Source organism: Burkholderia puraquae, from assembly GCF_002099195.1.
Classification (GTDB): Bacteria; Pseudomonadota; Gammaproteobacteria; order Burkholderiales; family Burkholderiaceae; genus Burkholderia; species Burkholderia puraquae.
This window is the reverse complement of the sequence record NZ_NBYX01000035.1, coordinates 1-52,757: the sequence shown is the minus strand read 5'-3', so window position 1 is coordinate 52,757 and position 52,757 is coordinate 1. Positions and strand designations below refer to the sequence as shown.

The window sequence follows — 52,757 nt, the reverse complement described above, 5'->3', positions numbered from 1 at the left end:
GCAGCTGGCCGCCCGACAACTGGCCCGGGAACTTGTGCGCATGCGCCTTCAGGCCGACGCGATCGAGCAGCTTCATGCCCTTGTCGTTCGCCTCGTCCTTGCCGCGGCCGAGCACCTTGACCTGCGCGAGCGTCAGGTTCTCGGTGATCGACAGGTGCGGGAACAGCTCGAAATGCTGGAACACCATCCCGACCTTCGAGCGCAGCTTCGACAGGTTCGTCTTCCTGTCGCCGAGCGACTGGCCGTTCACGAGGATCTCGCCCTGCTGGAACGGCTCGAGGCCGTTCACGGTCTTGATCAGCGTCGACTTGCCCGAGCCCGACGGGCCGCACACGACGACCACTTCGCCTTTCCTGACCTCGGTCGTGCAGTCGGCGAGGACCTGAAACTGCCCGTACCATTTCGAAACGTTGCTGATGGAAATCATGGAGGGTCCTGGATCGTAATGAGGCGCACGGTGCCGGTTCAGCGTGCCTTCGCGACGCGATAGCGGCGTTCGAGCACGCGGGCATACCACGTCAGCGGGAAGCACATCGCGAAGTAGAGCAGCGCGACCAGCGCGTAGATCGGAAACGGCTTGAAGACCGCGTTGGTGATGATGTTGCCCGTCTTGGTCAGCTCGGTCAGCCCGATGATCGACGTCAGCGCGGTGCTTTTCACCGCCTGCACGAGGAAGCCGACGGTCGGCGGCAGCGCGATCTTCCACGCCTGCGGCCACACCACGTAGCGCAATTGCTGGGCCCACGTCATGCCGAGGCTGGCCGCCGCGTTCCACTGGCCGCGCGGTACCGCGTCGACGCAGCCGCGCCAGATGTCGGCCAGATAGGCGCTTGCGTTCAGCGTCAGCACGACCGACGCGGCGACCCATGGCGTCACGTCGATGCCGACGAGCGGCAATCCGAAGAAGCCAAGGAACAGCTGCATCAGCAACGGCGTGCCCTGGAACAGTTCGACGTACAGGATCACGAAGCGGCGCAGCGCTGCCGACGCCGAGATCCGCATCGCCAGCAGCGCGAACCCGGCGACGCTGCCGCCGATGAACGTGATCAGCGACAGCAGCACGGTCCAGCGCGCGGCGAGCAGCAGGTTCCACGCAATATCCTGGAAGGTGAATTCGATCATCGTGCACGCTCCGTTGAAAGGCCGGCTTCAGGGGAACGGACGCGCCACGCGAGGCGGGCAACGCAGGTGCGCCGCGGTGCGGCGGCCGCGCCGTGCGGCGTGCGGCCGGAGAACAGCCGCCGGCCGACGCGATTGAGCAGCATGCGCAGCGCGATCGACAGCAGCAGGTAGATCGCGGTCACGACGATGTAGATCTCGAACGCACGGAAATTGCGCGACTGGATGAAGTTCGCCGCGTAGGTCAGGTCGGGCACCGAGATCTGCGACACGACGGCCGAACCGAGCATCACGATCAGCACCTGCCCGAGCAGCGCGGGGTACACGTTCGCGAGCGCCTGCGGCAGCACGACGTGACCGAATACCTGCCGGCCGTGCAGCCCGAGCGCGCGCGCCGCCTGCACTTGCCCGTGCGGCACCGATTCGATGCCGGCGCGCAGGATCTCGACCGCGTACGCGCCGAGGTTGACCGTCATCGCCAGCACGGCCGCCTGGGCTTCGTCGATGTGCACGCCGATCGCGGGCAGCCCGAAGAAGATGAAGAACAGCTGGACCAGGAACGGCGTATTGCGGATCAGCTCGACGTAAGCCGCGACGAGCGCGCGCGCCCAGCGCGGGCCGGCGAGCGCGAGCCACGCGCCGGCCGTGCCGATCAGGCCGCCCAGCACGGTGGCGGCCGCGGTGAGGCCGAGCGTCACGCCGATGCCGCGCGCGAGCATGCCGGCGTAGAGGCCGAAGCCGCTGAAGTCGAACACGTAGGTCATCGCGATGCCTTTCGTCGTGAGTGCGGGGCGGGCGCGGTGCGCATCACAGGTCGGCCGGCAGTGCCGCGTGCAGCCACTTCTGCGACAGCGTATTCAGCGTGCCGCTCTTCTTTGCGCCGGCGATTGCGTCGTTGACCTTCTGCATCAGGCGCGGCTCGTTCTTGTTCAGCCCGACGTGATCGGGCGAGCTGAACAGCGAGAACTTCTGCTCCGGATCGATCGACGGATGGCGGGCGATGATCGTCGCGCCGACGTCGTTGCCGACCACGAGCAATTGCGCCTGTCCCGACAGGAACGCCGCGATCGCGCCGTTTGGATCGTCGAAGCGCTTGATCGTCGCACTCGGCGGCGCAATCTTGCTGACGCTCAGGTCCTCGAGCGTGCCGCGCGCGACCGCGACCGACTTGCCGGCGAGATCGGCGTTGCCCTTCACGGCGAGCGACTTCGGGCCGAACACCGCGAGGTAGTACGGCGCATACGCGTTCGAGAAGTCGATCACCTTTGCGCGCTCCGGCGTCTGTCCGACCGACAGCAGCATGTCGGCCTTGCGGTCGGCGAGATAGGCCATCCGGTTGTCGCCGGTGACCTGCACGAGCTCGACTTTCGCGTTGAGCGCCCGGCCGATCAGGTTCGCCATGTCGATGTCGTAGCCTTGCGGCTTCATGTCGGGGCCGATCGAGCCGAACGGCGGGTAGTCCTCGAACACGCCGATGCGCACGACGCCCGATTTCGCAATCGTGTCGAGTGCATCGGCATGCGCGGGCGGCGCGAACGCGGCAAGGGCCGCGGTGCCGGCGCAGGCGCAGAGGAGGACGGTACGGGCGAGCAGGCGCTGCACGTGGCGGGTGGCGTGGGACGTTGCGTTCATGGTGAGATCCTCGTTGCTGCGCTGGAGAAAGGAACAGAGATCAGGCGCCGCGGGCGGCGATGAGCTTGCAGGCATGGGCGGGCAGTTCCGCGAGTACCGGCATGCCGATGTGGAGGTCGGGCGTCTCGCGCGGTGTCGTCGCGGCCGTCAGCGTGAAGCCCCGGCAGTCGATCGTCGCTTCGATCGACGCGCCGACGTCGCGCACGAACGTGATCGTGCCGGCCAGCGTATTCGGCGCCGCAGCCGGCTGGCCCGCCCGCACGCAGATGTCCTCGGGACGAATCAGCAGGCGCACGGCGGCGGTCGCGCGCGGCGTGTCCGGCGCACGCCGGATCGCGAGACGCTGCCCGCCCGGCAGGACGATCGCGTCGTCGCCGTCGCACGCGACCGGCAGGATGTTGCCGAGGCCGATGAAGTCGGCGACGAATTCGTTGACCGGGTCGCGATAGATGTCGAGCGGCCGGCCGACCTGCTGGATCCGGCCTTTTTCCATCACGACGATCTCGTCGGCCATCGTCATCGCTTCGCGCTGGTCGTGCGTGACCATGATCGTCGTGATGCCGAGCCGTTGCTGGAGCAGCCGGATCTCGACCTGCATCGCCTCGCGCAGCTTCGCGTCGAGTGCCGACAACGGCTCGTCGAGCAGCAGCAGGCGCGGCGACGACGCGATCGCGCGCGCAATCGCGACGCGCTGGCGCTGCCCGCCCGACAGTTGCGTGACGAGCCGGTCGGCCATGTGCGGCAACTGGATCAGCTCCAGCAGCTCGGCCACGCGTCGTGCCTGCGCGGCCTTGTCCATCTTGCGCAGCCGCAGCGGATACGCGATGTTCTGCGCGACCGTCATGTGCGGAAACAGCGCGAGCGACTGGAACACCATGCCGAAGTCGCGCCGGTTGGCGGGCACGTGCGTGAGGTCGCGGCCCGCGAACGTCAGCGTGCCGGAGGTCGGCGTTTCGAGGCCGGCGATGATGCGCATCAGCGTGGTCTTGCCGCAGCCGGACGGGCCGAGAAAGCAGACGAGCTTGCCGTCCGGTACCGACAGGTCGACGTGATCGACTGCATACGCGTGATGGAAGCGCTTCGTCACGTTCTGGAGGATGAGCTGGTTCATGAGGGTTCCTTGCACGGGCGAGGGCGAGGCGGCGCGCGTCAGAGCGCGACACCCTTGTCGCCGACGAGTTTTTCGAGCATCCAGATCAGTGCGAAGTCGATCGCGACCGTGAATACGGCGAAGCAGAACACGGTCGGGTCGAGCGACGAAACGGTGCGGCTGTAGAGCCAGACCGGCAGGGTCATCGTGTCGATGCTGTACAGGAAGAACGTCACCGTGAATTCGTTGAACGACACGATGAACGCGAACAGCATGCCGGCGAGGATGCCGGGCCGCATCAGCGGCAGCACGACGTCGACGAGCGCGCGGCGCGGGCTCGCGCCCATCACGCACGCGGCTTCCTCGAAGTCGGGGCCGATCGACGCGACCGAGGCCGCGCAATTCTTCACCGTGAACGGCAGCGTCAGGATCACGTGTGCGACGACGAGCCGCACGATGCCGAGTTCGACCGGCAGCGCGTTGAACACGATCAGCAGCGCGAGGCCGAGCATCACGAGCGGATAGACGATCGGCAACGCGACGAGCTGCTCGACGAGCGTCTTGCCGCGGAAGCGGCAGCGGGACAGCGCGTAAGCCGCGGGTACCGACACGGCGGTCGCGATCAGCATCGTCGCGACCGCGACGACGAGGCTCGTCGTCAGCGCGGCACCCATCGATTGCGCGCTGCCCGCATCGGACGACACGAACGTCTGCCAAGCCGCGCGATACCAGTGCAGGCTGAATTCGCGCGGCGGGAATTCGAGCGTGCCCGACGCGCCGAACGACATCGTGATCATCGTCACGATCGGCAGTGCGGCGGCGAACAGCACGAGCGTCGCGAGCGCGCCGGTCACACGCCCGAGGCGGCTGGGCATGGGTGCGCGCAGGAGCAGGGCATTCATCGGTTCACCTCGTCGGCACGTTGCAGGGTGCGCACGAGGCGCTGCGAAACCGCCATCACGACGAGTGTCGCGCCCATCAGCACGACGCCGGATGCCGAGGCGGCGGGCCAGTTGAGCAGCGGTGCGACCTGGTCGTGCACGAGCACCGCGAGCATCGGCACGCGCCGGCCGCCGAGCAGCAGCGGCACCGCGAACGCGCTGGCGTTGTACGCGAACACGAGCAGCGCGCCGGAGACGAGGCCGGGCATCGCGAGCGGCAACGTCACGTGCCGCAGCGTCTGCCATCGGCTCGCGCCGAGCGTTGCGGCAGCTTCGTCGTACGCGCGGGACACTGCGCGCAGCGCGCTCGACAGCGGCAGCACGGCGAGCGGGAACGCGGTCTGGATCAGTCCGAGCAGCACGCCGTGCTCGCGGTACAGCAACTGCAGTGGCCGCTCGATCACGCCGGTAGCCAGCAGCGCGCGGTTGAGCAGCCCGGCCGGGCCGAGCATCACGAGCCAGCCATAGCCTTGCAGCAGCAGGTTCACGAGCAGCGGCAACAGGACGCCGGCGAGCAGCAGCCGGCGCGCGAGCCGCGATTCGGTTCGCGCCATCGCGAGCGCCACCGGGATCGCGAGCAGCACCGCACACACCATGCTCTGGAACGCGAGGCGCAGCGTGAGCCACAGCGAATGCATGAAGTACGGATCCGCGAGGTCGACGTAGTTCTGCAGCGTGAAGGTCCGCCATTCGTCGCCCGACACGCCGACGCTCATTCGCAGCACCGTAAGCGTCGCGGCGGCGAGCACCGCGAGGAACGCGAGGATCGGCGCGAGCAGCAGCCAGGGCGGCACGCCGGCGACGGCCGGCCCTGCGTCGTGGGGGGAGGACAGGGAGGCCATGTCGTTACGCCGAGAAGAGGCCGGTGTAGCGCTTGATCCATGCCGGCTGGACGGCTGCGAGCGCCTTGTCGTCATGCAGCACGGCCTTCTCCGCGATCTGCTGCGGCGACGGCACGAACGCGCGGCTTGCCGCGGGAATCACGGCCTTGCCGTTCACGGGGCCGTTCAGGACGTCGGCCGCCATCCGGCCCTGTACGCCCGCATCGAGCGAATGATTGATGAACGCGTGGATCAGGTCGAGGTCGCCCGGGTGCGCCTTCGGAATCACGGTGAACATCAGCTGCGTCGCGAAGCCTTCCTTCATCCCGTACGTCACGCCCATCTTGTAGTCGGGCTTGCGGATCTGGTCGGGGAAGAACGCGGGCGAATAGATGCCGCCGATGTCGAGCGAGCCCGTGCGGAACAGGTCGGCGATCTGGTTGGGGTTCTCGCCGAGGGTCATCACGCGCTCCTTCAACTGCGCGAGCTTCCTGAATCCCGGATCGATGTTCTGCTGCGAACCGCCGGCCAGCTTCGCCGCGATGATCGCGAGATCGACCGCTTCGGCCCACTCGGGCGGCGGCAGGAACAGGCGGCCCGCATACTTCGGATCCCACAGGGCCTCGTAGCTCGACGGTGCGCTCTTCACGGTCGCCGTGTTGTAGATCAGCCCGTCCGACCACAGCAGGTAGCCGATGCCGAAGCCGTTCGCGCCGGTGCGGTATTGCGGCGCGACGTCCTTCAGGTTCGGCAGCCGGTTCAGGTCCGGCTTCGCGAGCAGGCCCGCGTCCGCGAGGCCGGCCGCGCCGACGCCGGCGAGCGTGATGACGTCGTAGGTCGGCCGCTCGCCTGCGGCCTTGACCTTCGCGACCATCCCCGACGTGCCGTCCGCGCGATCGGCGATCACGCGTGCGCCGGTCTGCTTGCTGAAGCTTTCCGCGATGTTGCGCAGCGCGGCCGCGCCGGTATCGTCGGACCACGTGAGCAGGCGCAGCGTCTTGCCCGCGAAGCTGCTCGACTGTGCCTTCGCAGTACTGATGAATGGCATCGGAAGGGCGGATGCAGCGAGCGCCGTGCCGAGGGTCTTGATCACCTGCCTTCTGCCCGCCTTGAAGTGTTGCATGGCCGTCTCCTGATGAACGATGCCGTGTGGTCCGATGCCGGCGCCGAACGGCGGCGCGGGGTGTGGATGAACTGTAGGGAGGTCAAATTTCCGCAACAAACGAAATATCCGCATGCGCGGCATGACATAAACGCATGGGGCGGCGGCGTCAGCCGGCCGGCATCATGACCTGTTTGATCTCCTGGAAGGCGGCGAGCCCGAACGGGCCGAGCTCGCGTCCGATGCTGCTGCGCTTGTAGCCGCCCCATGAGGTTTGCGGATAGATCAGCTGCGGCGTGTTGATCCACACGACGCCCGCCTCGAGCGCGGCGGCAACCCGCTTGGCGCGTGCCGCGTCGCGCGTGACGACGGTTGCGACGAGCCCGTACTCGGTATCGTTGGCGGCCGCGATCGCATCGTCCTCGGTGTCGAATGCGCGGACGCACAGCACCGGTCCGAATATTTCTTCACACCATAGCGCGCTGTCGGCCGGCACGTCGGCGAACAGCGTGGGGCGGATGAAGTAGCCGGGGCCGTCGAGCGCGTTGCCGCCCGTCACGAGCCGCGCGCCGTCGGCCTCGCCTTGCGCGATGTGGTGCTTCACGCGTTCGTATTGCACGCGATTCGTCAGCGGGCCCATCTGCACGCCGGGGGCGAACGGCGGACCGACGACGGTCGCGTCGATTCGCCGCGCGAGGCGCGCGATCAGGTCGTCGGCAAGCGGCGCGGCGACGAGCACGCGCGAGGTTGCCGAACACATCTGGCCGGCGTTGAACAGGCCGCCGCCCGCGACGAGCTCGACGGCCTGATCGAGGTCGGCGTCGTCGAACACGACGATCGACGACTTGCCGCCGAGTTCGAGGCCGACGCCCTTGATCGTGTCCGCGGCCGTCTTCATGACCTGCGCACCGACTGCGGTGCTGCCGGTAAACGACACCTTCGCGACGAGCGGGTGCGCGCACATTCGGGCGCCGACGTCGTGGCCGGTGCCGGTCACGACGTTCAGCACACCGGGCGGCAGGCCCGCTTCGGCAGTGATCGCGGCGAGTTCGAGCTCGGGCAGCGGCGTGATCTCGGACGGCTTCAGCACGACGGTGCAGCCGGCCGCGAGTGCGGGCGCGAGCTTCCACGCGGTCGTCACCATCGGGAAATTCCACGGCACGATCAGCGCGGCGACGCCGGCCGGTTCGCGCCGGAGCCACGCGCGATGGTCGCCGCCGGGCAGCGCGATCTCGGTTTCGCCGTCCGTGTCGAGACGATCCGCGAGGCTCGCGTAGTAGTCGAAGGTGGCGATCACGTCTGCGACGTCGATCTCGGCTTCGGCAAACGGCTTGCCGTTGTTGAGCGACTGCAGTGTGGCGAGCCGCGTGCGACGTGCGTCGACGCCGCGCGCGATCGCCCGGAGCAGGGCCGCGCGCGTGGCGCCCGTCGTGCGCTTCCAGGCGGCAAACGCGTGCGACGCGGCTTGCACGGCGCGCTCGATGTCTGCCGCGCCGCCTGCACTGACGTTGGCGAGCACGGCTTCCGTCGACGGATCGACGACGGGCAGCGTCGCGCCGTCGACGCTTGCGCGCCACGTGCCGTCGATGAAGTGGCGCGTGTGCAGCGGCGGATCGAAGGCGGGATCGGGTGTCGTGCTCATCGCTGCACCTGACCGAACCAGGTTGCCTCGTCGATCTCGATCACGGTCGGAATCGCGCGCGCCGCGGCGTCGCGCAGCGCGGCCGCCAGCGCGCCGGGTGTCGCGGCCGCGTGCGCCGCACAGCCGAAGCCGCGTGCGAGCGCCTGGAAATCGGGTGTGTACGGATCGACACCGATCGGCGTGATGTCGCGCGCAACCATGTATTTGCGAATCTCGCCGTAGCCGCGGTTGTTCCAGACGATCACGATCACCGGCAGGCGGGCCTCGACCGCGCTCGCGAGCTCCGGCAACGTGAACTGCAGGCCGCCGTCGCCGATCAGGCACACGACCGGGCGCGCGGGCGCGGCGAGCTTGGCACCGATCGCGGCGGGCAGCCCGTAGCCGAGCGTGCCGTAGCCGGTCGACGAGTTGAACCAGCTGCGGGGTGCCGGCGCATCGTGGGTGAAATTGCCGACGTAGACGGGGCTCGTCGAATCGCCGGCAATGACCGCACCGGGCAGCGTTGCGACGATCGTATCGATCAGCAGTGCCTGCGAGCGCGCGGCGCCGTCATGGCCGGCTGCGATCGCGGCGCGCACGGCGGCCACCCGCAGCGCACCCCAGCCGGCGTCGGGTGTCGGTGCCGGCGTTTCGTGCAGGCGGGTCGACAACGCACCGAGCGCCAGCCGCGCATCCCCGGCGATGGCGATCTCGGCGCGGGCGTTGCGCATCAGCTGTTGCGCGTCGATGTCGATGCGGATCAGCCGGCCGTCGATCGCGAAGCCGCCGTCGAACGTGACGTCGTAATCGGTCTCGCCCAGCTCGGTGCCGACGGCGAGCACCACGTCGGCTTCGCGGATCGCCGCACGGGTGGCCGGCAACGACTGGGTCGAGCCGATGAGCAACGGGTGGCCGGCCGGCAGCAGCCCCTTCGCGTTGATCGTCAGCGCGACAGGCGCGTGCAGGCGTTCGGCGAGTTCGCGCAATTCCGCGGCTGCATGGATGGCGCCGCCGCCCGCCAGGATCAGCGGCCGGCGCGCGTGCGCGAGCAGGTCGGCGGCCGCCGCGAGCGCGTTCGCATCCGGCGCGGGGCGCGCAGGCGGTGCGGGCGGGGTGTCGGGCAGCGGGGGCGCCGGCATCACGATCACGTCGAGCGGAATCTCGATATGCACGGGCCGCGGCCGCGCGCTGGCGAAGATCGCGAATGCACGCGCGAGAACCTGCGGCAGGTCGGCCGCGTCGAGCAGCGTGTGCGAGAACGCGGTGAGTCCCGCGAATACGTCGCGCTGCGACGGCAGCTCGTGCAGGCGGCCGTCGCCGCTGCCGAGCTCGCGTCGCGCGTTGACGCTCGAGATCACCAGCATCGGGATCGAGTCCGCATAGGCCTGTGCCATCGCGGTCGCGATATTGGTCATCCCCGGCCCGGTGATGATGAAGCAGACGCCCGGCCGGCCCGTGACGCGCGCATAGCCGTCGGCCATGAAGCCGGCGCCCTGTTCGTGGCGCGGCGTCACATGGCGGATCGACGATGCGGCGAGGCCGCGATAGAGCTCGACGGTATGCACGCCGGGAATGCCGAACACGCATTCGACACCGTGGCGTTCGAGGAGGTCGACGAGCGCTTCGCCGCAGGTGCGGGGGCGGGCCTGGCAGGGGGCCGCCGCGGCCTTGCGGGCCCCGGCGATGGAGGAGACGGTGGCGGGATGGTTCATGGATCGAGGTGTGCCGATTGGGTGGGTGAGTGGCCCGTACCGCAAACGAGGGGGCATGACGCGGATTGTCGGCGTCGATCCGGGGGGCCAACAATCGATTAGTTTTCATGCGCGGCATGCGCGCCGTGCATGGCGGCGTCGATGCGCGGCGACGCGGCCGCCGGTCTTCGTGCAAGGCGGTTCGACATGCGCGCCTTCGCGCGCCGAGTGACCGACCCCAGTGGTCGTATTCAAAATTTGTCTAGTCATCCTTGCGATTGAACCGGCCGGATTGCACCAAATCCGTGCCGGAATTCCCCTCGACGACGCACGCCGGAAGCCTGAAATTAGGGGATTTCCCGCGTTTCCGCGGTTTTTTTTGATCGCTGCTTGTCTCACTGTTTTTCTTCTTGCATGCTTGTATAGACAAATTCCTGAGGCGGCTTGCTGCACCGAAGGGATGGCGAACTTCAACGCAAGGAGAAATCTCGTGAACGGCAAGCGCATCAACTGGGCAATCAGGACGATCGGCGTCATCGCGGCTGCGGCGGCAACGCTCGCCGCACCGGTGCAGGCAAAGGAATGGAAGACGGTGACGGTCGCGCTCGAAGGCGGCTACGCGCCGTGGAACCTCACGCTGCCGGGCGGCAAGCTCGGCGGCTTCGAGCCGGAGCTGCTCGCCAACGTGTGCGAACGCATCAAGGTGCAATGCAACATGGTCGCGCAGGACTGGGACGGCATGATCCCGGGTCTCCAGGCCGGCAAGTTCGATATCCTGATGGATGCGATCTCGATCACGCCGGAGCGCGAGAAGATCCTGCTGTTCTCGCGCCCGTACGCGGCCACGCCGGCGACCTTCGCCGTCACCGATACCAAGATCCTGCCGAAGGCGGCACCCGGCGCGCCGATCGTCAAGCTGACCGGCGACGCGAATGCCGACAAGCCCACCGTCGACACCCTGCGCAAGCAGCTGAAGGGCAAGACGATCGGGATCCAGTCGGGCACCGTCTATACGAAGTTCATCAACGACAGCTTCAAGGACATCGCGTCGATCCGCGTGTACAAGACCTCGCCGGAGCGCGATCTCGACCTCGTCGCGGGCCGCATCGATGCGTCGTTCGACGACGTCACGTACTACGCGGCGAACAACGCGAAGAAGGACAACGCGTCGATCGTGCTCGCCGGCCCGAAGCTCGGCGGCCCGATCTGGGGCCCGGGCGAAGGGCTCGCGTTCCGCAAGCAGGATGCCGACCTGAAGACGAAGTTCGACACGGCGATCGGTGCCGCGCTCGCGGACGGCACCGTGAAGAAGCTCGCCGACAAGTGGTTCAAGACCGACGTCACGCCGTAAGCGCATAGCCGGCTGCCGCCGCGTAAGCGGCTCGCGCAACGCGCGGCGGCACGCATCCTGCGGATTCATTCAACGCTTGCCGGGAGGCACGCATGGCGATTCTTGAAATGCTCGGCTTCGGAACCGAGGGCTGGGGCGGCGTGCTGTTGGTCGCCGCACTGATGACGGTCGCGCTGACGCTCGCCGCGCTCGCGGTCGGCGCCGTGATCGGCGCGGCAATCGCGGCGGCGAAGCTGTCGCGCCACCGCAGCGCCCGCCTGCTCGGCGACCTGTACACGACGGTGTTTCGCGGCGTGCCCGAACTGCTCGTCATCTACCTGTTCTACTTCGGCGGCTCGACGCTCGTCACGGCCGTCGGCCAGTGGTTCGGCGCGGAAGGCTTCATCGGCGTGCCGCCGTTCGTGATCGGCGCACTCGCCGTCGGGATGATCTCGGGCGCCTACCAGGCCGAGGTGTATCGCGCGGCGGTGCTCGCGGTATCGAAGGGCGAGCTCGAAGCGGCACGCTCGATCGGCATGCCGCGCAGCATGGTCCTGCGCCGCATCCTGATCCCGCAGGTGCTGCGTTTCGCGCTGCCCGGCATCGGCAACGTATGGCAACTGAGCCTGAAGGATTCGGCGCTGATCTCGGTCACGGGGCTCGCCGAGTTGCTGCGCACGAGCCAGATCGCCGCGAACTCGACGCACCAGTACTTCGTGTTCTTCGTCGCGGGCGGCGCGCTCTACCTGGTCATGACGGGCCTGTCGAACCGCGTGTTCAACCGGGCCGAAGCGATTGTCGGCCGCTCGTTCCGCCGCAATTTCGCGCGCAACTGACGGAGAGCACGCATGTCATTCGATTTCGACTTCCTCCTCGACACGCTGCGCCAGCTGCTCGCGGCCGTACCGACCACGCTGGGCCTGTTCTTCGCGTCGCTCGTGCTCGGCGGCCTGCTGTCGCTCGTGATCGTCACGATGCGCGTGTCGCCGCACTGGCTGCCGAACCGCTTCGCGCGGGCTTACATCCTGGTGTTTCGCGGCTCGCCGCTGCTGATCCAGATGTTCCTCGTGTATTACGGGCTCGGCCAGTTCGGCGTGATCCGCGAAAGCTTCGTATGGCCGCTGCTGCGCGAGCCGTATGTGTGCGCGGTGCTGTCGCTCGCGCTGTGCACGGCAGGCTACACGGCCGAGATCTTGCGTGGCGGGCTGATGGCCGTACCGGTCGGGCAGATCGAGGCCGGTTATTCGATCGGCCTGTCGGGCTTCGCGCTGCTGCGCCGCGTGATCGGCCCGATCGCATTGCGCCAGTGCCTGCCCGCGTATTCGACCGAAGCCGTGCTGCTCGTGAAGTCGACCGCGCTCGCCAGCCTCGTGACCGTGTGGGAAGTGACGGGCGTCGCGCAGCAGATCATCCAGCAGACCTACCGCACGACCGAGGTGTTCGTGTGCGCGGCCCTCATCTACCTGGGCCTGAACTTCATCGTCGTGCGCCTGCTCGGCGCGCTCGAATGGCGGCTGTCGGGCCACCTGCGTGCGCCGAAGCCATCCGGTGCACCCGCCGCGGCGACCCGCAATCCCCGGCGCGTTGCGCCCTGAGCGCCCCCGTCCTTTTCCGGAGAATCCGATGAACACCGCTGCTCCCGTTGCGCTGTCGGTCAAGAACATCCACAAGTCGTTCGGCGATCACCACGTGCTGAAGGGCATCTCGCTCGACGCGCACGAAGGCGACGTCATCTCGATCCTCGGCGCGAGCGGCTCGGGCAAGAGCACCTTCCTGCGCTGCCTGAACCTGCTCGAGACGCCCGACGACGGTTCCGTCGCGCTTGCCGGCGAGGAGCTGAAGATGAAGCGCGCACGCGACGGCAGGCTGCAGCCGGGCGACCGGCGGCAGGTCGATCGCATCCGCTCGCAGCTCGGCATGGTGTTCCAGAACTTCAACCTGTGGTCGCACATGACCGTGCTCGACAATCTCGTCGAAGGGCCGCTGCGCGTGCTCAAGCGCAGCCGCGCGGAAGCGGTCGAGGAAGCCGAGGCGCTGCTCGCGCGTGTCGGCCTCGCGGACAAGCGCGGCTACTATCCGGCGCACCTGTCGGGCGGCCAGCAGCAGCGCGTCGCGATCGCGCGGGCGCTCGCGATGCATCCGAAGGTGATGCTGTTCGACGAACCGACGTCGGCGCTCGATCCGGAGCTGGTCGGCGAAGTGCTGCGCGTGATGCGCTCGCTCGCGGAGGAAGGGCGCACCATGCTGGTCGTCACGCACGAAATGGGCTTCGCGCGGCACGTGTCGAATCGCGTGATGTTCCTGCATCAGGGCGAGGTCGATTCGGACGGGACGCCCGACGCTCTGTTCGGCGGCCAGTGTTCCGAGCGCTTTCGCCAGTTCGTGTCGAGCCATCACGACCGCGCCGCGAACTGAGGACGTCATGACCGTATTCCGTTCTGCACGGCCGCTCGACTGGCGGCAGATTGCGGCCGTCGCGGCCGGCGAACCGCTGGGGTTGACCGACGATGCGCGCGGGCGGATCGCCGCGGCGCGCGGGCTCGTCGACGAGATCGTCGCGCGCGGGATTCGCGCGTACGGCGTCAATACCGGCGTCGGCGCGCTGTGCGACGTGATCGTGTCGCCGGCCCAGCAGAGCACGCTGTCGCGCAACATCCTGATGAGCCACGCGGTCGGCGTCGGCATGCCGCTCGGCGCAGCCGAAACGCGCGCGATCATCGCGGCCGCGATCAACAATTTTGCGCACGGGCATTCGGGCGTGCACGCCGATGTCGTCGAACAGCTCGTCGCGCTGCTCGACCACGATTGCCTGCCGGAGGTGCCGGCGCACGGTTCGGTCGGCTACCTGACCCACATGGCGCACGTCGCGCTCGTGTGCATCGGGCAGGGTCATGCGCGCCATCGCGGCGAGCGCATGCGCGGCGACGACGCACTGCGCCGCATCGGCCGCGAACCGCTCGCGCTCGGGGCGAAAGAAGGCCTGAGCCTCGTCAACGGCACGCCGTGCGTGACGGGGCTGGCCGCGCTCGCGCTGGCTCGCGCGGAGCGCCTGCTCGACTGGGCCGACTGGATCGCGGCGGCGAGCTTCGAAAATCTCGGCGGTCAGCTCGCCGCGTTCGACCCGGCGTCGCTCGCGCTGCGGATCTCGCCCGGCATCGGGCACGTCGGCGCACGCCTGCGGGCGATGCTCGCCGACAGCCCGATGCTCGCGGCGGCGAGCGGGCGGCATACGCAGGATCCGCTCAGCCTGCGCACGATCCCGCACGTGCACGGCGCGGCGCGCGACGTGTTCGCGGTGACGGCGGAAGTCGTCGACCGCGAACTCGCGTCCGTCACCGACAATCCGATCGTCGCCGGTACGCGCGACGCACCGGTCGTGCATTCGCAGGCCCATGCGGTCGGCGCGGGCATCGCGCTGTCGATGGACAGCCTCGCGGCCGCGATGGCGCAGGTGGCGGCCATCGCGGAGCGGCGTCTGGACCGACTCGTCAATCCGCTCGTGAGCGGGTTGCCGGCGTTTCTCGCGGCGCCCGGCGGCACCTGTTCGGGCTTCATGATCGCGCAGTACACGGCGGTCGCGCTCGTCGCGCAGAATCAGCGACTCGCGGCGCCGGCGAGCCTCGACGGCGGCATCACGTCGGGGCTGCAGGAAGATCATCTGTGCCACGCGACGCCTGCCGCGCTGAAGGCGCTCGACATCATCGAGAATACGACGCGCGTGCTCGCGATCGAGCTGCTGGCCGCCGCGCAGGCCTACGATTTGCAGGCGAGCGGAGCGGCGCGTGCCGCGTCGACCGATGCGCTGTGGCGACAGGTGCGCGAACGCGTGCCCGCGTATCACGACGACCGGCCGCTTGCCGACGACATCGCGATCGCGGCCGGGATCGTCGCGGGCGCGCCGCCGTCGGTGCTGTAGCGGCGCGTGGCGCGAGGGCAGCGGGGCATCCAACCTTCATTCGGTCGAGGGCGCATGAACGAAACGGAACGATATACACCGGCGCGTCGGGCGGGCACATCGGGCGACGACGTGCCGGCACGCGCGCTGCCGGCGTACCAGCAGATCAAGCGCTACGTCGTCGAGCGGATCGCGAACGGCGACTGGAAGCCAGGCGGCGCGATTCCGACCGAGGCCGAGCTGGTCAAGGAGTTCGGCGTCGCACGGATGACGGTGTCGCGTGCGCTGCGCGAGCTGACCGCCGAGCGCGTGCTGACGCGCATCCAGGGCGCCGGCACGTTCGTCGAGCGCCGGCATTACGAATCGACGGTGCTGGAAATCCGCAACATCGCCGACGAGATTGCAGAGCGCGGGCATCGGCACAGCGCGCGCGTGTTGCTGATCGAGCGCAGCGTCGAGCCGGAAGCGATCGATGCGCTGGGGCTGCGTGCGGGGCCCGTGTTTCATTCGCGCATCGTGCATTACGAGGAGGACGAGCCGATCCAGTTCGAGGATCGCTACGTCAACCCGGCATTGTTTCCCGATTACCTCGCGCAGGATTTCACGATCGAGACGCCGAATCATTACATGGTGCGGCTTGCACCGATCCAGCACGCGGAGTTCCGGATCTACGCGGAGAAGCCGAATGCGCAGGTGCGCCGGCATCTCGTGATGGAGATCGGCGAACCGTGTCTGTTGTTGAGGCGCCGCACGTGGGTCGGCGAGCACGTCGCGACGTCGGTCAGGCTGTGGCATCCGGCGTCGCGGTTTCATCTGGCGGGGAAGATGTAGGGACGACAGGGCGCGGCGTTCGACACGTGGTGCGCGGCGAGTATGCGCTCGCGACGGAGCTGGGCATGCAGATGCTCGACACGGCCCGGGACGTGAACGATCCAGGCTTCCTCATCGAGGCGCATAGCGCACTGGGGTCGTGCCTGTTTCTGCAGGGCGATTTCGGTGCTGCTCGCACACACATGGAACAAGCCCTTGCGCTCTACGATCCGGAGCAGCATCAGGCACACGTCTTCGCGCACGGGGTGGATCCCGGCATCCGGGCACTCTGTTTCCCTGGTGCTGACTTTGTGGATTCAGGGGTATCCCAACCAGGCGCTCAAACGCAGCGTCGAAGCGCTTGCGCTCGCACGGAACCTTGCGTACGGGCCATCGCTGGCGTTCAGCCTGACCTACACGGCGCACTTGCATCAGCTGCGGCGGGAGCCGAGGCTTGCTGCCGAGCGCGCGGAAGCGGTCATTGCCGTATCGACCGAGCACGGATTGCCTTACTGGCTCGCGTGGGGGACGCTGCTGCGAGGCTGGGCGACGAGCGTGCAAGGCAACCTCCGGGACGGCATTGCGCAGATGCGCCTGGGCCTCGACGCACAGCGGGCAGCCGGCGGCGAAGACCAGCGTCCTTATTCCCTCACGTTGCTCGCCGACAGTTACTGGCGCGCGGGCGACGAGAAGGCAGCCCTGGGCATGCTGGAAGAGGCCAGGGCGATCGTCGAGCAATCCGGCGAGCATTGCTACGAGGCCGAGCTGTACCGGCTCGCGGGCATCTATCTGGCTGGCGGGGCCGGCAAGGACGGCACGGCGCCTGAATGCGACGACGAAGCCGTCGACTGCTTTCACAGAGCGATCGCGCGGGCGCATCGGCAGGGCGCCAGGGCGCTGGAGCTGCGGGCAGCGTCGGACCTGGCGAGGCTATTGCAGCGGCAGGGCAAGACCGCGGAAGCCACGCAGGCGCTGTTCGACGTGTACGCGTGCTTCACGGAAGGCTTCGACACAAGCGACCTGCAAGAGGCAAAAGCGCTGCTGGATGCATTGGGCGCGCACGCAGGATGAATGGACCTGCGGCGTACGGCGACGCGTCGTGTGACCACGTGCCGCTCGCGAACTGCCGCTGCTCGAGGAGACGGGCATGACAACCACGCACACGAGACGCCGCGACGACGGTTCGCGCAAACAGATCGCGCTGGCGCTGCAGGGGGGCGGGATGCACGGCGCGTTCACCTGGGGCGTGCTCGACCGGCTGCTTGAAGACGGCAGGCTCGACATCGAGGGTGTCAGTGCGACCAGCGCCGGCGCAATGAACGCCACCGTATTCGCGTACGGGCTGCTGAAGGGGGGCGAGGACGGCGCGCGTCAGGCACTGCACGATTTCTGGCAGGCGGTCGCCCGATCGGCGGAGCGCTACAACCCGTTGCGCTGGGCGCCGTGGCTGAAGGGCACGCACAGCTTCGGGCTCGATCATTCGCCGCTCTATGCGTTTGCCGATATGATGCTGCGCGTTTTCTCGCCTTATCAGTTCAATTCGAACAACCTGAATCCGCTGCGCGAAGTGCTCGAAAGCCAGGTCGACTTCGACGCGCTGCGCAAGCACTGTCCGATCCGGTTGTATCTCAGCGCAACCAACGTCGAGACGGGGAAGATCCGCATCTTCACGGGAGCGCATGTCTGTGCCGACGCTGTTCCAGGCGGTCACGATCGACGGCGAGTTCTACTGGGACGGCGGCTACATGGGCAATCCGGCCATCTATCCGCTCATCTACAACTGCACGACGCGCGACGTCGTGATCGTGCACATCAATCCGCTCGTGCGCCGCGGCGTACCCGTCACGGCAGCGGAGATCCTCAACCGTATCAGCGAGATCAGTTTCAACTCGTCGCTGATGCGCGAGATGCGAGCCATCGCGTTCGTCACCGACCTGATCCAGCAAGACACGATCAAGCGCGGCGAGATGAAGGAAATGCTGATCCATTCCATTCGCGCCGACGATGCGCTGAGCGCGTTGAGCGTATCGAGCAAGTACAACGCGGACTGGGGATTTCTGAGCGAGCTGCATGACCACGGACGACGCGAGGCGGATGCATGGCTCGCGCATCGCTACGGCAACATCGGACAGCGGTCGAGCATCGACATTCGCAGGGAATTTCTCTGAGCGCATCGCGGTAACGTCGGCGCGGGGCGATCGTGTGGTGCCGCCACGGGCCAAGGAGCGAACGTGAACCAGACGCAGGCGCGGTTCGTCGCGCTGTGGTCGTGCAGCGGCGGCAAACATGCCGAGTATGTCTACGACACGCTGGCGCGAAGCTATTCGGAGCCGGCGCGGCATTACCATACGCTCGTGCATGTGCGGCGATGCCTGCGTCATGTCGACCTCGCGCGTGACTGGATTCCCGAACCGGATGTGGTCGAACTCGCGCTCTGGTTCCACGACGTGATTTACGTGCCGGGCGCGAAGAACAACGAGCAGCGCAGCGCCGACTGGTTCCGGCACCTGGCAGCGGGGCAGATCGGTGCATGCGACCGGATCTGCGCGATGATTCTCGCGACGACCCACGCGGGAGCCGTTGCCGAACTGGATACCCGTTTCGTGTGCGACATCGACCTGGCCGTGCTGGGCGCTTCCCGCAGGCGATTTCGCGACGACGGCCGCCTGCTCCGGGCCGAGCGCCCCGATCTCGACGACCGGGGTTACGACCTTCATGAACGGACGATGCTTCGCTCGCTGCTCGTCCGCCCGCGCATATATCTGACGGATTTCTTTTATACGCGCTGCGAGGCGCGTGCGCGCAGCAATCTGAGCTGGCGGCTGGGCTTGCCGATTGGGGCGTGACGACGCGCGTGATCGATGAAGTCGTGCACGAATGCCTGCCTCGCCCTGGCCGGCCTGCGTCACGATTCGGCGTTGCCGGCACCGGCACGTTCCGGCACGCATCGCACCGTGCGCCCCCGATGGGCGCGGCACGCCCGTCGCGCCGGACGCGCCCGCGCCACGATCTCGCGCCGCCCATTCAGAAAAATTCAGGATGCCGCCATGACTTTAAGGCTCATCTTCACTAGTCTTGCTGACGAACCGCCGCACGGGCCGTGCGCCAGTCGGCAAGCTCAAGGAGAACTCGATGATTGCCCCGAAGTTGCGACAACTATTGCTGACGACCGCCGTGTTCGGCGCATTGCTGACGACTGCAGCAGCCCATGCCGATACGACGCGCCTGGTCGATTCTGCGTCCGGGCGTGTACCGGCCGTCGCGGTCGGCCCGCAATACGATACGACGCACGTATGCGTCGCGCCGGAAGATTTCGACCGCTTTACCGACAGCTTCGTCGCGACGTTCGGCGGCAAGAAGTCGAAGCAGGGCGTGTTCCAGGTCACGCCGACGCCGAGCCAGACGATGTCGCAGCTCGTGCTCACGCCGGTCGGCACGATTTCGGTGTTCGGCTTCAAGACGCCGATTCCGTACCCGTTCTGTGATGAGCGCACCGGCTATCTCGTCACCGACCTGGACGTCGCCGTGAAATCGGCGCGTGCGCACGGCGCGGACGTGATCGTCGATACGTTCCCTGACCCGATCGGCCGCGACGCAATCGTCCGTTGGCCCGGCGGCCTGAACATGCAGCTGTACTGGCATACCGAGGCGCCGCATTACGACGCGCTGCAGACCGTGCCGGAAAACCGCGTGTACGTGTCGCCGGAAAGCGCGAACAAGCTGGTGCACGACTTCGTCGCGTTCTCGCGTGGCAAGATCGTGTCGGACGTGCGCCATGCGCCGGGCGTCGAGATCGGCCGGCCGAACGACACGTACCGCCGCATCCGCATCGAATCGGGCTTCGGCAAGATGACCGTGCTCGCGACGGATGGTCACCTGCCCTATCCGTTCGGCCGCGAGATGACCGGCTACGAAGTGCCCGATCTCGCCGCGACGCTGAAGCAGGCGCAGGCGGCCGGCGTGACCGTGCTCGTCCCGACGTTCACGTCGGACGGCCGCGACGCGGCGCTCGTGCAGTTCCCGGGCGGCTATGTCGCCGAGATCCACGCGCGGTCGAAGTGATGGGACGCCGGCCAGGGAAACGCGCATGGCGGGGCATGCTGCCGGCCGCCGTACTGGCGGCGGGCGCTGCGACGTATGCCGGTACGGCGGCCGGTGCCGACGCATCGTCGGCACCGTCATCGGCGCCGTCCTCGGCCGGCGGCACGTCGTGTACCGCGAAGCGGCCCACCGTGCTGTTCAACCGCTGGCAGGAAGACTGGTCGGTCCTCGCGAATCCGTGCGTGCCGCACAAGCCGTTCGATGCGCTGAAGTACATTCCGCTGGGCGGCGACCCGTCGACCTACCTGTCGCTCGGCGCGAACCTGCGCGAGCGCTTCGAGCTGAACAATGCGCCGCTGTTCGGGCTCGGCGCCGCGCACGACGACAATTACGTGATCCAGCGCGCGAACGTGCATGCGGACCTGCGCGTTGCCGGGCATTTCCAGGCGTTCGTCCAGTTCGAGGATGCGCGGCCGTTCGGCAAGGATACGGTCGGGACGGTCGATCGCAACCGGCTCGACATCGAGCAGGCGTTCGTCGCGTATGTCGACCAGCTGGGCGGCGGCACGTTCAAGACCCGCATCGGCCGGCAGGAGATGGCATTCGACTTGCAGCGGTTCGTGTCGGTGCGCGACGGGCCCAACGTGCGCCAGGCATTCGACGCACTGTGGGCCGATTACGAAATCGGCAAATGGCGGCTGATCGGCTATGTGACGCGCCCGGTGCAATATCGCAACGACGCGGTGTTCGACGACGTGTCGAACCGTCACCTGAGATTCGACGGCGTTCGCTTCGAGCGATCCGGCGTGGGGCCCGGCGACCTGTCGGCCTACTGGTCGCGCTATACGCGCGATAACGCACGCTATCTCGCCGGGGCCGGCACCGAACGGCGCGACGTATTCGACGTGCGCTACGCGGGCAAGTCGGGGCAGCTGGACTGGGACGCCGAGGCGATGCTGCAGACGGGGCGCATCGGACCGGACACGATCGGCGCATGGGCGTTCGGCACGCTGGGCGGCTATACGTTCTCGCAGGCGCCGGGCACGCCGCGCATCGGCATCCAGGTCGACGGCGCGTCGGGCGACACGCATCCCGGCGACGGGCGCATGGGCACCTTCAACCCGCTGTTCCCGAACGGCTACTACTTCACGCTTGCCGGCTACACGGGCTACAGCAACCTGATTCACGTGAAGCCGTCGCTGACGTTCAAGCCGGCGAGCAACGTGACGGTGCTGACCGCGGTCGGTTTCCAGTGGCGCGCGACGACGGCCGACGCGATCTACGGCCAGGGGATGTCGGCGGTGCCCGGCACGGCCGGAAAGGGCGGCGGGTGGACGGGCATGTATGCGCAGGCACGCGTGGACTGGCTCGTGAATGCGAACGTGGCGCTGGCCGTCGAGGCCGTGCACTTCCAGATTGCCGACTCGATTCGCGCGCTCGGCGCACGCAATGCCGACTACGTCGGCATGGAGGCCAAGTTCGGCTGGTAATGCGGCGCGCCGTGCGATTCAGTACGGCGCGCGAGTCAGCGCTTCGACGAAATCCATGAACGCCGTGACGCGCTTCGAGCCTCGCTGATTCGGCAGGTAGAGCGCGGTGACGACCGAGCGGGCCGTATCGGGCGTGACGTCGTACTGCTCGAAGAGCCTGCGCAAGCGGCCCGACCGGACGTCGGCGCCGACGAGCCAGTCGGGCAGCAGCGCGATGCCGGCGCCGCCGAGCGCGGCCTCGCGCAATACTTCGCTGTGGTTCGACTTGAATCGCCCGGCGACGAGCACCTTTGTCGCGCCGTGCGCATCGGCGAATGACCAGGCCTGCTGGTCGCCGCCGAAATGAAAGCGCAGGCACGCGTGATCGGCCAGCCCGCCCGGCGTGGACGGCGTGCCGTGCGCATCGAGATAGTCGTGGCTCGCGACGACGTACCGCTGGAACGTGCCGAGCGGGCGCGCGACGACCTCCGCGGACGGCGCCGCTTCGCCGAGCCGGATCGCGACGTCGATCCGGCCGGCGACGAGATCGACGCGCTCGTCGGTGAGTTGCAGATCCACGTCGAGCTTCGGGTAGCGCGCGAGGAATGCGGCGACGTGCGGTGCGATGCGGCGCCTGCCGTACGCGACCGGCACGGACACGCGCAGCGGTCCGGACGGCTCGTCACCGCGATCGGCGACGAGTGCATCGGCCTCCGCGAGTTCCTCCAGCAGCCGCTTCGCCCGTGCGTAGTAGACGGCGCCGGCATCGGACAACGTGACCTGTCGTGTCGTGCGGTTCAGCAGCACGGTGCCGAGCGATGCCTCGAGCGCGTCCACCGCACGCACCACCGACGAGGCCGCGAGATCGAGGCGCCGTCCCGCGCTGGAGAAGCCGCCGGCTTCCGCTACTTCCACGAACGCGCGCAGCGCGGAGAATTTGTCCATGTCGTCGTCTTTGTGCGTGTCGCAACGATGTGTTGCATGCCGTCCGGATTCTATCGCCCGGCCGACGGCATGGATCGCACCGGGTGCCGTCTTCAGAACGATTCATGTGCCGCTCGGGGTCATTCAGGATCCTGATGGGCAAGCTCGGCGTCAACGCATGACGTCGCGTGACGTCGCGTAATGTCGATACGCAAACTGGAATCGGACAGAAGAACTTCAACGGGTGCGCCTGCGTCGCGCGTTTGTGCAACATGCTGCTCGCGTGGGGCGACGTCGTGCACGTTGCGGCGATCCGGTGGCAGGATCCTGCTGCGACCGGCCAGTACGACAGCGATGCTGATGCGGCTCGCCGCACCCGGCGCGACGCGCTCGAGCGCGTCGCGGACAGGCGGCATAGGGTCGGTGCCGCGCACATCGCGTTTCCCGGGCTCGGGCATTTGCGTCAAGACGGCGAACGGTACGACTGGGTGCCGCTCAACGACGATGCGGCGCCGCTGCGACAGGGGGCGATCAGGCAGGCGGCACAACCGGCTCAGCGCGACATGCCGCGCCGCCATGCGCCGGGCGGATGGCCGACGATGCGCGCGAAGATGCGGTTCAGGTGGCTCTGGTCGGCGAAACCGCAGACCACCGCGATTTCCGCGAGCGTCATGTCGGTCGTCTCGATCAGCTGGCGGGCACGGGCCACGCGCTGTTCGAGCAGCCATTGATGCGGTGTGCGCCCGGTCGTTCGCGAGAACGCGCGGATGAAGTAGCCGCGCGACAGGCCGCACTCGTTCGCGACTTCCTCGATCGACACGCCGAGGTTCGCCTTCTCCATCAGAAGCTCCTGGGCGAGCGCGACCTTGGCCGGCGACAGCACACCCTTGCGCTGCAGGTCGCGTGCGCGCGCATTGCCGTAACGGCAGGCCAGGTGCGTGCCGATCGCGAGCCCCATCTGTTCGACGAACAACGCGTTCAGCGCGCCGGGCCCGTCGAGGCTGTCGGCGACCGCGTGCGCGAGATGGCCCAGCACCGGGTCCTGCACGTCGGGCGCGCAACTCAAGCCGCCGATTTCCAGGCCGTCGTGCTCGCGGGCGAGGTCGTCCAGGTAGCGATGCGACAGCTCGACGAGGACGAAATCGAACTTGCCGTACAGGTCGGCGCGGAAATTCCGGGAAAAGTCGCGCACGTAGATGGAGTTGCGCTGAAACCACCGCTCGGATTTGCCGGACCCGCGGTGGATCGTTCGCCGGTGGCCGTCATTCAGCGACACGCCGACGAGGAAGCCGCGATCGCTCGCCGTCATCTCGATGCGCTCGAATTGTTCGTCGCGCATGCATTTGCGGTGGAGCGTCAGGCCGCCTGCGGATCTTTCAATGTCCTTGGACAGCAGGCTCGCGATGCATCCGAGCGTGTCTTTCGGCGGTGCCGCCGGTGGTGCGACGAGAGGGTCTGGCATGTCGGAAAATCCTTCGGAGTCGGACGGCGGGCAAGCGTCCTTGCGTCCAGTACATACAGCGGGGCGATAGGCCGAAGATAACTTGAACAAATGTCCGCTGCTTGACGAAATGCTTGCAGCGGACCGCTGCGCGCGGTGCCGGGGCACGATCGGCACGCAAACACGCGATTCCGAATGATATCGCCCGATCCGCATTCGCGCCGCGCTGGGCCGGCGGCGGCGGCCGGCGGGGGGCAGCAGCGCATTTTCGTTCAAGATTTTTGAAAATGCCGCGTTTACACTCGGCCTACTTTTTCGAGACCTTGAACCCGCCCTGAAGGGCAGGCCGGGGCGGACTCACGCCCCGATGATCTGCTGCGTTCACTGGCGGTCATCGTGGGGAACCTGGAGGCGGCCATGATCCAGATCGGGGCTTTGTCGGTGGATTTCGAGCAGCGGGACATTCGCCGTCACGGCGCATCGCTGCGCATCGGCGCGCGCGCGCTCGACATACTTGAAGTACTGCATCGCGCCAACGGTTCCGTCGTGTCGAAGGACGACATCATGGATGCCGTCTGGCCGGGCCTGATCGTCGAGGAAAACCGGCTGCAGGTTCATGTCGCGACGTTGCGCAAGGCGCTCGGCGCGAGCCGCGACCTGATCAAGACCGTCCCGGGCCGCGGGTACCTGCTGATCGCGAATCCGCCGGTCGAGCACGCGGTGACGCCGCGCCCGGCCGCCGCGGCCCCAGACGCCGACGCGGCGGGCCCGACCCCGTTTGTCGGGCGCCGGGCCGAGATCGAGCAGATCGTCGACATGATCGACCGTGTGCCGGTCGTCACGCTCGTCGGCGCGGGCGGGATCGGCAAGACGAGTCTGGCCGGCCGGATTGCGCACGTGCTGCGCAGCCGGGCTGGCGAGCGCGTGCTGTTCGTGGAACTGGCGCGTGCCACGACGCGCGACGACGTGCTGCTCGCGATTGCCGCGGAACTGGGGCTCGAGACGGATGGCGTGCCGGCCGTCGAGCGCATCGGCGATGCATTCGCCGTCTCGCGCAACCTGCTCGTGCTCGACAACGCGGAGCATGTCGTCGACCTGGTTGCCGATCTCGTCGAGTCGCTGACCGCGCGTGCCGCGCCGCTGCGGGTGCTCGTGACGAGTCGCGAACCCCTTCATATCTCGATCGAAGCCGTGTTTCGCGTGAGTCCGCTGGCGGTGCCCGATGGCGCTGCCACGGTCGACGAGATCGGGCGTCATGCGGCCGTCGAGCTGTTCCTGGCACGCATTCGCGCGGCCATGCCCGATTGCGCGGTCGACGCCGACGGCATGAGGCTGATCGGCGATATCTGCCGGCGGCTCGACGGGCTGCCGCTTGCCATCGAGCTGGCCGCCGCGCGCGTGGCGACGCTCGGGCTCGAGGGTGTCGCGTCGCGCCTCGACGACCGCCTGAACCTGCTGACGGGCGGGCTGCGTTCCGCGTTGCCGCGCCACCAGACGCTGCGCGCGACGTTCGACTGGAGCTACGTGTTGCTGGATCCGGCCGCGCGTTCGCTGTTTCGCCGGATGGCGTGCTTCGTCGGCCCATTCACGTTCGATGCCGCTCGCGAAGTCGCGATGGATCCCGCCATGTCCGCCGCCGACATGACCGCGGTGCTCGGCGAACTGGTCGCAAAGTCGCTGGTGACCGTCGAGTTCAACGGCGCGCACGTGCGCTACCGCCTGACCGAATCGACGCGCGCATACGCCCTCGAGAAATTGCACGACGAGGGCGAGTTCGAACGCATCGCCGAGCGTCATGCGCGTCATGAACACGCGCAAGCGCAAGCCCGCGCGTCGGCTCACGCGCAAGCCGCGCGCCTGGCCAGTGCGCCCGGGCCCGTTGCCGCGGCGGTCGAGCCGCCCGTCCCGGAAGCCGACGCGTTGGCGCTCGCATTGCGGGAGCCGGCGCGAATGCGCGACTGTTCGATACCGGCGAGGCGCGTGCTCGATGCAATCGACGCCGGCGCGCTCGGGGCCGTCGACGCGGCGCGCGAGATGCGATTGCGCGCCGCCTACGCGTCGGCGCTTCTGCATACGGACGGCGATACGCAGACCGTCGCCGCAATGTGGGAGCGCACGCTCGGTCTCGCCGGGCGGGTCGGCGACGATGCATTCGACGCGTGCGCACTGGTCGGGCTGTGGAACACGATGCTGGTGCGTGCCGACATTCCCGAATCGCTGCGCTATGCGATGCGCTTCGAGCGGGCTGCCGAGCGGCGCGGCGACCGGTCGCAACGGGTGCTGGCGAGCGCGATGGTCGCGACGTCGCTGCATTACTTCGGCGAGCATGCGCAGGCGCGCGAGCGGCTGGAGGCGGCGATGGCCGAGCTGGCCGAAGCAGGCGAGCCGCCTTGCGCGGTAGCGGTGCTCGGCGTCGACGTTGCGACGCTCGGCCGGACGATGCTGGCGCGGCTCGTCTGGATGCAGGGCGATCCGGAATATGCGATGCGGCTCGGTGCGCAGGCGGTCGAATCCGCACGGCGTAGCGGGTCGGCGCTGGCGTTGTGCATCGTGCTCGGCGCCGCGGCCGTGCCGATCGCATTGCGTTATGGCGATCACGACGTGATCACCGACTATCTCGCGGCGCTGCGATCGACCGCCGAGGCGAACGGGTTCGACATCTGGCTCAGCCACGCGGAATGTCTTGCGGGACAGTTCGACATGCAGGCCGGCCATCCCGGCGCCGGGATGGCGCGGCTCGAACCCGCGCTGCGGCGCATCGAGGCGAGCGGATTCCGGCGCCTGCTCGCGCCGCTGGTGGTCGCGTATGCGGAAGGGCTGACGCGCACGGGGCGTGCTGCCGAGGCCCGCGTGAAGCTCGACGCGACGCTCGCGTGCTGCCGCGCGCGGGGCGAGCATCTGTTCGTGCCGGAACTGCTGCGTGTCAGGGGCCTGGTGATGCTCGAACAGGCACGCACGGCCGACGCGGAGCGCGCGATCGCGTGCGAAGCGGACGGGCACCGGCATCTCCTGATGGCGATCCATGCCGCAAACGGGCAGGGCGCGGCGATGTGGGCACTGCGCGGCACGCTCGATCTTGCCGATCATCTGATCGAGCGCGGGCGTATCGGGCAGGCGTCGTCGCTGGTGGCCAACCTGTCCGGGCACGTCGACCCGCAATCGCGCGCGTTCGACGTGCGCCGCCTGGCGCGGGTGCAGAGCTTCATCCGCCCGGAGCCGATGCGGCCGGCGGGCGATGCGCGCATGCGGCACGAGACCGTGGATGCGATGCAATCGGCGGCGTGACGGCGGGCATGGCCCGGGAAGGACGCGCCCGCGCACCGCGGCCGGCTGTCCGATCGTTCAACATTCAAGGGAGGGTGGATGGTCCGTGTAACGTCAAGCCGCAGGGATGCCGCATGCGGCCGTATGCCGGCCTGCGGCGCGAGCGGGGAGGCTGAAGGTGCTTAAGGTGACGCAATCCGCGGAATCGGCGGACCTCATCGTCTACAACGGCAAGATCGCGACGCAGGACGACACGCGGTCGTTCGTGACCGCGCTCGCGGTGAAGGATGGCCGGATTCTCGCGGCCGGCAGCGGGCACGAGGTCATGCGCCACGTGCGCGACGACACGCTGCACATCGACCTGAACGGCCGCACCGTGATCCCGGGGCTGAACGACTCGCACTTGCACGTGATTCGCGGCGGCCTGAATTTCAACCTGGAGCTGCGCTGGGACGGCGTGTCGACGCTGGCCGAGGCGCTCTGCATGCTGCGTCGCCAGGTGCTGCGCACGCCTGCGCCGCAGTGGGTGCGCGTCGTCGGCGGCTGGACCGAATTCCAGTTCGCGGAAAAGCGCGGGCCGACGGTGGCCGAACTCAATGCGATCGCGCCCGACACGCCGGTCTTCGTGATGCATCTGGGCGACAGCGCGCTGCTGAACGCGGCCGCGCTGCGCGCGATCGGCTATGGTCGCGACACGTCCGATCCGCCCGGCGGCGAGATCCAGCGCGACCGTGCCGGCAGGCCGACCGGCATGCTGATCGCGCGCCCGGACATGGCCGTCCTGCATGCGGCGCTCGAGAAGGGCCCCAAGCTCGGCTTCGAAGATCAGATGAATTCGATGCGGCACTTCATGCGCGAACTGAACCGCCTCGGCGTGACCAGCGCGATCGACGCCGGCGGCGATTCCCAGGCCTATCCGGACGACTACGCCGCGATCATGGCGCTTGCCGAGCGCGGGGAAATGACGGTGCGCATCGCGTACAGCCTGTTCGTGCAGCATGCGGGGCGCGAAGTCGACGACTACGCGCGCTGGATGACGCTGGCGAAGCCGGGCGACGGCGATGCATTCCTGCGGATGAACGGCGCCGGCGAACTGCTGGTGTATTCCGCAGCGGATTTCGGCAATTTCCTCGAGCCGCGCCCGGACCTGCCCGACGTGCTCGAGGCGGAGCTGACCGCGGTCGTCCGGCTGCTGGTCAGGCACCGTTGGCCGTTCAGGCTGCATGCGACGTACGACGAATCGATCGGCCGCTTCCTGAACGTGCTCGAAGCCGTGAACCGCGATGTTCCGTTCGACGGCCTGCGCTGGTTCTTCGATCATTGTGAGACGATTTCGGATGCGAACATCGCGCGCATCGCGGCGCTCGGCGGCGGCGTGACGGTCCAGCACCGGATGGCGTTCCAGGGCGAGTACTTCGTTGCGCGCTATGGCGTACAAGCCGCCACGCGCACGCCGCCGATCCGCGCGATGCTGGCGGCCGGCCTGCCGGTCGGCGCCGGCTCCGATGCGACTCGCATTGCGAGCTACAACCCGTTCGTGTCGTTGTACTGGATGGTGTCGGGGCGGACGGTCGGCGGCACCGTGCTGTATCCGGAAGGCAACCGGCTGAGCCGGATGGAGGCGCTGCGCCGCTACACGGTGGGCAGCGCGTGGTTCTCGAACGAAGACGATCGCAAGGGCGCGCTGGTACCCGGCCGGTATGCGGATTTCACCGTGCTGACCGACGATTACTTCACGATCGACGAGTCGCGCATCAAGCACCTGTCGTCGGTCCTGACGATCGTCGACGGCAAGGTCGTGCACGCGGACGACGAATTCGCGCCGCTGGCGCCGCCGCCGCTGCCGGTGCGTCCCGCGTGGTCGCCGGTGGCCGAATTCGGCGGCACCGGCCGGCGGCGTCCGGCCGCGTCGGCGCAGCCGCGCGACGCGGCCGATGCCGGCCGCGAGACCGGTTTCGCGCGCGAATACGGACGCCGTTTCGCGCGGCGCCTGCATGCGGCCGCCACGGAACTCGTCGAGCCGCGCGACGCATTCGGTGGCCTTGGCCCAGCGTTTTAGGCGATCGATACCGGCACGTGTGGGGGCCACCTCGACGCGTGCCGAGCGAAGAATGAACAACTTTCCGGCCCCGGCACGGGGCACAAGGAGACAAGATGAGTGCTGCGCCCACGAGCGCGCCGTCGGATGACGAAGTCGCCGGCATCCGCATTCCGGTGACGCCGATCGCGATCGAGGCCGCCGAAGCCGCGCGCGCGTCGCTGCCGCACGTGATCGCCAATCACGCTTGCCGGGTATTCGTCCTCGCATCGCTCGCCGCGCGCCGTGCGGGCGAGACGTGCGATGCCGAGGCGCTGTACGTGGCTGCGATGTACGCGAACATGGGCCTGAGTGCCGCGTATTGCCGCTCGAGCGCGCGCTACGAGCTCGACAGCGCCGATGCCGCGCACGCGTTCCTGCTGCGGCATCAGTCGCCGCTGCCTGTGTGCGACGACGTATGGCGCGCAATCGCGCTGCATACGACACCTGGCGTGGCCGCGCGCATGTCGCCGCTGGCGCGTGCGTTGTCGTCCGCGGTCGCGACGGACCTGATGGCCGCGAACTTCGACGCGTATTCCGCCGACGAGCGCCGCGCGCTGCTCGCCGCGTACCCGCGCGGCGACGGATTCGGCGCCGCGTTCCTCGATGCGGTCGCGCGCGGAGTCGCGCACCGGCCCGCGTCGACGTTCGGCACATGGAGCGCCGACGTGCTCGAGCGGGTCGACCCGGATTTTCACCGGCCGAATTTCTGCGGTCGCGTGCTCGGTGCGCGCTGGAACGACGCCTGAACGAGCCGTGGCGAAGAGGCGGCCGGCTTCTGCCGCAGCCGGCCGGTCGTGCCGGGCATGGCGCCGGGCCGCCGCGTCGCCGCGGGGTTCAGGCGGCCGGTTCCGCTGCGCCGTGCCGCGCGTAGTCGACGTATCCCGCGCGGTCGCCGCCATACCAGCCGATCGACTTCGGCGCGGCGAGCGGCGCGTGCATGGCGATGCGTTCGACAAGATCCGGGTTCGCGATGTATGCGCGAGCGAATGCGACGAGATCGGCGTCGCCCGCATCGATCAGCGCATTCGCGGCGTCCGGCGTGATGCCGCCGTTGACGATCAGCGTGCCGCCGAAGGTCTTGCGCGTGTGCTCGATGATGCGCGGCAGGTCGGGCTCGCCGCTCCAGCCGTTGGTATCGGCCGCGTGCAGGTAGGCGACGCCCGCCTCGTCGAGCATGCGGCCGACGTACGCGTACGTCGCATCCGGATCCGCATCCCGCACGTTGTTGTATTGCGCGTACGGCGAGATGCGCACGCCCACGCGGCTGCGCGGCATCACGTCGCCGACCGCGTCGACGATTTCCTCGAGAAAGCGCGCGCGGTTCGCGACCGAGCCGCCGTAGCGGTCGTCGCGGCGGTTCAGCGTCGACGACAGGAACTGGTGCGGCAGGTAGCCGTTGGCCGCGTGGAGTTCGACGCCGTCGAAGCCGGCCGCCATCGCGCGGGCGGCCGCGCAGCGGAATTCGTCGACCGTCGCGGCGACTTCGTCGGTCGTCATCGCGCGCGACGGCGTCGCGTGAATCTTCGTGTAATAGCCGTTGTGCAACTGCGCCCACACCTGCAAATGCTCGAGGTCGTCGTTGATGCCGGACGGCGACAGCGGCGCGTGGCCGTCGAGCAACGCCAGCGAGCTGACACGGCCGCCGTGCCACAGCTGCGCGAAGATGCGGCCGCCGTTCGCGTGAACCGCGTCCGTGACCTGCTTCCAGCCGGCCGCCTGCTCGTCGGTGACGAGCCCGGGCGTCAGCTCGAATGCCGCGGACGCGTGGCTGACGTTGGTCGCCTCGGTGACGATCAGGCCGGCGGATGCGCGCTGTGCGTAATACTCGGCCATGAGCGCGGTCGGCTGGCCGCGTGACGGCGCGCGCGAACGCGTCATCGGCCCCATCACGACTCGGTTCGGAAGCGGCAAGCCGCGCAGATCGTAGGTGTCGAGCAGGGAAGACATGGTGGATTCCTTGTGCATGGAGCAGGGCGCCGCCGCCGTCGCCCGGAGGCAAGCGGCGGGTCCTGCGGAAAGTCGGGGGAGATGTACCGGCAGCGTTCCGGCGCCCGAACGACCCGGGCGGCATCCGTTCGCCAACCGGCCGCGGGCATCGGTTCAGGCGCGTGCGTGACGTTGCGCGTGCGGCCGCCCGATTGCGAGGTAGTGCGCGAGCGCGACGATCGGGAAGGCACCGGCGACCGCCGCGACGAGCGGCCAGCCGCCGTGCTCGTACAGCGGGCTCGCGAGCGCGGAGCCGACGGCGCCGCCGACGAAGATGCTGGTCATGTACAGCGCGTTCAGGCGGTTGCGGCTCGTTGCATCCAGCGCGTAGATCTCGCGCTGGCCCAGCACCATGTTCATCTGCACGGCGAAATCGAGCACGATGCCCGTGACGACGAGGCCGTACAGGCCGGCGCCGTGCATCAGCGCGACGGCGTACGACAGTGCGCCGGCGACCAGCGCGATCAGCGTGGCCCGCACGGTATGGCCGGCATCCGCAAGGCGGCCGGCGACCGGCGCCGACGTCGCGCCGATCGCGCCGACCAGCGCGAACAGGCCGATGGCGGATTGCGACAGCCCGTAGTGGCGCGTCAGCTCGACCGGCACGGCGGTCCAGAACAGGCTGAACGACGCGAACATCAGGCCCTGGTAGAACGCGCGATGGCGCAGCACCGGCATCGTGCGAACGAGGTGCAGCAGCGAGCCGATCAGCGCGAAATAGGTCGCGCGATGCTCGGGCCGGCGCGACGGAATCGTCAGCGCGAGCACGGCCGTCACGAGCGTCATCAGCCCCGCGGCGGCCGCGAACACGAAGCGCCAGCCGAACGCGTCGGCCACCACGCTCGACAGCGGGCGCGCGAGCAGGATGCCGAGCAGCAGGCCGCTCATGATCGTGCCGACGACCCGGCCACGCGAGTGATCCGGCGCGAGGTGCGCGGCGAGCGGCACCAGGATCTGGACGGCGACCGAACTGAAGCCGATCAGCAGCGAGATCGCGAGGAACAGGCCGGGCGTCCGGGCCACCGCGGCCGCTGCGAGGCTTGCGATCGAGATCAGGGCCGTGACGATCATCAGCTTGCGGTTCTCGAGCAGGTCGCCGAGCGGCACGATGAAGAACAGGCCGAGCGCGTAGCCGATCTGCGTCAGCGACACGATGAGGCTCGCCGCCGAGCCGGACATGTGCAGCCCGGGCGCGATGAGTTCGGTGATCGGTTGCGCGTAGTACAGGTTCGCGACGATCGCGCCGCAACTGAACGCGAACAGCACGATGAGGCCCTGCGTGAGCCTGGCCGCCTGCCCGTGGGCTGCGAGCGGGGTGGATTCCGTTGACATGGTCGACTCCTTGAACGAGATGTCGGGCGCCCGTTTGCCGGGCGGCGCGTGGCGATTCCGCAAGCGGCGAGCCGGGCACGCCGCATTGCCGTCAAGACTATTGATCGAGCGGCAACAGCGGAATACGTCCGTCGCGCAATCGAGCATTGCGTGCCGCGCAAAGGCGTGGAAAGCTCGCGGGCATCGGCGCCGCCGCGCGGCGGGACAGGCGGCGAACCGCGCGCGCCGACGCTCGCGAGGCCGTTCGGCGGCGCACGCGGTGTCGGGGCGTGAAAACGGTCGGGGCGGGGACGCGCGTCCGGGCAGGGCAGCCGGTGGCCGCGTTCAGCGGCGCTGCCCTTGCAGCGTCGGAATCTGCGCGAACAGGTCGGCCAGCCAGTCGACGAAGATCTTGAGCTTGACGGGCGTATGCCGATTGGGCGGATACAGGATCGAGATCGGCCGGGGCGGCGCGTTGAAATCGGTCAGCACCTCGCGCAGTCGCCCCGATTTCAGGTACGGTTCGACCAGGTAGAGCGACGTCTTGATCAGGCCGATGCCCGCGACGCCGCACTCGATGTAGGTATCGGCGTCGTTGACCGCGACCGTGCCGCACATCTGCACGATGCGCGTTTCGCCGTCGACGACATAGTCCCACGGGCGCGGGCGGCCGGTATCGGCCGAGATGTGGCTGATCGCGACATGCTGCGCGAGATCGTCGACCGTGTCGGGCGCGCCGCATCGGTCGAGATATGCGGGGGCCGCGCACGTGCAGGTGGTCAGGCTGCCGATCCGTTTCGCGATCATGCCCGAGTCGTCGAGCGCCCCGATGCGCACCACGCAATCGACGCCCTCGCCGACGAGGTCGATCTGGCGATCGGTCACGCCGAGTTCGATCGAGATGTTCGGATGGGCGGCAAGAAATTCGGGCAGCGCCGGCACCATGATCTGCTTGGCCATGGCCGGCGGCAGGTTCACTTTCAGGCGGCCGCGCGGCACGTTGCGCGCCTGCGAGACCGCCGCTTCCATGTCGTCGATTTCGCGCAGCACGCCGACGCAGCGTTCGTAGTAAGCCTGGCCGTCCTCGGTCAGCGAGATGCGGCGCGTCGTGCGGTTCAGCAGCCGGCAGCCGAGATGCTGTTCGAGCGTGCTCAGCAGGGCGGACACGCGCGGCGTGGTGAGCCCGGTCGTATCCGACGCACGCGTGAAGCTGCCCGTTTCGACGATGCGCGTAAACACGCGCATCGAAAGCAAGGTATCCATCGTTCAGAAATCTCCAGCCTGTCGAGTGTCGGTGCCGGTTCGTGCCGGCGCGATCGGTGGTGCGATGACGCTAGGCGTCGATGCGTTTCCTGAGCCCTTCACCGGCAAATGGCATGTCGCGCGGGCGCTGGCCGGTCGCGTCGAAGATCGCGTTGGCGAGCGCGCCGGCGGTCGGCCCCATGGATGCCTCGGCCGCGCCGAGAAACGGTGCGCCGGGACGGTTGATCAGGTGCACCTTCACGCTTTGCGGCGCCGCCTGGAAACGCAGGATCGGGTAGCTGCTCCAGTCGAAGCTGCGAATGCGCTGCGTATCGTAGTTCAGCGCCTCGTACAGCGTCCAGCTGGCGGCCTGCACGATCCCGCCTTCGATCTGGTTGCGGATGCCGTCCGGCGACACGACCTGGCCCGCGTCGACGGCGACTTCCGCATGGTCGAGCGTCACCTGGCCCGTTTCCGGCACCACCGAAATGTCGACCGCGATCGCGACGTAGGCCATCAGGTTCTTGTATTTGCCGAACGCGAAGCCCACGCCGCGGTTGCGTTCGCGCGGCGGGCGGGGCCAGCCGAATTTCGTCGCGGCGAGCTTGATCACCTGGCGCGCGCGGTGGTCCTGCAGGTGGCGCAGCCGGAATTCGACGGGATCGATGCCGGCCGCGTGCGCGAGCTCGTCCATGAAGCTTTCGATCGACCAGACGTTCGTATGCGCGCCGAGCGAGCGCATGGCCGACGTCTGCAGCGGCATCGTCGGCGAGAAGTGGTTGACGATGTGCATGTTCGGGAGCGCATACAGCGGGATCGCATTGCGATCCCCGCCGCCCTCGGGCTGCAGCATCGGCGTCGACGGCGCGGGAACGAACGGCGGCTCGAGCATCCGCGCCGGCAGCAGCCTGCCGGCATTGACGATGCGTTCGTTGTGCGAGCTGCTCCACAGCGCGTACTGCCAGTCGACGATACGGCCGCCGGCGTCGAGCGACGCGCGGATCTCGGTGACCATGGCCGGCGTGAAGTGGTCCCACGTGTGTTCCTGTTCGCGCATCCACTGGACGCGAATCGGCTTGCCCGGCATCGCGGCCGCGATCAGCGCCGCGTGCGCGGCAGCATCGTCCGCACCGTTGTGCCCGTAGCAGCCGGAGCCCTCGGTGTGAATGCAGCGGATCGCCGCCTTCGGCATCGACAGCATCTCGGCGAGCGCGTCGCGCAGCGGATACACGCCCTGCGAGTGGGTCCACACGGTCAGCGTGCCGTTCTCGAGATGGGCGACCGAACAGGACGGCCCGATCGAGCCGTGCAGCAGGTAGTTCTTCCGGAACGTGGCGCTCAGCGTCTTCGCCGCCGGCGCGGTGGCCGCATGCGTGTTGGCGATCTCGATGTTCTGCGTGGCGATGCGCTTCAGGTCTTCATGGACCGTCGCGCGATCCGGCAACGCGCGGCCCGCCGACCAGCGGCTGCCGGCGGCCAGCGCGCGCTGCGCGACGACCGCCTGCCATTCGCCCTGGGCGACGACGGCCAGCATGCTGCCGTTGCGCACGATCCGCACGACGCCCGGCATCTTCAGGATCGCGGCTTCGTCGAACGACTGCAGCTTCGCGTCGTACACCGGCGGCATCACGACGCGCGCATGCAGCATGCCGGGCAGTTCCATGTCCTGCACGTAGCTGACGCCGCCCGTGACCTTGTTCGGAATGTCGACGCGCGGCAGCGACGTGCCGATTACGGTGAACGTCGCCGGCGGCTTGAGCGGCGACGTCGGCGTCGCGTTGCGGTGCAGGTCGACGATGCGGACCGCATCGCCGTAGCGCATCGTTCGGCCGTCCGGCGCCTTGATGACCGCATCGGCGACCGTAAGCTTGCGCGGATCGACGCCGAACTGCTTCGCCGCGCCGTCGACCAGCAGCCCGCGCACCTGCGCGGCGGCGTTCAGCAGCGCGGAGCCGCTGTCCGCCATCGTATGGCTGCCGGCGGTCAGGCCTTCGTCCGGCGATGCGCCGGTGTCGGCGGTCAGGAACGTGATCAGCGAGGGCTTCATGTTCAGCTCCTCGGCCGCCACCTGCAGCAACGCGGTGCGCACGCCGGTGCCGAGCTCGACCTTGCCCGTGAATACGGTGACCTTGCCGTCGGGCGTGATCTTGATCCACGCGTCCAGCAGCGGGGTGGTCTTCAGGCTGCCGGCCAGCGTTTCGGTGGCACTGGATACGTGGACGGCCGCGCCTTCGTCCGCGATCACGACCTCGGCGGCGGCACGAGCGGCCGGCGCGAGACTGAACGCGACGAACAGCGCGCCTGAGACCATGAAGTGCCGGCGGCCTTCGTCGATATCGTCGGGTGCGTTCATCAGAGCCCTTTGCTGATCGTGACCGGAGCGTCGGCCGGCTGCGGATCCGGCAGGCCCGCGACCTGGCGCACGGCCGCCAGGATCCGGAGGTGGGTACCGCAACGGCACAGATTCGGTTCCATGTGAGTGCGCAGTTCGCGTTCGGTCGGTTTCGGGTTGCGTTCGAGCAGCGCCTGCGCGCGCATGATCATGCCCGCGATGCAATAACCGCACTGCGCCGCCTGGTGATCGATGAACGCCTGCTGAAGCTTGCCCGGCCGCTCGGCGGTGCCGAGGCTCTCGATGGTTCTGACGCTGCGCGCGCCGACCGCGGAGACCGGGATCAGGCACGAGAACATCGGCTTGTCGTCGACGATCACGGTACAGGCGCCGCACTGTCCGAGGCCGCAGCCGAACTTCGCGCCGTGCAGGTGCAGGTCGTTGCGCAGCGCGTAGAGGAGCGGCGTGGACGGATCGATGTCGAGCGTGTGCCGCGCCCCATTGACGGTGAGGGTGATCATCGCGTGCTGTCCTCCTTTCTGAGCTTCGCGGCCATGGCTTCGACGCCGTTCCACGCGGGGCGATCCGAGTACGTTTCGCGGATATAGGCGGCGAGGTCCGCGATCTGGCGGTCGTCGTACTGGTCGATGAACGACGGCATGTAGTTCAGCGTGTCCTCGCCGTGCCAGCCGATGCCGTTGAACATCATCTGGATCGCATTGCGGGGCGTGTCCGCGGCAACCGCCGTGCTGAACGCGAGCGTCGGCCGCTCGCCGATCGACTGCATCGGCGCCGCCGGCCCGTGACACTGCGCGCACGATGCCTGGAACAGCACCGATCCGCGTTGTCCGGCCGGCGTCGCGGGCAGGCGCGCGGCTTCGACGGCACCGGTGCGCGCACGGCCAGGTTTCTGGATCGACAGGATGTACGCGGCGATTGCCTCGACGTCTTCCGTCGGCACGGTCGCGAGATCGCGCGTGACGGGCAGCATCGGTCCGGCGGCTGCGCCGTGCTCGCTCGCACGGCCGGTGCGCAGGTAGGTCACCAGTTGCGCCTGCGTCCACGGACGTGCCGCGTTGCCGAGCATATTGAGCGGCGGCGCTTCCCAGCCGTCGACGAGGCCGCCGTCGAATGCCTTGCCCGTCTGTTCGCCGCCGATCGCGTTCAGCGGCGAATGGCAGGACGCGCAATGGCCGAGACCGTCGACGAGCGCCTTGCCGCGATTCCACTGCGCGGATTGCGACGGGTCCGGCGTGTACGCGCCCTCGCGCAGGAACATGACGTTCCAGAACGCGACCAGCGGGCGGAAGTTGAGCGGGAAGATCAGGTCGTTCTTCGGCGTCCTTGCCTGAACCGGCTCGCGGGTCATCAGGTACGCATACGCGGCCGCGATGTCGTCGTCGGACATCCGCGTGAAATGAATGTAAGGAAAGGCCGGGTAGAGCGGATGGCCGTCGCGGGCGATCCCGCTGCGCAGCGCACGTGCGAAGGCCTCGCGCGACCAGCGGCCGATACCGGTATCGGCGTCCGGCGTGATGTTGGTTGCGTAGATCGTGCCGAACGGCGTCGCGAGCGGCAGCCCGCCGGCGAACGGCTTGCCGTCCTTCGCCGTATGGCAGACGATGCAATCGCCGAGCGCGACCACGCGCGCGCCGGCCCGCACGCTTTGCGGATCGAACGACGCGCGGGCGGGCGGATCGATCGGCGCGATCGACGGCCGGATCATGACGGCGGCCGCGATCGCCAGGCCGGCGACCGCGACGCCGGCCACACCGAACCAGAGTCGTTTGTGCTTCATGCGCGCTCCGCGCGAATCGGGCGGTTGCGCCCGATTCGGCGCGCGCGACGCTGTGCGGCTGAACTCATGCGTCACTCCAGGATGGGCGCCGGGCGCAGGCAAACGCCTGCGCGACGGCTCGTGAAAGCAGTCTACGCGTACGCTGTCGCCATTTCCTGAAGCTGCGCTGAAACGTTCTGAAGTTAGCGCGTGGTCGACACCGGCAGCCGGAACGTCAGCGCGGTACCGCCGCCGTCGCGCGGTGCGGCCTCCAGCGTGCCGCCGTGCGCCTCGACGATCGAGCGGCAGATCGCGAGGCCCATCCCCATGCCGTGCGACTTCGTCGTGAAGAATGGATCGAAGATCTGGCTGGCTATCGCGGCGTCGATGCCGGCGCCGCGATCGGCGATGCTGACGATCACGTGGCCGTCGCCGGCGTGCGACGCGACGTCGAGTTCGCGCGACGCGGCCGGGCCGTCCATCGCGTCGAGCGCGTTGGTGACCAGGTTCAGGATCACCTGCTGGATCTGCGTGCGATCCGCCATCACGCGGATGTCGTCGCAGTGCAGGTCGACGCGCAGTGCGACCTGCTTGGCGTCGATTTCGGTCGCCGTGAGATGCAGCATGTCGCGAATCAGTTCGTCGAGCGCGAGCGGGGCCAGCGCGAGCGGCGCCTGGCGTGCGAGCGACCGCAACGCGCGGACGATGTCGGCCGCCCGTACGCCGGACGCGCGAATATCCTCGAGGCTCGCGAGCGCCTCGCCGAGGTCGGGCTGCGCACCGCGCAGCCAGCGCATGCAGGCACCCACGCTCGTCACGATGCTGGTGAGCGGCTGGTTGATCTCGTGTGCAATCGACGCGGCCAGTTCGCCCATCACGGTCACGTGCGCGGTGCGTGCGAGCTCGGCCCGCGCATGCCGCAGCGCGGCCTCCGTTTCGAGCCGGCGCGCGTTCTCTTCGATCAGTTCCGCATAGATCCGTGCGGATTCGAGCGCATTGGCCGCCTGCGGCGCCAGCACTTCGAGCATCGCGATGCGCCGCGGCGAAAATACGCCGTTGGTCAACTTGTTCTCGAGATAGAGCACGCCGATCAGCGCACCCTGCTTCAGCAGCGGCAGGCAGACCAGCGAGCGCGTCGGATGCGCGCGCAGGCTGTCGATGTGGTCGGGTGCGCCTTCGCGTTGCGCGTTCGCGAACACGACCGGCTTGCGGGTTCGCACGGCGGTGTTCAGGATCGACAGCGGAATGTCGTCGTCGGTGGGTTCGCCGCGCGCACTGTTGATGATGATGTCGCTGTCGATGGTGCGCGCGGTTGCCTCGATCGTCAGCCGGTCGTGCCGTGCGAGCAGCAGCAGGCCGTAGCGTGCCCCGGCATAGACGATCATGTTGCGCATCAGCGTCTGGATCAGGCGCTCCAGCACGATTTCCTCGGACAGCGAGTGCGCGGCGCGCATCGCGAGCGCGAAATCGAGGTCCTCGCGTGCGGGCACGGCCGGTTCGCCCGGCAACGGATCCATCACGAGGAACGGATGCTGCGATTCCATGGCCTGCGTCTTGCCGGCCGCGCCCCAGCGCCGGTAGCACGCGTGCGCGAGCCGTAACTGATGGCGGGCCTGGCCGCTCAGCCCGAGCGATGCGGCATGGCGCGCGGCCAGTTCGCGCGCGAGCGCCTGTTCGTGCACGAAACCGCGCTCCGCCGCGAGGCTGGCGGAGGCCTCGTACTGCTGCATCGCGACGACGTGCTCGCCGCGTACGCGCGCGAACTCGGCGTCGATCAGCGCGAGCTTGTTGCGGAACGTCTCCGGATTCCGTTCGCTCCACGCGGCGAAGCGGGCGCGCTGCGGCGCGAAGCGTTCGAGCAGCTGGCCGGGCGGCGTGGCGCCGGCGTCGCTCGCGATGCCCGCCAGCACGCCGAACAGCTGGAAGTCGGACTGCATGATGTGTGCGGGCGTCGACCACGCGAACGGTGCGGCTGCATCGAGCGATGCGCGCGCCGCGTCTGCGTCGCCGAAGATGAACGCCGCCTGGCCGGCAAGCACGTCGGTCCAGAACTGCAGCACCGACATCGGCGTCCGGGTCGACGCGCGGGTGCGCCAGGTGCCGATCGGCCGATCGAAGCCGAGCTGCAGCGCGTCGACGAATTCCGATTGCGTGGAAACGAGATCGACGATGTCGTCGTAACGCGCGCCGCGCGCGATTTCCAGCAGCGGTTCGATCTCGTCGCGGATCGCCGGCAGCGCTTCGCCCATCGACAGCAGATCGCTGACGATGTGGTTGCAGCTGTAGCACATCCAGCGCAGCTCGGCGCTCGCGTTGCCCGCCGCTTTCGCATCGCGCGCGCATTCGAGTGCATACGACAGCGGGCGGGTCCAGACGCTCACCTGGTCGAGTGCGATCAACGTCGCGGAACGGTAGCGCTCGAACCCGTGGCGATCGACCAGCGCGAGCGCGACCTGCGCGAATTCGAAGCCCTCTTCGTACGCGTCGCGATACTGCGCGATGCTGACGCCGTACCACGCGAGGCCCTGCACCGACGCGGCGGTGACGCCGTGGCGCAGGGTCAGCTGCACCATGGTCGCGAAATGCAGCAGCATCAGCCCGCCGCTCGGATAGAACATCGCGGCTTCGAGCGCGGTCAACAGCGCCATCGTGGCTTCCACGCGCGTGTCGGTCATGACCGGCAAGTCGACGAGGGTGTGGATGGCGCGCCCGTCGAGCGCTTCCCGCACGGCGTCGCAGGCCGCCGCGAGATCGGCCTCGACCGGCTCGGCGGGCAGTTTGACGCCGAGCAGGGCCAGCCCGGCCAGCGCGACGTCGACGGCTTCCCGGTAGCGCGACTCCACCGTGAGTTGCGCGGCTTTCAGCCGGTGGGCTTCGGCACGGTCGGACGGCGTGCGCGTGCGCGCCATGAGCTCGTCGATCGCGGTGGCCGCCTGCGCGGTTTCGCCGGTGGCGAGGAGCAGGCCGCAGCGAAGGATGCCGAGCCGGCTCGCGAGACCGTAGTGCTGCGGCCACGCATGGGGGCCGAGCAGCGATTGCGCGGATGCGAGAAACGACAGCGCGCGATCGTGCGCGGCGGCCGGGGCCGCCGCCTGTGCCGCCGCGACCAGCACGTCCGCGAAGGCGAGCGCGAGCGTGCGGTCGAGCGGCGCGGCTTTCGCCTTCTCGATCTGGGTGGCCAGGGCGAGCAGGCACTCGGTCGACGAACGGTCCAGGCGGGCGAGCATCGCAGCGGCTGCCCGGGTGTGGCGCAGCGTGCGTTCCGTGCGGTCGGTGAGCGCGTAGACGGCCTCGAGGATGCGGTCGTGAACGAAACGCCAGCGGTTGCCGGCATGCGACACGAGGCCGGCCTGACGCGCAGGGTCCATCCAGAAACTGAGTTCCGCACGCGTCTTGCCGGCGGCGGCGCACAGCAGCGCATCGTCGGCGTCGCTGCCGATGCAGGCGAGCAGCGACAGCAGCATTCTCGATTCGTGCGGCAGCCGCCGCATCCGGATCTCCAGCAGGCTGACGACGTTCTCGCTCAGGGAGCGCGCCTCGATATCGGCCGAAGACCATTGCCATGTTCGCCGTGCCGCGTCGTAGTCGAGCAGCCGCTCGTCGATCAGCGTACGCAGCAGTTGCTGGATGTGGAACGGATTGCCGCCGGTGTTGCGGTGAACGATGTCGCCCAGCCCGGACAGCCGATCCGGCGTGTCGTGGAGCATGGCGGCCAGCATGCGCGGGACGTCAGCGGCGCCGAGCGGCGCGAGCGTCAGGGTCGACACGCGCGTGCGGTCGAGCTGCTGCAGGAAGCGGCGGAAGGCCGGCGTGAGATCGTGCTGCGGCCCGCTCCGATAACCGGCGACGATACAGAAATTGGCCGGCGGATCGGCCGCGATCGACGCGAGAAACGCGAGCGTCGCGTCGTCGGCCCACTGGATGTCGTCCAGCGTCACGACGAGCGGTTCGGCGGGCGCCGCGAACGCGCGGAAAGCGTTCATGACGATCTGGCAGAGCCGGAATTCCGGAATCGCGTCGGCACGGCCGAACGCGACCGGCTCGATGTCGAGCAGCCACGTGATTTCCGGGAAGATGCTTGCCAGCAGGCTGGCCTGACGGCCCACGCAGTCGCGCAGCCGCGCGGCGACCGCCGCCATTTCGTCGTGCCGGGCCAGCGTACTGCCGAACAGCGCGCGCAGCGCCTGCAGCACGGGCGCGTAGGGCCGGGCGGGCTGGAACTGGTCGACCTTCGCCGACGCACACCATGCGGTGCGCGACGCGGCACGCACGTCGCGCGTGAAAGCCTCGATCAGCGCGGTCTTGCCGATGCCGGCTGCTCCGTCGACCAGGACGATGGCCGTCTCGCCGGTCCGCGCGACGGTCGCGCGTATCGCATCGAGCTGGCGGGACTCGTGCTCGCGGCCGACCAGCAGGTCGGCCGTGTGCAAGCCGGCGAGCGGATCGCTGCCGCCGAGCGTGAACGGCTCCACGAGGCCCGAAGCCAGCCAGTCGTGCCGGATGCGTTCGAGATCGCGCTGCACCGTTTCGCAGGACGGATAGCGGTCGGCGGGTTCCTTCGCGATCAGCTTCAGGATCAGGTCGCTCAGGATGGCCGGCACGTCTTTGCGAAAGGCCGTGGGCGGCGCGGGCGGCATCGCGACGTGCGCATAAACCCATTCGGAAGTCGACGCGGCCTGGTACGGCAACGCGCCGGTCAGCAGGCGAAACAGCGTGATGCCGAACGCGTAGAGATCGGACCGCTCGTCGACGCGCGCGCCTTCCGATACCTCGGGCGCGGCGAACGCCGCGAAATCCGTGCGGATCGTGCGTTCGGCGATGTGTTCCGCGTGACGTTCGCGGGCATGGGCAAACGAGCGGAGCATGACCGTGCCGTTCAGCGCGGTGACGAAACTGGCCGGTTGCAGGTCGCCGTGCAGCCAGCCGCGCCGATGCAGCTCCCCGAGCGTGCGCGCGGCCTGGATCGCGGTATCGAGAAAGACCTCGAGCGGCAGCGGCGCGTCGGCCAGCGTGTCGAACGCCCGCCCGTCGACGCGCGGATAAACGAGCACCGGGCCGTCGGCCGCGCGGATCAGCGCGGCTGGAATCAGCGCCCACGCCGGTTCCAGCACGTCGTTCAATGCGAACTCGCGCTCGAATTGCCGGCAGCGCCGATCGAATTCCCAGCGGGTCTGGCATGCCGACCACACGCGCCGCGTATCGGCGTCCGTCAGGTCGAACTTCAGGATGTCGCCGCAGCGGACCGCATTGGACAGGCTGGCACGCGCGAACCAGTCGGCATCCATGCGATTGGCGTTGTCCGGGGCGCGCAAAGCGGGGTTCACGATGGTGTGGCAGGCGGGTTGAAGCGGTGTATAAGCGGCTCGTAAAACGGCATCGGCCGGGCTGAAGGTGCGCGTGGCAGCGGCCTGTGCATTGTCCGTCAGCTCGCGAGAAATTGCAGTATCCGCGGCAGGTTCGATGGCGACCCGCCGGCTCGGGACTAAACCTTTGCATAATGGTCTGCGCGCCTGTCGTGCCCTACGATCCGTTCACGCGCTTCGACGTGCCGCGACGCGGCCGGAGGGGCAGAACAGTGGGGGCCGCCTTGCGAGGCGGCGCGCGGTTTCACGCAGCATGGGCGGGTGCGGATCATGTACAGGTTCGGTCGGGTGACGGTATCCCTTGAGTGCCGCGAAGTCTACGTCGACGGGCAGCCGCGATATATCGGCGCTCGCGCCTTCGAGATTCTCGAGCTGCTGGTGACGGCAGCCGGCAGGCTCGTATCGAAGGAAGAAATCATGCAGGCCGTGTGGCCGCACACGATCGTGGTCGAGAACAACATCCAGGTGCACGTCTCGACGCTGCGCAAGTTGTTCGGCGGCAAGCACGGCTGGATCCGGACCGAACCGGGTCGCGGATATCGCCTTGCCGCGCCGGTCGACCTTTCCCGCGCCGAGCGCGAGCCGGAGCGGTTCGACGCGGCGGGCAGCACACGCGCCGGCGGCGTATCGCGCAAATGCCCGCTGATCGGTCGTGAGCGCGAAGCGGCCGAACTGCACACGCTGCTCGAACGCGAAGCGCTCGTCACGCTGGTCGGGCCCGGCGGCGTCGGCAAGACGCATCTCGCGCAGGAGGTCGTCGCGGCCTGGTCGGCGGGTTGCGGCATCGAGTCGATCCGGATCGATCTCGCCAGCCGGCCCGGCGGCGCGACGCTCGAATCCGCGGTGCTGGATGCACTCGGTGCGCCGGGCAAACCGGCCGCGGAGCCGGCGGATGTCGTGCGCGCGATCGGCGGGCGGCGCGTCATGCTGGTGTTCGACAATGCCGAGCAGCATGTCGATGAAGTCGCGGACCTCTGCGAAGCGATCACGGCGGGAAATACCGGCGCGCTGCTCGTGGTGACGAGCCGCGAACCGCTGCGGGTCGCCAGCGAGCACGTGTATCGGGTCGGGCCGTTGCCGGTGCCTCCGGCGGGTGCGAATGGCGACGAGATCCTCGCGTGCGGCGCAGTCCGCATGTTCCTGGCGCGCGCGCGAGCGATGGGCACCGACATTCCCGCAGATATGCAGACGCTCGACGCGATCGCAACCATCTGCCGCCGCCTGTGCGGCCTGCCGCTCGCGCTCGAACTCGGTGCGGCCCGGGTGGCATCGCTCGGGATCCAGGGGCTGGCCACCGATCTGGACAAGTCCGTCCTGTCGTTGTCCGGCGGCCTGCGGACGGCCCATCCGCGCCAGCAGACGCTCAGGGCCACGATCGAATGGAGCTATCAGTTGCTCGGCGATGCGGAGCGCGTCGTGCTGTGCCGTCTCGCGGTGTTTCCGGATGCATTCCGGCTCGACGCGGCATGCGCGCTCGCCGCCTGCGATGAACCGGCCGCCGACCAGGTGCTCGACTGCGTGGTCAGCCTGGCGTCGAAATCGCTGCTGGTCGTCCATTCCGCCGGACTGTCGAAGTGCTACTCGCTGCTCGAGGTCGTGCGCGCCTATGCGCTCGAGAAGCTGGCGGAATCCGGCGAGGCCGGTCGCGTTCACGCCCGATATGCGTCCTTCGTGGCGGAACAACGCGCGGATGCGCTGCAGCCGACGACGGTCGCGGCCGCGCAACCTGTGCCCGAGCTCGGGCAGTGGGCGTAATACGTCTGTCGATACCGCTCGAGCGGCGTCGCGATGGTCCGGATTGACAAGGATTTCGGGTTTTCATTACATGGGCATTGTGTGCGTCATCGATGACGATGCGTCGGTTCGCAAGAGTCTCGCCAGCCTGTTGAAATCGGCTGGCTATACGGCGTTGCCGTTTGCATCGGGCGAGGAATTCCTCGCGAGCGGCCCGCCGGACGACGCGATTTGCGTGCTGATCGACTTGAAGATGAAAGGGATGAGCGGCCTCGACGTCCAGCGCCAGCTGGTTCAGCGCAACGCGACGGTTCCGGTCATCCTGATGTCGTCGCACGGCGATGACGAATCGGTCCGGCGCGCATTCGCGCACGGCGCGGTCGCGTTTCTGCGCAAGCCGTTTCCATCGGACGATATGATCGATCTGATCGACCAGATCGCAGCGGGCGGGCGTCCTGCGTGACGCCGTCGACCGGCCACGCCACGGTTGCGCGGCGTTTTCGCGGGGCGCCGGGCTCGTTTATCATTCGAGAATCAACGGAACGCCTACACAGGGAAAGCAATGGCAAGCACGCCGGACATGACGTCGATCGTCTATGTGGTCGACGACGATGAAACGCTGCGGCGCGCATTGAGCGGGCTGTTGCGTTCGGCCGGTTTTCGCGTCGAGACCTTCGCGTCGTCGCAGGCGTTTCTCGCGTTCGAGCGGCCCGATGTGGCGAGCTGCCTGATCCTCGACTTGCGTCTTGCCGGCGAGAGCGGGCTGGCCGTTCAGGAGGAAGCGGTGCGCACGGGGCTGAACGTGCCCATCCTGTTCATGACGGGCTACGGTGACGTCGCCACGACGGTCAAGGCGATGAAGGGCGGCGCACTCGACTTCCTGACGAAGCCGTTCGAAGACGACGCGATGCTCGATGCCGTCGGCCGCGCACTGGCCGGGGACCGCGAGCGTCTCGTGCGCGATCGCGCGCTGCGCGAGCTGCGTCAAGCCTACGCGTCGTTGACGCCGCGCGAACGCGAGGTGATGAGCCATGTGGTCGCGGGTCTGATGAACAAGCAGATCGCGTCGCACCTCGGCCTGCAGGAAATCACGGTGAAGGTGCACCGGGCGCAGGTCATGAAGAAGATGCAGGTGCGCACGCTGCCGGATCTCGTGCGGCAGGCCGAAGCGCTGGGCGTGCGCCCGGGCGGCGTGCCCGCATGAGCCGGCGCGCGCGCCGTGCGTGACCGGCGCTGGGCCGGCGGCCATCCTGCATCGACGCGCGCGGCAGCCAGGTGGCGCCGGCCTGAAAATTCCTGAAACGAGCTGAAGGGCGCGCTGCCCGGCGCGCCGTACGGCAACGTTTACGCCTTCAGGAACGCGAGCAGTTCGGCGTTGATTCGCTCCGCGTCGACGACGCACATGCCGTGCGAGCCGCCGGGAATGACCTTGAGTTGCGCGTGCTTCACGATCTTCGCGGACAGGCGTGCGGAATCGTCGATCGGCACGATCTGGTCGTCGTCGCCGTGCAGGATCAGCGTCGGGACGTCGATCTTCTTCAGGTCCTCGGTGTAGTCGACCTCGGAGAATTCCTTCACGCACAGATACTGGCCATACACGCTGCCCATCATCCCTTGTGCCCAGAATGCGTCGATCGTGCCCTGCGACACCTTCGCGTCGGGACGATTGAAGCCGAAGAACGGCACGGCGAGATCCTTGTAGAACTGCGAACGGTTTTCGGCGACGTTCTTGCGGATACCGTCGAATACGTCCATCGGCAGGCCGCCGGGATTGGACGGGGATTTCACCATCTGCGGCGGCACGGCGCCGATCAGCACGGCCTTCGACACGCGCTTCGTGCCGTGGCGGCCGATGTAGTGCGCGACTTCGCCGCCGCCGGTGGAGTGGCCGACGAGCGTTGCCTCGTGCAGGTCGAGCGCATTCATCAGCGCGGCGAGGTCGTCCGCGTAGGTATCCATGTCATTGCCCTGCGACGGCTGGCTCGACCGGCCGTGACCGCGGCGATCGTGCGCGATCACGCGGTAGCCGTGCTGCACCAGGAACAGCATCTGCGCATCCCAGGCATCGGCACACAGCGGCCAGCCGTGCGAGAAGACGACCGGGCGGCCGCTGCCCCAGTCCTTGAAATAGATCTGCGTACCGTCTTTCGTGGTGATCGTGTTCATCGCATGGGCTCCTTGATGGGCGGAAACAGCGTGTTGGGGGGCGGCAGCGGCGGCGGCCGGCAGCGCGGCGGCTGCAACGGCGGTCGCGCCGGCGAGCAGCATGTCTCGGCGGCGCGCCGAGGGGACGGCGTCGATATCTGCGGGACGCATTGAGGCTCCTTGAACGTGCGGTGGAACGATGCCGCGTGGAATGGATGTCCGGATCTGCCGGCATGCGGCCATCTCGCCGGCAGTCGGCGTGCGATCGTGCTCGTGCACCGGCAGGCGCACGAGGGGAGCGAACGAACGTCGACGGGAGCCTATCGCGCGGCCATGCGGCCTGTACTGAAATCCGGCTGAATTTTCATGAACGGGTCATGACGCGCGCTGCGCGTGCGGGGCTGCCAGAAGAATTAAGCCGGCGAATCAAGACTCTTCAGCGGCCGCCCGCTATCGTCAGCATCGAGTCGTCCCGTCGCGGGTCGCTGCCGGTTCGTGCCGGTGGGTGACGACCGCGATGGGCTCGGGCGCGAAACGTCCGAATCTCTCGCCATTTGCCTGGATATGCCGCCATGGACGCATTCGATCGCTGGGAGCACGTGATGACGCTGCTCGACCCGTCGCCCGGTGCCAGCCGCTGCGCGCCGTCGAATCTTCGCGGCCGCGACGTCGCGCGCCGCCGTCATCGCGACGACGCACATGCTGCGTCAAGCAGTGGCGCACGCTGCCGGTGCGCGATCGTCGCGGTCGAGCGGCAGACCGATTCGTCGGTACTCGTGTCGTGGAGCGATCCGACGCACTGCCGGTATGACGAGCAGCGCTGGATCAGCGCAAAGTCCCGCTCGCTGGGGCGTTGCGCGCTGACCGGCCAGCCGATTCGCCACGGCGATGCGATCTACAAGCCGCAGTGGCGCGGATCGAAGCGTCCCGCGAATTGCTGGGAAGCGATTCTCGCGTCCGAACTGGACCGGTTCATCGTCAGGATGTCCCGTTCGTGACCGGGGCGTACCGCCGGCCATCGACGGCATTCGCGCGGCGAGCGTCGCGGGCCGCGCCGCATGCTTCGAGCACTTCTGGCCGTTGTGCACCGGTTCGAACCGGGCGGATTGGACGACCTCGCGCGCCGCGCTCGACCGGACTTCGTGCATGACGCTGCAGGCCCGATTGAAGGGCACGCGCAATTGTGTCGGTGCATTGTCGGCATCCGATTTCAGGATGAATCTCGGCCGGTTCGACGTGCCGACGCGCGGGATTCATGGCGATGACGATCCGACCCATTCCGAACCGCGCACGAGGCAGTGCAAACGTCGCGCGCCCGGATGCCCGTGTCAATCGATGCGGGAGAAAAATGAAATTCGAATCGGTGCTTGTTTTTTCATGAATAAACGATTTACCGGCGAATCGCCGCGCCCCGTGTCCCGCCTGGATGACACGGTGTCGTGTCGCGTTGAGAGGGCGCGCGGCGCACGGATTTCGACAATTCAAAAAATTTGCTCTTTCAATTCTAATCATTCGAATCAATATGCGCGGCAAATGCCGTAGCATGGGGGTCAAATCGATGTCGCTTTGGAGAGGGCATCGATAAATGCCATTGATTAGACATTCCCATGATCCGCATTGGAACGCTTCACGTCTCTCTCGACAGACGTGAAATTCGCGCGAACGGAAAACTGTTGCGCATCGGCAGTCGGGCATTCGAAATTCTCGAACTCCTGATTCAGGCAAATGGCGCGCTGGTCTCGAAAGACGAGATCATGCGGCGTGTGTGGCCGCACACGATCGTGGAGGAAAACAACCTGCAGGTGCATATCGCGTCGTTGCGCAAGGCGCTGGCCCGCGACCGGAACCTGATCGTCACGGTGCCGGGGCGCGGCTATCGGCTCGTCGGCGGACAAGCCGAAGGCGGCGCCCCCGTGCGTCCCGCGGCGTCGCGGCTCGTGTCCGCGCCGACGGCGCTCGTGGGGCGGGAGCAGATGGTGGCCGACGTCGTCGCGGCGCTCGACACGTCGCGCGTCGTGACGCTGGTCGGTGCCGGCGGCATCGGCAAGACACGCGTCGCGATCGAAGCCGCGATCCGGGCCGAGACGCGCTTTCCGGATGGTGCGGCGTTCGTGTCGCTGGCAACGGTTGCGTGCCCGCAATTCGTTCCCGCCGCGCTGGCGGATGCCCTGGACATCGCACTGCCGGCCCGGTCGCTGACGCTCGAAGCGGTGCTGGCGAGCGTCGCGCATCGCAGGATGTTGCTCGTGCTCGACAATTGCGAGCATCTGCTGGACGTGGCCGCACGGATCGCCGCCGTGTTGACCGAGTCCGATGCCGGGCTGCGCGTGCTGGCGACCAGCCGCGAGGCGCTTCGCACCCACGGGGAGCGACAGTGTCCGGTTCCACCGCTCGATGTCCCGGGCGAGCACGCCGGCGCAGCCGAGGCGCTGGGCACGAGCGCGGTGCAATTGTTCGCGGCGCGCGTGCGCGCCGCCGACCCGCGCTTTCCGCTCGACGAAAGCAGTGTGACCCTGATGGCGTCGGTTTGCCGACGTCTCGACGGTCTGCCGCTGGCCATCGAACTGGCCGCGGCCCGTGCGGCCGTGCTCGGTATCGACGTACTGGCCGCGCATCTCGACGACCATTTCAGGTTGCTGACCAGCGGTTTTCGCACCGCATTGCCGCGCCACCGGACGCTGCAGGCCATGTACGACTGGAGCGACCGCTTGCTGGGGGACGCGGAGCGCGTGCTGCTGCGGTGGCTTGGCGTGTTTCGCGACGGTTTTTCGATCGACGCGGTGCGCGGCGTCGCCGGAACGACGGGCGCAATCGACGCGGATCTTCTCGACACGATCGCCGGCCTCGTGTCGAAATCGCTCGTGAGCGTCGAGAATGCACACGGCGTGCCGCGCTACCGGCTGCTGACGACGACGCGCGCCTACGCACTGCAGCAGCTCGCGAACAACGGGGAATGTGCGGCGGCCGCGCTTGCGCACGCGAACTACTTCCATCGCTTGTTCACGCTCGCGCCGGGGGGCGGCGAAGGCTTGCCGGCGCAATCGCGGCTCGACCTGGTTCGCAGCGAACTCGGTAATCTGCGCGCGGCGCTCGACTGGGCATTTTCACCCGACGGCGATGCGGAAACGGGCATCGCGCTGGCGGCCGTGACGGTGCCGTGCCTGTTCGACCTGTCGCTCGTCGACGAGTGTCGGGAACGCGCGCGCGCGGCGCTCGATGCGATGCGGGATCCCGATGCGACGCCGGCGCGTGCCGATGCGCGTGCCCGGTTGCTGGCCGCGTATGACGCGGCGCTCGCGCGATCCTCCGGGTCGAGCGGCGCCGCTCGCGACGCGTGGCCGCAAGCGGGTGCGCTCGCGTGCGAGACAGGGGAGACCGAGCTGCTGCCGCGCGACCGATGACGGCGCGCGCGGCCGGCACATTCACGGCCTTGCGCTCGATGCAGGGCGCTGGACGCGCGCCCCGGGAAGGCGATGCCGTGCGTTCACGGGGCGTCGGGCCGACACCGCGGGATCACGCAAGCGCGAGGAACCGGTCGACGAGATCGGGCCGATCGAACTGCTCGACCCACCAGTGCAACGCATGGCCGGCTTCGTCGTCGCGCCACGCGAGATAGCACTGCGTGGTGTCGCGCATGCCGCTCACCTGGCGGGCGACGAGCTTGCCCTGCACGATGGCGCGAGCCGCGATGCAATCCGGCAGCATGCCCACGGCGAGTCCTTCGCACTGCGCGGCCAGCTTGGCGGCCAGGGTGGGTACCGCGAGTGTCGGCTGCCCGGCGTTGACGGCGATCGAGCGCGGCTGCAGTTCGCGAGACGTGTCGCTGATGACGGCGCCGCGATGCTCGACGACCGACGCCACCGTCAGCGGTTCGGGCAGGGCAGCGAGCGGATGGGTGGGGGCGACTGCGAACACGTGCCTGAGCGTGCCGATCGGTCGCGCAACGATGCCCGGCAGTTCGGGCGGCTCGCCCACCGCGCCGACGACGAGATCCGCGCGGCGCGAAACCAGTGCGTCCCAGGTACCGCCGAGGACTTCGGTGGAGAGCCGCAGCCGCGTGTTCATTTCCAGCCCGTAGAACGCATGCACGTAAGGCCATAGCGCGTCGAACGGCAGGATCTCGTCGATGCAGATGCGCACCTCGGTTTCCCAGCCTTGCTGCGCGCGTTGCGCCTTGAGTTCGAGCTGTTCCGCCGCATGCAGAAGCCGCCGGCCCTCTTCGACGACGACGCGGCCGGCATGCGTGAGCTTCGCACGGCGTCCGCTGCGGTCGAACAGTGCGACGCCGAGGTCGCCCTCGAGCTTTTGCACGAGGTAAGTCAGGGCCGACGGTACGCGATGCAGCCGTTCCGCGGCTTCGGCGAACGTGCCGGTGCGGTCGATCGCGTCCAGCGCTTCAAGCGCTTCGAATGACAGCTTCATGTTGGATTTCACAGGCGGGACGTCGGGCTGCCATGTTAACGCCGGAAACCGCTTTGTCCAGTCAATGACGATCCGTCAGGTCGGCGTCGATCCGCGGTGCTTCGCCGCGGCGTTGGACGGCTGGGCGCCGGGCAGCGGGCCGAACATGTGCTGGCTGCACTTCGCCTCGCTCCATGCGGCCTTCAGGTGGATGCCCGCGAGCATCCGGCGAGCGACCGGCAGGATCTGTTCGCCGGCCAGGATGCCCAACAGGCCGGCCAGCGCAATGGTGGGCGGAGCGGGCGATTGCACGCCGATCAATGCGTAGACGGCGCCGGCAAGCATGCCGGCCAATATCGAGGAAATATACGGTTTCATAATATAAATTGAAGTGAATGACAACCGTTTGGAAATGTTCGGATAAATCCAGGCCAATGAACGGACGTAGTCGAGAAATAGCCTATCAGGTCATTTCCGGTGCAGCGTGTCAATTCAATTGATTTAAGAAGTTTTCAGGATTTTTTTTGCGGGTTTTTTAAAACAGAACGATTAATTGGCATGGCTGGAGCTTTCCGTATTGAATTGAGCACGTTGGCAGGAAAACCTCCCAGCACAGCGCATCGGGCGCCCCAATCCCGGCTTGCCGGCGAGGCAGGCTTTATTCTTCTCCACGTCAAAGGAAATGACCGCCATGAGCAATCCGAAGCTTGAAGTACTTACTCCGCAGAACAGCCAGCTGATCTTCATCGACCAGCAGCCGCAGATGGCGTTCGGCGTGCAGTCGATCGACCGCCAGGCACTGAAGAACAACGTCGTCGGTCTTGCGAAGGCCGCGAAGGTATTCAATATCCCGACCACGATCACGACGGTCGAAAGCGAAAGCTTCTCGGGCCATACCTATCCCGAGCTGCTCGACGTGTTCCCGAACCAGAAGACGCTCGAACGCACGTCGATGAACTCGTGGGACGACCAGAAGGTGCGCGACGCGCTCGCCGCGAACGGCCGCAAGAAGGTGGTCGTATCGGGCCTGTGGACGGAAGTCTGCAATACCACGTTCGCACTGTGCGCGATGCTCGAAGGCGACTACGAGATCTACATGGTCGCCGACGCATCGGGCGGCACGTCGCATGTGCGCGATGCTCGAAGGCGACTACGAGATCTACATGGTCGCCGACGCATCGGGCGGCACGTCGCA

The 52,757-nt window shown here is 68.1% G+C and carries 44 protein-coding genes and 2 pseudogenes; 23 read left to right on the top strand and 23 right to left on the bottom strand.

The genetic code is table 11. The features are described from left to right. The 10 genes from B7G54_RS35780 to B7G54_RS35735 form a co-directional block, all read right to left on the bottom strand. On the bottom strand, positions 1-427 hold a 427-nt coding region (locus B7G54_RS35780), incomplete at its 3' end, for an amino acid ABC transporter ATP-binding protein (protein WP_133059259.1). Positions 428-465: 38 nt separating this feature from the next. Beyond that, the gene (locus B7G54_RS35775; protein ID WP_085043396.1) at positions 466-1,122 is read right to left on the bottom strand and encodes an amino acid ABC transporter permease; all 657 of its coding nucleotides are present in this window, start codon (positions 1,120-1,122) and stop codon (positions 466-468) included. After that, positions 1,119-1,883: an amino acid ABC transporter permease gene (locus B7G54_RS35770; protein WP_085043395.1), complete on the bottom strand. Its 765-nt coding sequence runs from the start codon at positions 1,881-1,883 to the stop codon at positions 1,119-1,121. Before B7G54_RS35770 ends, B7G54_RS35775 begins: the two co-directional genes overlap by 4 nt. Before the next feature lie 43 nt (positions 1,884-1,926). After that, on the bottom strand, positions 1,927-2,751 hold the full coding sequence (locus B7G54_RS35765; RefSeq protein ID WP_085043394.1) for a transporter substrate-binding domain-containing protein: 825 nt from the start codon (positions 2,749-2,751) through the stop codon (positions 1,927-1,929). A 40-nt stretch (positions 2,752-2,791) separates the two neighbouring features. Beyond that, complete coding sequence (locus tag B7G54_RS35760; protein ID WP_085043393.1) at positions 2,792-3,862, bottom strand: ABC transporter ATP-binding protein; 1,071 nt, start codon at positions 3,860-3,862, stop codon at positions 2,792-2,794. Between the two features lie 38 nt (positions 3,863-3,900). Then, positions 3,901-4,743: an ABC transporter permease gene (locus tag B7G54_RS35755; RefSeq protein WP_085043392.1), complete on the bottom strand. Its 843-nt coding sequence runs from the start codon at positions 4,741-4,743 to the stop codon at positions 3,901-3,903. Further along, positions 4,740-5,624, bottom strand: a complete 885-nt coding sequence (locus B7G54_RS35750) for an ABC transporter permease (protein WP_244289484.1) — start codon at positions 5,622-5,624, stop codon at positions 4,740-4,742. Before B7G54_RS35750 ends, B7G54_RS35755 begins: the two co-directional genes overlap by 4 nt. Before the next feature lie 4 nt (positions 5,625-5,628). Next, positions 5,629-6,726: an ABC transporter substrate-binding protein gene (locus B7G54_RS35745; RefSeq protein ID WP_085043390.1), complete on the bottom strand. Its 1,098-nt coding sequence runs from the start codon at positions 6,724-6,726 to the stop codon at positions 5,629-5,631. 148 nt (positions 6,727-6,874) lie between these two features. Then, the gene (locus tag B7G54_RS35740; RefSeq protein ID WP_085043389.1) at positions 6,875-8,347 is read right to left on the bottom strand and encodes an aldehyde dehydrogenase family protein; all 1,473 of its coding nucleotides are present in this window, start codon (positions 8,345-8,347) and stop codon (positions 6,875-6,877) included. Continuing rightward, a complete protein-coding gene (locus B7G54_RS35735) occupies positions 8,344-10,038 on the bottom strand; it encodes a 5-guanidino-2-oxopentanoate decarboxylase (RefSeq protein ID WP_085043388.1) in 1,695 nt (564 codons plus the stop codon). The genes B7G54_RS35740 and B7G54_RS35735 overlap by 4 nt, the downstream gene beginning before the upstream one ends. 469 nt (positions 10,039-10,507) lie before the next feature. Between B7G54_RS35735 and B7G54_RS35730 the strand changes: the two genes are divergently transcribed. From B7G54_RS35730 to hutC, 6 genes are all read left to right on the top strand, one after another. Continuing rightward, the gene (locus B7G54_RS35730; RefSeq protein WP_085043400.1) at positions 10,508-11,368 is read left to right on the top strand and encodes a transporter substrate-binding domain-containing protein; all 861 of its coding nucleotides are present in this window, start codon (positions 10,508-10,510) and stop codon (positions 11,366-11,368) included. 92 nt (positions 11,369-11,460) lie between these two features. Next, the gene (locus tag B7G54_RS35725; RefSeq protein WP_085043387.1) at positions 11,461-12,183 is read left to right on the top strand and encodes an ABC transporter permease; all 723 of its coding nucleotides are present in this window, start codon (positions 11,461-11,463) and stop codon (positions 12,181-12,183) included. Positions 12,184-12,195: 12 nt separating this feature from the next. Then, positions 12,196-12,942, top strand: a complete 747-nt coding sequence (locus tag B7G54_RS35720; protein WP_085043386.1) for an ABC transporter permease — start codon at positions 12,196-12,198, stop codon at positions 12,940-12,942. Between the two features lie 28 nt (positions 12,943-12,970). After that, the gene (locus B7G54_RS35715; protein WP_085043385.1) at positions 12,971-13,762 is read left to right on the top strand and encodes an ABC transporter ATP-binding protein; all 792 of its coding nucleotides are present in this window, start codon (positions 12,971-12,973) and stop codon (positions 13,760-13,762) included. Positions 13,763-13,769: 7 nt separating this feature from the next. Further along, positions 13,770-15,263, top strand: a complete 1,494-nt coding sequence (locus B7G54_RS35710) for an HAL/PAL/TAL family ammonia-lyase (protein WP_085043384.1) — start codon at positions 13,770-13,772, stop codon at positions 15,261-15,263. A 54-nt stretch (positions 15,264-15,317) separates the two neighbouring features. Then, complete coding sequence (gene hutC / locus B7G54_RS35705) at positions 15,318-16,073, top strand: histidine utilization repressor (protein ID WP_085043383.1); 756 nt, start codon at positions 15,318-15,320, stop codon at positions 16,071-16,073. Here the strand turns inward: hutC and B7G54_RS39925 are convergent. Next, positions 16,052-16,315, bottom strand: a complete 264-nt coding sequence (locus tag B7G54_RS39925; protein WP_244289483.1) for a hypothetical protein — start codon at positions 16,313-16,315, stop codon at positions 16,052-16,054. The two genes, hutC and B7G54_RS39925, sit on opposite strands and share 22 nt — an antisense overlap. Before the next feature lie 37 nt (positions 16,316-16,352). On the opposite strand from B7G54_RS39925, the gene B7G54_RS35700 reads away from it, so the two are divergent. The 5 genes and pseudogenes from B7G54_RS35700 to B7G54_RS35680 all read left to right on the top strand — a co-directional run bounded on the left by B7G54_RS35700 (position 16,353) and on the right by B7G54_RS35680 (position 21,583). Next, positions 16,353-17,123, top strand: a complete 771-nt coding sequence (locus B7G54_RS35700; RefSeq protein WP_244289482.1) for a tetratricopeptide repeat protein — start codon at positions 16,353-16,355, stop codon at positions 17,121-17,123. A 76-nt stretch (positions 17,124-17,199) separates the two neighbouring features. Then, positions 17,200-18,220 (top strand): annotated as a pseudogene (locus B7G54_RS35695) (patatin-like phospholipase family protein). 63 nt (positions 18,221-18,283) lie between these two features. Further along, positions 18,284-18,898 (top strand): HD domain-containing protein, encoded by a 615-nt coding sequence (locus B7G54_RS35690; RefSeq protein ID WP_085043382.1) that lies wholly within the window; start codon positions 18,284-18,286, stop codon positions 18,896-18,898. A 286-nt stretch (positions 18,899-19,184) separates the two neighbouring features. Continuing rightward, on the top strand, positions 19,185-20,114 hold the full coding sequence (locus tag B7G54_RS35685) for a VOC family protein (RefSeq protein ID WP_085043399.1): 930 nt from the start codon (positions 19,185-19,187) through the stop codon (positions 20,112-20,114). Continuing rightward, positions 20,114-21,583 (top strand): alginate export family protein, encoded by a 1,470-nt coding sequence (locus B7G54_RS35680; RefSeq protein WP_085043381.1) that lies wholly within the window; start codon positions 20,114-20,116, stop codon positions 21,581-21,583. Before B7G54_RS35685 ends, B7G54_RS35680 begins: the two co-directional genes overlap by 1 nt. 18 nt (positions 21,584-21,601) lie before the next feature. Here the strand turns inward: B7G54_RS35680 and B7G54_RS35675 are convergent, their stop codons facing one another. Beyond that, a complete protein-coding gene (locus B7G54_RS35675) occupies positions 21,602-22,507 on the bottom strand; it encodes a LysR family transcriptional regulator (protein ID WP_085043380.1) in 906 nt (301 codons plus the stop codon). A 254-nt stretch (positions 22,508-22,761) separates the two neighbouring features. On the opposite strand from B7G54_RS35675, the pseudogene B7G54_RS39920 reads away from it, so the two are divergent. After that, positions 22,762-23,007, top strand: a pseudogene (locus B7G54_RS39920) (MBL fold metallo-hydrolase); the annotation flags it as partial. 32 nt (positions 23,008-23,039) lie between these two features. Here the strand turns inward: B7G54_RS39920 and B7G54_RS35665 are convergent. Next, on the bottom strand, positions 23,040-23,948 hold the full coding sequence (locus B7G54_RS35665; protein WP_085043379.1) for a helix-turn-helix domain-containing protein: 909 nt from the start codon (positions 23,946-23,948) through the stop codon (positions 23,040-23,042). Between the two features lie 396 nt (positions 23,949-24,344). On the opposite strand from B7G54_RS35665, the gene B7G54_RS35660 reads away from it, so the two are divergent. The 3 genes from B7G54_RS35660 to B7G54_RS35650 all read left to right on the top strand — a co-directional run bounded on the left by B7G54_RS35660 (position 24,345) and on the right by B7G54_RS35650 (position 30,017). Beyond that, on the top strand, positions 24,345-27,212 hold the full coding sequence (locus tag B7G54_RS35660) for an ATP-binding protein (protein ID WP_085043378.1): 2,868 nt from the start codon (positions 24,345-24,347) through the stop codon (positions 27,210-27,212). Positions 27,213-27,369: 157 nt separating this feature from the next. Beyond that, positions 27,370-29,250 (top strand): amidohydrolase, encoded by a 1,881-nt coding sequence (locus B7G54_RS35655; RefSeq protein ID WP_085043377.1) that lies wholly within the window; start codon positions 27,370-27,372, stop codon positions 29,248-29,250. Positions 29,251-29,345: 95 nt separating this feature from the next. Continuing rightward, entirely contained in the window at positions 29,346-30,017 is a 672-nt protein-coding gene (locus B7G54_RS35650; protein WP_085043376.1) for an HD domain-containing protein, read from the top strand. A gap of 88 nt (positions 30,018-30,105) precedes the next feature. Here B7G54_RS35650 and B7G54_RS35645 read toward each other — a convergent pair whose 3' ends face one another. From B7G54_RS35645 to B7G54_RS35615, 7 genes are all read right to left on the bottom strand, one after another. Then, the gene (locus B7G54_RS35645) at positions 30,106-31,218 is read right to left on the bottom strand and encodes an alkene reductase (protein ID WP_085043375.1); all 1,113 of its coding nucleotides are present in this window, start codon (positions 31,216-31,218) and stop codon (positions 30,106-30,108) included. A 153-nt stretch (positions 31,219-31,371) separates the two neighbouring features. Next, complete coding sequence (locus B7G54_RS35640; protein WP_085043398.1) at positions 31,372-32,589, bottom strand: MFS transporter; 1,218 nt, start codon at positions 32,587-32,589, stop codon at positions 31,372-31,374. Between the two features lie 324 nt (positions 32,590-32,913). Continuing rightward, positions 32,914-33,831, bottom strand: coding sequence for a LysR family transcriptional regulator (locus B7G54_RS35635; protein ID WP_085043374.1), 918 nt, complete (start codon positions 33,829-33,831; stop codon positions 32,914-32,916). A gap of 70 nt (positions 33,832-33,901) precedes the next feature. Beyond that, a complete protein-coding gene (locus tag B7G54_RS35630) occupies positions 33,902-36,163 on the bottom strand; it encodes a xanthine dehydrogenase family protein molybdopterin-binding subunit (RefSeq protein WP_085043373.1) in 2,262 nt (753 codons plus the stop codon). Next, entirely contained in the window at positions 36,163-36,663 is a 501-nt protein-coding gene (locus tag B7G54_RS35625) for a (2Fe-2S)-binding protein (RefSeq protein ID WP_085043372.1), read from the bottom strand. Before B7G54_RS35625 ends, B7G54_RS35630 begins: the two co-directional genes overlap by 1 nt. Further along, positions 36,660-37,940: a c-type cytochrome gene (locus B7G54_RS35620; protein ID WP_085043397.1), complete on the bottom strand. Its 1,281-nt coding sequence runs from the start codon at positions 37,938-37,940 to the stop codon at positions 36,660-36,662. Before B7G54_RS35620 ends, B7G54_RS35625 begins: the two co-directional genes overlap by 4 nt. A 182-nt stretch (positions 37,941-38,122) precedes the next feature. Next, on the bottom strand, positions 38,123-43,204 hold the full coding sequence (locus tag B7G54_RS35615) for a trifunctional serine/threonine-protein kinase/ATP-binding protein/sensor histidine kinase (RefSeq protein WP_085043371.1): 5,082 nt from the start codon (positions 43,202-43,204) through the stop codon (positions 38,123-38,125). A 366-nt stretch (positions 43,205-43,570) separates the two neighbouring features. Between B7G54_RS35615 and B7G54_RS35610 the strand changes: the two genes are divergently transcribed. The 3 genes from B7G54_RS35610 to B7G54_RS35600 all read left to right on the top strand — a co-directional run bounded on the left by B7G54_RS35610 (position 43,571) and on the right by B7G54_RS35600 (position 46,220). Then, a complete protein-coding gene (locus tag B7G54_RS35610) occupies positions 43,571-45,037 on the top strand; it encodes an ATP-binding protein (RefSeq protein WP_165765657.1) in 1,467 nt (488 codons plus the stop codon). Between the two features lie 70 nt (positions 45,038-45,107). Further along, the gene (locus B7G54_RS35605; protein WP_085043369.1) at positions 45,108-45,479 is read left to right on the top strand and encodes a response regulator transcription factor; all 372 of its coding nucleotides are present in this window, start codon (positions 45,108-45,110) and stop codon (positions 45,477-45,479) included. Between the two features lie 99 nt (positions 45,480-45,578). Beyond that, positions 45,579-46,220 (top strand): response regulator transcription factor, encoded by a 642-nt coding sequence (locus B7G54_RS35600; RefSeq protein WP_085043368.1) that lies wholly within the window; start codon positions 45,579-45,581, stop codon positions 46,218-46,220. Positions 46,221-46,360: 140 nt separating this feature from the next. Here B7G54_RS35600 and B7G54_RS35595 read toward each other — a convergent pair whose 3' ends face one another. Next, on the bottom strand, positions 46,361-47,182 hold the full coding sequence (locus B7G54_RS35595) for an alpha/beta fold hydrolase (RefSeq protein WP_175130535.1): 822 nt from the start codon (positions 47,180-47,182) through the stop codon (positions 46,361-46,363). 551 nt (positions 47,183-47,733) lie between these two features. Here B7G54_RS35595 and B7G54_RS35590 point away from each other — a divergent pair. The 3 genes from B7G54_RS35590 (at position 47,734) to B7G54_RS35580 (ending at position 50,562) form a co-directional block, all read left to right on the top strand. After that, on the top strand, positions 47,734-48,159 hold the full coding sequence (locus tag B7G54_RS35590; RefSeq protein WP_085043366.1) for a DUF3331 domain-containing protein: 426 nt from the start codon (positions 47,734-47,736) through the stop codon (positions 48,157-48,159). Between the two features lie 148 nt (positions 48,160-48,307). Next, the gene (locus B7G54_RS39915; protein WP_244289481.1) at positions 48,308-48,703 is read left to right on the top strand and encodes a hypothetical protein; all 396 of its coding nucleotides are present in this window, start codon (positions 48,308-48,310) and stop codon (positions 48,701-48,703) included. A gap of 65 nt (positions 48,704-48,768) precedes the next feature. Continuing rightward, positions 48,769-50,562 (top strand): ATP-binding protein, encoded by a 1,794-nt coding sequence (locus tag B7G54_RS35580; RefSeq protein ID WP_085043365.1) that lies wholly within the window; start codon positions 48,769-48,771, stop codon positions 50,560-50,562. 112 nt (positions 50,563-50,674) lie between these two features. On the opposite strand, the gene B7G54_RS35575 is transcribed toward B7G54_RS35580, so the two are convergent. Beyond that, positions 50,675-51,583 (bottom strand): LysR family transcriptional regulator, encoded by a 909-nt coding sequence (locus tag B7G54_RS35575; protein ID WP_085043364.1) that lies wholly within the window; start codon positions 51,581-51,583, stop codon positions 50,675-50,677. 75 nt (positions 51,584-51,658) lie between these two features. Then, on the bottom strand, positions 51,659-51,940 hold the full coding sequence (locus tag B7G54_RS35570; protein WP_085043363.1) for a XapX domain-containing protein: 282 nt from the start codon (positions 51,938-51,940) through the stop codon (positions 51,659-51,661). A 99-nt stretch (positions 51,941-52,039) separates the two neighbouring features. On the opposite strand from B7G54_RS35570, the gene B7G54_RS39250 reads away from it, so the two are divergent. After that, positions 52,040-52,273 (top strand): hypothetical protein, encoded by a 234-nt coding sequence (locus B7G54_RS39250; protein WP_165765656.1) that lies wholly within the window; start codon positions 52,040-52,042, stop codon positions 52,271-52,273. After that, positions 52,254-52,757 (top strand): isochorismatase family protein (locus B7G54_RS35565; RefSeq protein ID WP_244289480.1); only part of this gene is annotated, 504 nt, incomplete at its 3' end. The genes B7G54_RS39250 and B7G54_RS35565, both read left to right, overlap by 20 nt.

What these genes read in the sequence shown, in the direction of transcription:
- B7G54_RS35775 (WP_085043396.1), bottom strand. Translation starts at nt 1,122, where the DNA reads ATGATCGAATTCACCTTCCAGGATATTGCGTGGAACCTGCTGCTCGCC.
- B7G54_RS35770 (WP_085043395.1), bottom strand. Translation starts at nt 1,883, where the DNA reads ATGACCTACGTGTTCGACTTCAGCGGCTTCGGCCTCTACGCCGGCATG.
- B7G54_RS35765 (WP_085043394.1), bottom strand. Translation starts at nt 2,751, where the DNA reads ATGAACGCAACGTCCCACGCCACCCGCCACGTGCAGCGCCTGCTCGCC.
- B7G54_RS35760 (WP_085043393.1), bottom strand. Translation starts at nt 3,862, where the DNA reads ATGAACCAGCTCATCCTCCAGAACGTGACGAAGCGCTTCCATCACGCG.
- B7G54_RS35755 (WP_085043392.1), bottom strand. Translation starts at nt 4,743, where the DNA reads ATGAATGCCCTGCTCCTGCGCGCACCCATGCCCAGCCGCCTCGGGCGT.
- B7G54_RS35750 (WP_244289484.1), bottom strand. Translation starts at nt 5,624, where the DNA reads ATGGCCTCCCTGTCCTCCCCCCACGACGCAGGGCCGGCCGTCGCCGGC.
- B7G54_RS35745 (WP_085043390.1), bottom strand. Translation starts at nt 6,726, where the DNA reads ATGCAACACTTCAAGGCGGGCAGAAGGCAGGTGATCAAGACCCTCGGC.
- B7G54_RS35740 (WP_085043389.1), bottom strand. Translation starts at nt 8,347, where the DNA reads ATGAGCACGACACCCGATCCCGCCTTCGATCCGCCGCTGCACACGCGC.
- B7G54_RS35735 (WP_085043388.1), bottom strand. Translation starts at nt 10,038, where the DNA reads ATGAACCATCCCGCCACCGTCTCCTCCATCGCCGGGGCCCGCAAGGCC.
- B7G54_RS35725 (WP_085043387.1), top strand. Translation starts at nt 11,461, where the DNA reads ATGGCGATTCTTGAAATGCTCGGCTTCGGAACCGAGGGCTGGGGCGGC.
- B7G54_RS35720 (WP_085043386.1), top strand. Translation starts at nt 12,196, where the DNA reads ATGTCATTCGATTTCGACTTCCTCCTCGACACGCTGCGCCAGCTGCTC.
- B7G54_RS35715 (WP_085043385.1), top strand. Translation starts at nt 12,971, where the DNA reads ATGAACACCGCTGCTCCCGTTGCGCTGTCGGTCAAGAACATCCACAAG.
- B7G54_RS35710 (WP_085043384.1), top strand. Translation starts at nt 13,770, where the DNA reads ATGACCGTATTCCGTTCTGCACGGCCGCTCGACTGGCGGCAGATTGCG.
- hutC (WP_085043383.1), top strand. Translation starts at nt 15,318, where the DNA reads ATGAACGAAACGGAACGATATACACCGGCGCGTCGGGCGGGCACATCG.
- B7G54_RS35685 (WP_085043399.1), top strand. Translation starts at nt 19,185, where the DNA reads ATGATTGCCCCGAAGTTGCGACAACTATTGCTGACGACCGCCGTGTTC.
- B7G54_RS35680 (WP_085043381.1), top strand. Translation starts at nt 20,114, where the DNA reads ATGGGACGCCGGCCAGGGAAACGCGCATGGCGGGGCATGCTGCCGGCC.
- B7G54_RS35675 (WP_085043380.1), bottom strand. Translation starts at nt 22,507, where the DNA reads ATGGACAAATTCTCCGCGCTGCGCGCGTTCGTGGAAGTAGCGGAAGCC.
- B7G54_RS35665 (WP_085043379.1), bottom strand. Translation starts at nt 23,948, where the DNA reads ATGCCAGACCCTCTCGTCGCACCACCGGCGGCACCGCCGAAAGACACG.
- B7G54_RS35660 (WP_085043378.1), top strand. Translation starts at nt 24,345, where the DNA reads ATGATCCAGATCGGGGCTTTGTCGGTGGATTTCGAGCAGCGGGACATT.
- B7G54_RS35650 (WP_085043376.1), top strand. Translation starts at nt 29,346, where the DNA reads ATGAGTGCTGCGCCCACGAGCGCGCCGTCGGATGACGAAGTCGCCGGC.
- B7G54_RS35645 (WP_085043375.1), bottom strand. Translation starts at nt 31,218, where the DNA reads ATGTCTTCCCTGCTCGACACCTACGATCTGCGCGGCTTGCCGCTTCCG.
- B7G54_RS35640 (WP_085043398.1), bottom strand. Translation starts at nt 32,589, where the DNA reads ATGTCAACGGAATCCACCCCGCTCGCAGCCCACGGGCAGGCGGCCAGG.
- B7G54_RS35635 (WP_085043374.1), bottom strand. Translation starts at nt 33,831, where the DNA reads ATGGATACCTTGCTTTCGATGCGCGTGTTTACGCGCATCGTCGAAACG.
- B7G54_RS35630 (WP_085043373.1), bottom strand. Translation starts at nt 36,163, where the DNA reads ATGAACGCACCCGACGATATCGACGAAGGCCGCCGGCACTTCATGGTC.
- B7G54_RS35625 (WP_085043372.1), bottom strand. Translation starts at nt 36,663, where the DNA reads ATGATCACCCTCACCGTCAATGGGGCGCGGCACACGCTCGACATCGAT.
- B7G54_RS35620 (WP_085043397.1), bottom strand. Translation starts at nt 37,940, where the DNA reads ATGAAGCACAAACGACTCTGGTTCGGTGTGGCCGGCGTCGCGGTCGCC.
- B7G54_RS35615 (WP_085043371.1), bottom strand. Translation starts at nt 43,204, where the DNA reads ATGGATGCCGACTGGTTCGCGCGTGCCAGCCTGTCCAATGCGGTCCGC.
- B7G54_RS35605 (WP_085043369.1), top strand. Translation starts at nt 45,108, where the DNA reads ATGGGCATTGTGTGCGTCATCGATGACGATGCGTCGGTTCGCAAGAGT.
- B7G54_RS35600 (WP_085043368.1), top strand. Translation starts at nt 45,579, where the DNA reads ATGGCAAGCACGCCGGACATGACGTCGATCGTCTATGTGGTCGACGAC.
- B7G54_RS35595 (WP_175130535.1), bottom strand. Translation starts at nt 47,182, where the DNA reads ATGAACACGATCACCACGAAAGACGGTACGCAGATCTATTTCAAGGAC.
- B7G54_RS35590 (WP_085043366.1), top strand. Translation starts at nt 47,734, where the DNA reads ATGGACGCATTCGATCGCTGGGAGCACGTGATGACGCTGCTCGACCCG.
- B7G54_RS39915 (WP_244289481.1), top strand. Translation starts at nt 48,308, where the DNA reads ATGACGCTGCAGGCCCGATTGAAGGGCACGCGCAATTGTGTCGGTGCA.
- B7G54_RS35580 (WP_085043365.1), top strand. Translation starts at nt 48,769, where the DNA reads ATGATCCGCATTGGAACGCTTCACGTCTCTCTCGACAGACGTGAAATT.
- B7G54_RS35575 (WP_085043364.1), bottom strand. Translation starts at nt 51,583, where the DNA reads ATGAAGCTGTCATTCGAAGCGCTTGAAGCGCTGGACGCGATCGACCGC.
- B7G54_RS35570 (WP_085043363.1), bottom strand. Translation starts at nt 51,940, where the DNA reads ATGAAACCGTATATTTCCTCGATATTGGCCGGCATGCTTGCCGGCGCC.